Raw genomic sequence first — 56143 nt, 5'->3', positions numbered from 1 at the left:
GAACCGCCCATGGCCCTGCTGCACAGCCTCCATCATGTCGCCCTGATCTGCTCGGACTACCCGCGCTCCAAGCACTTCTACACCCAGGTGCTGGGCCTGAAGGTGGTCGCCGAGACTTACCGCACCGCCCGCGATTCCTGGAAGCTCGACCTGGAGCTGGGCGATGCGCGGCTGGAGCTGTTCTCCTTCCCCGGCGCACCGACGCGGCCGTCCTACCCGGAGGCGCAGGGGTTGCGCCACCTCGCGTTCGCCGTGGACGACCTGGAGAGCGCCGTGGACCACCTGCAGAGCCAAGGCGTGGCCTGCGAGCCGATCCGCGACGACGAGCTGACCGGCAAGCGCTTCACCTTCTTCGCCGACCCGGACGACCTGCCGCTGGAGCTTTACGAGCGCTGATGCCTGGCTTCAGGTGCCTGGGCATGCCCTCACCCTAACCCTCTCCCAGAGGGAGAGGGGACTGTCCCGAGCGCTCTGAAAACTCGGTGCTCGCCGACTGACTCCGCCGTCTCGCTGCACGCCAAACGGCCCCCTCTCCCTGAGGGAGAGGGCTGGGGTGAGGGGGAAAACCAGCGCACCGATGCAGAACGGGACACGCACTCAGGCCGGCACCGCCTCGCTGCCCAACGCTCCGCGCAGGCTCGCCAGATCGCGCAGCGGCGGCGCGCCGAACAGGCGGCTGTACTCGCGGCTGAACTGCGACGGGCTCTCGTAACCGACGCGATGCCCGGCCACCGCCACTTCCAGTCCTTCCGACAGCATCAGCCGCCGCGCTTCCTGCAGGCGGAGCTGCTTCTGGTACTGCAGCGGGCTGAGCGCGGTCACTTCCTTGAAGCGGTGGTGCAGGGTGGACACGCTGAGGTTCACCTCGCGGGCCAGGTCCTCGATGCGCAGCGACTTGTCGTAGTTGCGGTTGAGCCACTCGATGGCGCGGGTGACGCGGTGGGTCTGGCTGTCGGTCATCGCCAGGTCGTGCAGCAGGTGGCCCTGCGGGCCGCGCAGCAGGCGGTAGAGGATTTCGCGGACGAACAGCGGTGCCAGCATCTCGATGTCGCGCGGGGTGTCCAGCAGGCGCATCAGGCGCAGCAGGGCGTCAAGCACGGTGCAATCCAGGCGCTGCAGGTAGATGCCGCGGCTGGCCGGGCGCGGCGCGGTGCCGGCCAGGCCAGCCTCGGCGATCAGCCGGGTCAGCTCGCCGGGGTCGATGTCCAGGCGGATGGACAGGTAGGGCCTGTCCGGCGAGGCCTCGATGACCTGGCCGGAGACCGGCAGCGTCACCGACACCACCAGCAGGTTGAGTTCGTCGTAGCGATAGACCTCGCTGCCCAGGCGCACTTCCTTGCAGCCCTGGGCGATCACGCACAGGGCAGGGCGGTAGAGCGTCGGCATGCGGCCTTCGTTGGGGCAGTCGCCGCGCGCGACCAGCAGCGAATCGATGGCGGTTTCGAAGAGACCCTCACCCTGGCAGTGGCGCTGGATGATGTCGGCCAGCTCCTGGCGGCCGGCGGCGATGGGATCAAAGGCGGGAACGGACTGGGACATGCACAGGACCTCCAGTGGCGGCGCACGAAGCTTACGCCCACGACGCATGCGCGCGTGTGACAGTAAGGCAGCCGCTGGAGGATCAGGCAAGCAATCGGCAGGAATGGACAAGCGATCCCGGCATCGGGTCGCGCACCGTGGCGGTGCAAGGGCCGGAAATGGCGCGGAAACACCCGGTTTCAGACTGCGACGAATGTCCCGCAGGATCAGGCAAGAAGGTGACAGCATCCGGATAACGCCCGGTGCTGGCCGCGCCGTAAGCTTCCTGTCAGTCGTCCGAGGAGCCACCTCGGGCTTCTTCCTGGAACGCGGAGGACAGGACATGCACTGGCAAACTTCCATCGAACACGAATTGCAGATCCATCCCCGGCAGGGCCACGAGGCGGAGCTGGGCGCCCTGATCGACAACCTGGTCGACGGCGCACGCCGCGCGCCGGGATGCCTGCGCTGCCAGCTGGTGGCCCGTGAGAACGGCCAGCCGTGGCTGCTGCAGGGCAGCTGGAAGGACGAGGAGGCGCTGCTGGACTACTTCGCCACGCCTTCGTTGCAGCTGCTCGGCGAAGTGCTTTTATGCCACTGCCGAAGCCTCAGCGGCGGCATTGTGGAAACCCTCGATCAGGCCACCGGAAAGGTGGCCTGAGTCTTTTCAGGTAGAGAGATTTGGGTAGAGAGCTTTCTGGCTCTGAATTTCCAGGCACTCAGTATTCCAGGCTCCAGCCCAGGGTGAAGGTACGACCGCGACCCTGGTAGTCGTAGAGGTAGGCCGGCCCGTAGGTCGGCGAATAGAACAGCGCGGCGCGCTGGCCCCAGACGGTACTGTACTGCTTGTCCAGCAGGTTCTGGATACCGGCGCTGAAGGTGCCGAAACCGGTCTTCTGCTCGCCCATCAGGTCGAAGGTGGTGTAGCCGTCGATCTCGTGGTCCGCATCGTCCTTCAGGTTGAAGGCGTGCTGGCCCTGCAGGCGGGCACTGCGGGTGCCGTCGCTCCAGCCGACGAACGCGGTGGACTTGGACAGCGACGCATAGCGCGCATCGCGCTTGATCCAGTCACCATCGGCATCCTCTTCTTCCGAGCGCACCAGGTGCAGCGTGGTGCCGCCCTGCCAGCCATTCTCGAAGTAGCGGGTGACCGCACCCTCGAAGCCAAAGTCGCGGCTCTTCTGGTCCTGCACGTCGATGGTCAGGGTTGCCATGTCGGTGGTGATGATCTTGTCCGACCAGATGTAATACACCGCCGCCTGGGTCTGCCACTGCATGTCGCTGTAGCGCCAGCCGGTCTCGACCTGGCGGCTCTTGATGCCGGCCAGCGGGTTGTCGTCCACCGACAGGCCGGCCTTGCCGTAGTACTTGGCCGGATCGGGCAGGTCGAAGCCTTCGCTGTAGTTGGTCCAGACCTGATGGCCGTTCTTGAAGTCGTAGATCGCGCCGAGGTTGAACAGGTTGACCTGGTAGTCGTTGCTGCCGCCGGGCACGCCTTTGAAGTCGTCCACCTCCACGTCCATCTTCTGGTGGCGGGCGCCGCCGGAAATGGTCAGGTTCTCGGTGGCCTTCCAGTCCAGCTGGCCGTAGACCGACAGGCCGTCGACGATGTAGCTGGGGTAGCGCGGCGCACTGCTGGCGGTTTCCAGGTCCAGGCCGCCACTCTCGGAAGACAGGCGCTGGTCGAAGACCTTCTGCTCGGCGTTGAAGCGTTCGTGGTCGAAGTCCACGCCGTAGGTGAACTTCAGCGAATCCCACTGCTTGCTGAACAGGCCCTTGAGGCCGCTGACCTCGAAATTCTGCTGCGAGCCGGCGAAGTACACGCCCTTGGAACCGGTGGGCTTGCCGGTGTTGTAGTAGGGGAAGGGATAGAAGTTGTCGTCTTCCTTGCGGTAGTACGCCTGCAGGTAGAAGTCCTGCTCCAGCAGGTTGCTGTGGTGGTAGTTGGCGTTGAGCAGTACACGGCGCGAGCGCGGCTCCAGATCGGTGTCCAGACCACTGCGAATCTCCGCGTCTTCCAGGTTCGACGGGCCCTGGTACTTCAGGTTGGGAAAGTAGATGCCGGTACTGCCGTCGTTGCCCGAGTCGTAATACTGCGCCAGCAGGTCGAGGCTCTGCTCGTCGGTGAACTGCGCGGTGAGGTTGCCCATCACGTCGACGGTGCGGTTGTACTGCAGGTCGGTCTGGGTGTTGTCGATGAAGATCTGGTTGCCGGCGCCGTCGTAGAAGGCTTCGTTCTTTTCCGCCGAGACGCCCAGACGACCGACCACGCTGTCATTGCCGCCGCTGATGGACTGGGCGGCGCGGGTCGACAGGTCGTCGCTGTTGTTGAAGCCGCTGGTGGCGCCCAGTTGTGTTTCGAAGCGGGTATCACCGGCCGCACCCTTCTTGGTGATGATGTTGATGATGCCGCCGGTGGCGCCGCCGCCGTAGATGGCGCTGGCGCCGGAGAGCACTTCGATGCGCTCGACGTTGAACGGCGAGATGCTGTCGAACTGGCGCGACAGGCCGCGCGAGCTGTTCTGGCTGACGCCGTCGATCATCACCAGCACGTTGCGCCCGCGCATGTTCTGGCCGTAGTTGGTGCGGCCTTCCGGCGCCAGATCGAGGCCGGGGACCAGCTTGCCGACGGCTTCCTTGAGGCTCACGCCGGTGTCCAGCTGCTCGCGCAGCTGGGTCTGGTCCACCACCCAGACGGTGCCGGGGATCGAGCTGATCTCGGTGGGCGTGCGCGCCGCCACGCTGATCTGCATCGGCGCCAGGCTCAGGGCCGCGGAGTCGTCCTTCTCGCGCTTGAGCAGCACGGTGCGCTCGTCGGTGAAGCGCCAGCTCACGCCGCTGCCGGACAGCAACTGGTTCAGCGCCTCCTCGGTGCTGTAGGTGCCGTCCAGCCCTTCACTCTGCAGGCCCTGGATGTCCTCGGAGTTGAACAGCAGGTGCAGCCCGGCCTGGTCGGCGAACTGGGTCAGCGCGCTGTCCAGGCTGCGCGGGGCGATGTGCAGTTCGACGGCGGCGGAACCGGCCGCATGGGCCAGGGGAGCGGCGGTGCCGAGCAGGGAAGCCAGCAACAGCGCGCGGTGCAGCGGGGAAGGACGGTAGTGCATGCGGGTGAAATCCGTTCTTGTGTGGGCAGGGTCGCGTAGTGAGAATTTTTCGCGTTCCTGCCTACGACGAAACGGCCGGGCAAACCTTGCAGTGCTAAATGCAAAAAATTTTCATTTTCTTGTGTGAGAGGACGGTCATCGCTCTCGCAGGGCGAATGAAGCGGCACGCTTCATTCGCCGATACCGCGTGCGCGGCGGATAACGCCGGGGCGTTATTCGCCCTACGGCTCCGCCCGGCTCTGTAGTCGTAGGATGGGTGGAGCTTGCGATACCCATGCTGAGCCCGAGCCGGAAATGATGGGTATCGCTGCGCTCCACGCCATCCTCCGAAGAGGCTCCGATCAGGCTTTCGGGGCGGGGCGGATCAGTACCAGCCAGGGCAGGTGGGTAACGCTCACCGGCTGCAACCGCTCCAGGGTCTTGAGCAGGGCGCCGGGGTCCTGCAGGTCGAACACGCCGCTGACCTTGTGCTGGCGCAGGGCGCTGTCGGTCAGCACGATGCGGCCGGGCACGTAGCGTTCCAGTTCATCGAGCACCTCGCCCAGCGGGCGCTGGTTGAAGATCAGCTTGCCGCGCTGCCAGGCACTGGCGCTGGACAGGTCCAGCAGCTGCACCGGTTCGGGCGCGGCGCTGTCGCGGTAGCTCAGGCGCTCGCCGGCGGACAGCCGCACCGGCGCGCTGCCGGCACTGTTCACCTGGACCACACCTTCGGTCACGTCCACGCGAACCTGCGGCCCACGGCTGTCGACATCGAAGCGAGTACCCACGGCACGGACTTCGCCGCCTCTGGCTTCGACGATGAAGGGCCGTGCCGGGTCCTTGGCCACCTCGAACAACGCCTCGCCGCCATGCAGCCGCAGGCGCCGCTGCTGCGGGCTGAAGTCCACGGACAGCGCGCTGTCGCTGTTGAGCCAGACGCGGCTGCCGTCGGCCAGCTCCAGCATCCGCCGCTCGCCGGTGCGGGTGGCATAGTCGGAATACAGCCCGGCCAGCGGCTCGGGCAGGGCGATGGTCACCGCGATAGCGGCGACACACGCAGCGGCGGCCAGCGCCAGCAGGCGACGAGGGCGCCGCGCACGCTGGCGATAGCGCTGGGCGCTGCGGGTTTCCGGCAACGCGCCCCACAAGGCTTCGGCCTCGCGGGCGGCGAGCTCGTGCTCCGCGCTCTGTCCGCGCCAGCGCAGGAAGTCCATGCGCTCGGCGGCCCCGGCACTGCCCGACTGCAGCTGTACCAGGCGCTCGATGGCCTCATCCGAGAGGGATAGCTCCACGCGGCTCATGGCGTGCCCTCCTGGCGCTGCGCCCAGTCGCGGCAGTGGCGCATGGCCTGAACGATGTACTTGCCCACCATGCTCTCGGACACGCCCAGGCGCAGGGCGATCTGCGCGTGGGTGAGGCCGTCGAGGCGGTTCATCAGCAGCGCCTCGCGGGCATTCGTCGGCAACTGGTCGAGGGCAGCGTCCAGATGTTCCAGCGCCTCATGGGCGAGCAGGCGGTGCTCCAGCCCGGACACGGGATCGCTCAGGTCGCTGGCAGCAGATTCGTCGACATGCAGCTCGGCCAGCCGGCCCTCGCGGCGCAGGTTGTCGATGGCAATGTTGCCGGCCACGCGGAACAGGTAGGCGCGCGGGTCCTGCACCTCGGCTTCGGCGGGGTGGTCGGCCAGACGCAGCCAGGTGTCCTGGGCAACGTCGGCGGCGCGTTGGTTGTCCCCCAGCCTGCGGGCAAGGAAGCGCATCAGGTCCGCATAGTGCGCCTGGAAGCTCTGCAGCAGGGAGGAGGAGGCGAAGCGCCGCATGATGGCCGAAATACCCTGGAAAATCGGCCAACGTCTGTCAGGCCGATACGAAGGGTGGGCAGCATACACCGAATCGAGAATTATTATCGAATGCAAAAAAGTGTCAGCTCGTGAACTGCGAGAGGTCCAGCGGCCGCAAGGCGCCCAGCCACATGGCGTAGTCGCGGTGATCACGCAGGTCGTTGCCGGTATTGGGGTGGATCAGGATCACCAGGCCGTCGCGGTTCAGCGCCAGCCACGGCACCAAGGTGGCGAAGATAGCGTTGTCGAAGGCCAACTGGCAGCTCCAGTCCGGATGCGGGCCGACCGGCCGCTCGTGGACGCGGCCCATCTTCGCGCCGAAGCGGCGCGCCGCCTCCTCGCACAGCGCGCGGGCGCGCTCGATGCTGCCGGCGTCGAAATAGACGTGGGCGTGGAAGTCCTGAATCTCGCTCATCGGTCCTGCTCCAGTTCCGCCTGCAGCCAGTCGACGAAACGCTGCACCAGGCGCATCCGCCGTTTGCGCTCGGGCAGCACGGCGTAATAGCCGAAGCGCGACTGCTGCGATCCGGCGATGGGTCGGCACAGTAACCCCTGTTCCAGCAGTTCGTCGACCAGATGCCGCCAGCCGATGGCCACGCCCTGCCCGGCGATGGCCGCCTGCACCAGCAGGGTGTAGTTGTCGAAACGCAGCCCGGCCGGGGCTGGCGCGCCGTCGATGCCCAGCGCGCGATAGACGCCGCCCCAGTCGAACCAGCGGCTGGAAGCCTCGGGCTTGAGGTGCAGCAGCGGCAATTCGGTGAGTGCCTGGGGCGACAGCGGCAGCTCGCGGCCCTCAAGCAGGCGCGGGCTGCACACCGGGAAGACCTCCTCGCTGAACAGACGCAGCGCCTCGCCGTGCTTGAAGCGCCCGTCGCCAAAGGCGATGGCCACGTCGATGTCGCTGCGCAGCGCAATCGGGCTGCGGTCGCTGCTGATCAGGCCGACGTCCAGCTCCGGATGCGCCTGGCGGAAGCGCGGCAGGCGCGGCATCAGCCAGTACGCGGCGAAGGCGAAGTCGGTAGCGACCTGCAGCACTTCGTGGGGATGTCGCGCGGTGACCGCGGCGATACCGGCGTCGATGGCCTCCAACCCGGCCTGAACGTGCTGCTGCAGCACCTGTCCACTTTCGGTGAGGGCAATGCCCCGGTGAATGCGGTCGAACAGGCGCACGGCGAGGAGTTTCTCCAGGCGCTTGATCTGCTGGCTGACCGCCGGCTGGGTGGTGCCCAGCTCGCCGGCGGCGGCGGTGAAGCTGAGCAGCCGCGCAGCGGACTCGAACACACGCAGCAGTTCCAGCGGCACGCTCATGGCTTGCTCTCGCATAAGCAGGTGTTATCCGAAGCATGCTGCGCCATGCGCTTTACCCCTAATCCAGCAGCCAACAGACTCGTACCGCACAGCATCCCATAACAGCGCCAACAGGATAAGCCCAACGCCATGAAGCGCCAGCGCCCAAACATCCTCTTCATCATGGCCGACCAGATGGCCGCGCCGCTCCTGCCCTTCTACGACACCCAGTCGCCCATCAAGCTACCCAACCTCTCGCGCCTCGCCGGTGAAGGCGTGGTCTTCGACTCGGCCTACTGCAACAGCCCGCTCTGCGCGCCCTCGCGCTTCACCCTGGTGAGCGGCCAGCTGCCGACAAAAATCGGCGCCTGGGACAATGCCGCGGATTTTGCCGCCGACACTCCCACCTACGCGCACTACCTGCGCCGCCTGGGCTACCGCACCGCGCTGTCGGGCAAGATGCACTTCTGCGGGCCGGACCAGCTGCACGGCTACGAGGAGCGCCTGACCAGCGACATCTACCCCGCCGACTACGGCTGGGCGGTGAACTGGGATGAGCCGGACGTGCGCCCGAGCTGGTATCACAACATGTCCTCGGTGCTCCAGGCCGGCCCCTGCGTGCGCACCAACCAGCTCGACTTCGACGAGGAAGTGGTGTTCAAGGCACGCCAGTACCTCTACGACCACGTGCGCGAACACGCCGAGCAGCCGTTCTGCCTTACCGTGTCCATGACCCACCCGCACGACCCCTACACCATCCCGCGCGAGTACTGGGACCTGTACCGCGACGAGGACATCCCGTTGCCCTCGGTGCAGATCGCCCAGAACGAGCAGGACCCGCACTCCCAGCGCCTGCTCAAGGTGATCGACCTATGGGGCCAGGAAATGCCCGCGGACAAGGTGCGCGCCGCCCGCCGCGCCTACTTCGGTGCGTGCAGTTATGTCGACGCACAGATCGGCGCGCTGCTGCGCACCCTTGAGGATTGCGGCCTGTCCGATGACACCCTGATCGTGTTCTCCGGCGACCACGGCGACATGCTTGGCGAGCGCGGCCTCTGGTACAAGATGCACTGGTTCGAGATGGCCGCCCGTGTGCCGCTGCTGGTGCACGCGCCCAAGCGTTTCGCCGCGCATCGGGTCAGCCAGTCAGTGTCCACCGTCGACCTGTTGCCGACCCTCGTCGAACTGGCCGGCGGGCAGGTCGAGCCCGGCGTCGGTCTCGACGGCCGCTCACTGCTACCGCACTTGCAAGGCACTGGCGGCCACGACGAAGTGATCGGCGAATACACCGCCGAAGGCACCGTCAGCCCGCTGATGATGATCCGTCGCGGCGACTTCAAGTTCATCTACTCCGAGCAGGACCCTTGCCTGCTGTTCGACGTCGCCAACGATCCGCGAGAGCTGCGGAACCTCATCGATTCGCCGGCCCACGCCAACCTGATACGCGACCTGCTGGGTGAAGCCCGCGCGCGCTGGGATGTGCCCGCCATCACCCGGCAGGTCCTGGCCAGCCAGCGCCGCCGCCGGCTGGTGGCCGACGCGCTGACCCACGGCACGCTGAAAAGCTGGGATCACCAGCCCCTGGTCGACGCCAGCCAGCAGTACATGCGCAACCACATCGACCTCGACGATCTGGAGCGCCGCGCCCGCTATCCGCAACCGAAATAACAACCACAACACGCCGAAGGGGAAGGGAGCATGACCAAGCGCACCGTACGACAAGCAACCGCACTATTGCTGGCCAGCGCACTGGCGCTGGGCGGCCCGCTGGCCCGGGCCGAAGATGAAGCCTGCAGTACGGTGAAGCTGGCCGATCCGGGCTGGACCGACATCGCCGTCACCAATGGCATCGCCGCTTTCCTCCTCGAGGGCCTGGGCTACAAGGTGAAGATCGACACCCTGTCGGTGCCCATCACCTACGGCGGCCTGCGCGACGGCCAGGTCGACGCCTTCCTTGGCAACTGGATGCCGGCGCAGCAGGGCTTCCACGACCAGTTCATCGCCAGCCAGCAGGTCACCCAGCTGGCGAAGAACCTGCAGGGCACCGAATTCACCCTGGCCGTGCCGACCTACGTGTGGAATGCCGGGGTGAAGACCTTCGACGACCTCGACAAGCACGCCGACCAGTTCAACAGAAAGGTCTACGGCATCGGTTCCGGCGCGCCGGCCAACCAGTCGATCCAGAAGATGATCTCAGGCGACGAGTTTGGCCTGGGCGACTGGAAGCTGGTGGAGTCCAGCGAACAGGCGATGCTTGCGGAGGTAGGCCGCGCGGTGAAGCGCGAGCGCTGGGTGGTGTTCCTCGGCTGGACGCCGCACCCGATGAACGTGAAGTACGACATGAAATACCTCACCGGCGGCGAGAAGTATTTCGGCAGCACCGGCAGCGTGTTCACCGTGACCCGCAACGGCTACACCGAGCAGTGCCCGAACAGCGGCAAGCTGCTGGCCAACCTGTCCTTCGACCTGAAGATGGAGAACGCCATCATGGCCGAGGTGCTGGAGAAGAACGTGAAGAACCCCGACGCCGTGAAAGCCTGGATCAAGGCCAACCCGCAGAGCCTCGACACCTGGCTGCAAGGCGTGAAGACCCGCGACGGCGGCGATGCGCTGGCTGCCGTGAAGGCCAAGCTGTAGGCCGTCGATGGAGCGCCTGATCCGCCTGCTGCCGTTCCTCGTCTGGTTGCCCCAGGTCAGCGGTCGCGACCTGCGCCGTGACCTGGGCGTGGGCCTTTCCGGCGCGGTGCTCGCCCTGCCGCAGTCCATGGCCTACGCACTGATCGCCGGACTGCCGGCGGAGTACGGACTCTACGCGGCGATGCTGCCGGTGCTGATCGCCTGCCTGTGGGGTTCGTCGAAACACATGGTCGGCGGGCCGACGGCGGCGATCTCGGTGGTGCTGTTTACCGCCATCGCCCCGCTGGCGCCGCCGGGCAGCGCGCCGTTCATCCAGTACGCGCTGCTGCTGACCTTCCTCGCCGGGTTGTTCCAGTGGTTACTGGGCATGCTGCGTTTCGGCGTGCTGGTGAACTTCGTTTCGCACTCGGTGCTGCTCGGCTTCACCTGCGGCGCCGCGCTGGTGATCGTAATCGGCCAGTTGCCGTACCTGCTCGGCATCAGTGCAGCGGGGCAGGGCACGGCGCTGACCAGCGCCGCCGCGCTCTGCTGGAAGCTGCCGCAGTTCCACGGGCCATCGCTGCTGGTGGGCCTGTTCAGCCTGGTACTGAGCCTGATCGTCAAACGCCTGTGGCGGCGCGGGCCGGCGCTGCTGGTCGGCCTGTTCGGCGCCAGCGCGCTGGTCTGGACGATGCCGGCGACTTTCTCCGACGTTGCCAAGGTGGCCGCCTTCCGCAGCGCGCTGCCGCCGTTCAGCGCGTTGTCGTTCGACCTGTCCGCCCTCGCCCAGTTGCTCCCCGCCGCCGTGGCCTGCGGCATGCTCGGGCTGGTCACCAGCCTGTCGATTGCCCGTGCCCTGGCCGCGCGCTCGCACCAGCCGCTGGACGCCAACCAGGAAGTGCGCGCGCAGGGGCTGTCCAACCTGATCGGGCCCTGGCTGTCGGGCACGCTGTCCGCCGGCTCCTTCACCCGCTCCGGGCTGAACCAGGATGCGGGCGCACGCACGCCGCTGGCCGGGGTTTTCTCGGCAATGTGGGTCGCACTGCTGGCGGTGGCTGGCGCCGGATTGATCACCCACATTCCGCTGCCGGCCATGGCTGCGGGCATCCTGCTGATCTGCTGGAACCTGGTGGACCGCCCGGCCCTGCGCGCACTGTGGAAATGCAGCCGCGCGGAATCCCTGGTGATGCTGCTGACACTCGCCGCGACCCTGCTGCTGCCATTGCAGAACGCCATCTACGCCGGCGTGCTGGCCTCGCTGTTCTTCTACCTCAAGCGCACCTCGCAGCCGCGCGTGCAGCAGTGGGAGAAGGAGGACGAGGAAGTGCTGCGCATCGAAGGCTCGATCTTCTTCGGCGCCTGCGACTACCTGCAGAAGCTGATGCAGCACAGCCGCGGCGAACGCCTGGTGCTGGACGCCCACCACGTGAACTTCATCGACTTCGCCGGCGCGCAGATGCTCCAGCAGGAAGCCCGCCGCCTCGCCGGCGAAGGCCGCAGCCTGGTGCTGCGCAACGCCCGGCCACGGGTGCGCGCGGAGCTGGAAAAGCAGATGGGGAAGGGCGGGGTGTTGCTGGTCGAGGAATAGGAGCGAGCCATCGCCTCGTTCAATCGGGATCTGCGTGCGCCGTTGCAGGAGCAGCTGCCTTTCCCCGATCAATCCGTATTTGCGCGTTCCCCCTCACCCCAGCCCTCTCCCTCAGGGAGAGGGAGCTGATCGTGCCAGCTGACGCCATGACTTGATCCTGCACCGAACGGTCCCCTCTCCCCTTGGGAGAGGGTTAGGGTGAGGGGCGATCCGAGCGCAGGAGTATCCGGTAGGAGCGCTGATCAGCCCTTGAGCTGACGGCGCAATTCATCCAGCACCGGCGCCGAATCCGGGCGTACGCCGCGCCACAGCAGGAAGGCTTCCGCCGCCTGCTCGACCAGCATGCCCAACCCGTCGATGCAGCGCGCCGCGCCGTGTTCGGCGGCCCAGCGGTTGAAGGCCGTCACGTCCTTGCCGTACATCATGTCGTAGCAGACGGTATGCCCCGGCTCGATCAGCGAAGGTTCGATGGGCGGCAGCTCGCCAGCCAGGGAGGCCGAGGTGCCGTTGACGATCAGGTCGAAGGGCTCGGCGCGCAGGTTGAAACCACCACCGCTCACCGGGCCCAGGTCCTTGAAGGCTTCCGCCAGTTGCTCGGCCTTGGCCGCCGTGCGGTTGGCGATGACGATGCAGGCCGGCTGCTGGCCGAGGAAGGGTTCGAGGATGCCGCGCACCGCGCCACCGGCGCCCAGCACCAGGATGCGCGCACCACGCAGGACGACGCCGTGGTTCACCGTGAGGTCGCGGGTCAGCCCGGCGCCATCGGTGTTGTCGCCCAGCAGCCCGCCGCTGTCGAGTTTCTTCAGGGTGTTCACCGCACCAGCCCGGCGCGCTCGCTCGCTCAGCTCGGTGGCCAGGCGGTAGGCGTCTTCCTTGAATGGCACGGTGACGTTGCCACCCAGGCCCTCGGCGAAGAACTCGCGGGCGTTCCCGGCGAAGTCGTCCAGCGGTGTCAGTCGCGTGTCGTAGCTCAGCGCCTGGCCGGTCTGTTCGGCGAACAGACGGTGGATCTGCGGTGACTTGCTGTGGCCGATAGGGTTGCCGAAGACGCAGTAGCGGTCCATTCAGAATCCTGGAACGTAAGTATTGAAGGAAAGGGCTTGAGATTGCCGGGTTACCACCTGCGCTCCTGCAGGTTCGTGAAAGCTCGACTCAGGCCTGCGCCAGCCAGTCCCGATCGGTGAGGAAGTACTCGGTCAGGCGCGCCTCTTCGCTGCCCGGCTCTGGCTTCCAGTCGTAGCCCCAGCGCACCTGCGGCGGCAGCGACATGAGGATCGACTCGGTGCGCCCGCCTGACTGCAGGCCGAACAGGGTGCCACGGTCGTAGACGAGGTTGAACTCGACGTAGCGGCCGCGGCGGAAGGCCTGGAACTCGCGCTGCTGCTCGGTGTACGGGGTGTCCTTGCGCTTGCGCACGATGGGCAGGTAGGCGTCGATATAGGCATCGCCGATGGCCCGCAGGAAGGCGAAGCTGGTGTCGAAATCCCACTGGTTCAGGTCGTCGAAGAACAGGCCGCCAACACCGCGCGGTTCGTTGCGATGCTTGATGTGGAAGTAGCGGTCGCACCATTCCTTGTAGCGCGGGTAGACGTCCTCGCCGAAGGGCGCGCAGGCATCGCGGGCGACCTGGTGCCACAGCACGCAGTCTTCCTCATGGGCGTAGTAGGGCGTCAGGTCGAAGCCACCGCCGAACCACCAGACCGCGTCCTCGCCTTCCTTCTCGGCGATGAAGAAGCGCACGTTGGCGTGGGAGGTCGGCACGTGGGGGTTGGTCGGGTGGATCACCAGCGACACGCCCAGCGCCTGGAAGCCGCGCCCGGCGAGTTCCGGACGGTGCGCGCTGGCGCTCGGCGGCAGGCCGGCGCCGAAGACATGGGAGAAATTCACGCCGCCCTTCTCGATCAGCGCACCGTCGCCGATCACCCGCGTCCGACCACCGCCGCCCGCCGGTCGCTGCCAGGCGTCCTCGACGAAACGAGCGTTGCCGTCCTCGGCTTCGAGTGCGGCGCAAATGCGGTCTTGCAGGTCGAGCAGGTAGGCCTTCACGGCCTCGATGCGGTCGGTCACGGGAATCACCTTGGAGCGGGAAAGCCACGCGTGGCGCGGGCCGGAGCGGGGTTCAGGTACGAAAACGGGGGCAAGCATACCATCGGACCCGGCAAAGCTGGTCTTGACGCCCGTCTTGCGGGCGGCTTGGATGAAAGTCTTTTCCCCGGCGAGGCAGAGCCTCGCGCCCTCAGGAGAGCGACATGGCCAAGCGTGTTCAATTCGCCAAGACCGGCGGCCCGGAGGTCCTCGAGATCGTCGACTACACCCCGGCCGAGCCGGGCCCGAACGAAGTGCGGGTGCGCAACCGCGCCATCGGCCTGAACTTCATCGACACCTACTACCGCAGCGGCCTGTACCCCGCGCCGAGCATGCCCTCCGGCGTCGGTACCGAAGGCGCCGGCGAGGTGGAAGCGGTGGGCAGTGCGGTGACCAGCGTGAAGGTCGGCGACCGCGTCGGCTACGCCACCGGCCCGCTGGGCGCCTACAGCGAGCAGCACACGCTGCCGGCGGCCAGCGTGGTGAAGCTGCCGGATGCGATCACCTTCGAGCAGGCCGCCGCGGTCATGCTCAAGGGCCTGACCGTGCAGTACCTGCTGCGCCAGACCTACAACGTGCAGCCGGGCCAGACCATCCTCTGGCATGCGGCGGCCGGCGGCGTCGGGCTGATCGCCTGCCAGTGGGCGAAGGCCATCGGCGCACACCTGATCGGCACCGTGAGCTCCGCCGCCAAGGCGGAGCTGGCGAAATCCCACGGTGCCTGGGAAACCATCGACTACAGCCACGAGAACGTGGTCGAGCGCGTGCTGGCGCTGACCGATGGCAAGAAGTGCCCGGTGGTCTACGACTCGGTGGGCAAGGACACCTGGCTGACCTCGCTGGACTGCACCGCCCAGCGTGGCCTGGTGGTGAGTTTCGGCAACGCCTCCGGCCCGGTGGACGGGGTGAACCTGGGCATCCTTTCGCAGAAGGGCTCGCTTTACGTCACCCGGCCGACGCTGTTCGGCTATGCCAGTACGCCGGAGCGTCTGCAGGCCATGGCCGACGACCTGTTCGGCATGCTCACCAGCGGCAAGGTAAAAGTGGAAATCAACCAGCGCTTCGCCCTGGCCGAGGCGGCCAAGGCGCAAACCGAACTGGCGGCGCGGCGCACCACCGGGTCGACCATCCTGCTGCCGTAAAGAGTGTATCCGTAGGCAGGACGGGGCCCTTACAGAGTCAGGAGGGCCTGACGGTCTCGCCGGTACGCAGATCGCGGATCAGGCTCGGATTACGGCGCCCGCCCAGGGCGCCACCGAGCACGCCATCCAGCTCGCCACGGAAATACTGCTCGACGCGCAGGCGGCTGCGCGCGGCAGGGCGGCCGGCGGGGTTGGCAGAGGTGGAGATCAGCGGGCCGGTGAAGCGGCACAGTTCGCGTACCAGCGGGTGGTCGGTGACGCGCAGGGCGACGGTCTCGTGCTCGCCGGTTACCCACTCGGGCAGGCGCCCCTGGTGCGGCACCAGCCAGGTATTCGGGCCGGGCCAGCTGTTGGCGAGCTTGTCCTGCCAGGCTTCGGGCAGGTCTTCGAGGAGGAAGTCGAACTGGCGGATGTCGCCAGCCACCACGATCATGCCCTTTTCCACCGGGCGCGCCTTGATCGCCAGCAGGCGGTACACGGCGTCGGCGCTCCACGGGTCGCAGCCCAGGCCCCAGACGGCTTCGGTCGGGTAAGCGATCACACCGCCGTCGCGCACGACCTGGGCCATGCGCTGGGTACGCCAGTTGCTGTACATCGTGAATTCCTCGGATCTGCGATGCGCGGCAGTTTACGTGCTCAGGGGGCTCGATGCACCCAGACGCCGGCCTCGCAGGCCACCCGCCCGTCCAGCTCCAGCTCGGTGAGTTCCGCCAGCAGCTGCGGCAGCTGCAGACCGCTGCGCAACGCCAGCTGCTCGCTGCTTTGCGGTGCCGCGCGCAGCAGGTCGACCAGTGGGTGAGGCGACAAGGCTGGCGCGACCTCTACTGTCCGCGCAGCGTGCGTCCACCCCTGCAAGCCTTCGAGGATGTGCTCGACCGTTTCCACCAGCATCGCTCCCTGGCGGATCAGCTCGTGGCAGCCACGCGCGCCGGGATGATGGATGGAGCCGGGAATCGCATAGACCTCGCGGCCCTGCTCGGCAGCCAGCCGCGCCGTGATCAGCGACCCGCTCGAGGGGCTGGCTTCCACCACCAGGGTGCCCAGTGACAGGCCACTGATGATCCGGTTGCGCCGCGGGAAGTTCGACGCCTGGGGCGCGCAGCTCAGCGGTAGCTCCGAGATCACCGCACCGCCCTGCTCGACGATGCGTTTCGCCAGCCCCAGATGACGACGCGGGTAGAGGTGCTCCAGCCCCGTGCCCAGTACCGCCACCGTCTTTCCTGCGACCTCCAGCGCCCCCTCATGGGCCGCGCCGTCGATGCCCAGCGCCAGCCCGCTGGTGATCACGAAGCCACCGCCGGCCAAGCTGCGGGCGAAGGCCCGTGCGGTATCCAGCCCCGGCTTGCTGGCCCGGCGGCTACCGACCATCGCCAGTTGCGGGCGCTCCAGCAGACCCGGATCGCCCGCCAGGAACAGCAGTGGCGGCGCATCATCCAGCTCGGCGAGCAGAGCGGGGTAACCGGGGGTGTCCCACATGACCAGATGATGCTCCGGCGCCTCCAGCCAGCGCAGCGCCTGAGCCGCCGGCTCACGGATGGACGCATCGCGGCGCGGCTCTGCGCAGACGGCGGGCAACCCCAGGGAGCGCCAGGCAGCCGCGGGCGCGCTCATGGCGGCGGAAGCCGAGCCGAAGGCCTCCAGCAGGCGGCGAAAGCGTCGGGGGCCCAGCTCCGGCAGGCCGTGCAGGCGCAGCCGTGCTTCGAGTTCGGACGGGGAGAGAGTCGGGTCTTGGGGCATGGCGCAGTCCTGGGAGAGGGGCAGACGCCCGGACTATGCCGCGCCAGCCGTAGCCCCCGCTGTCGGACCCTTCCGGATCGCGCCCACAAAAAACCCCGCCGGAGCGGGGTTTTCTTCAACTCACACGTCGATCAGGGATTGAGGACGCGGTCGTTGACTTCGAGCGAACGGGTGGCGGTCAGCACCAGGCCGTAGCTCAGGCGGTTGTAGGTGCGGAAGATCATCACCAGGCCCGAGCGCTCGTCCGGGATCTTCACCATGTCTTCGGTGACGCGATCGCGCACGGTTTCGCCCAGCTTGTAGATCGCCAGTACGTTGCCTTCGACGAGACCATCACGGGTACCCTTGTCGATGGTCACCACGTCGTACTTGCCGATCTGGGTCACGCCGCGCGGCACGTCGATGATGATGCCCTTGATCGGGGTGCTCGGCTCGCTGGGCATGAAGGTCGAGGTGATCGCGCGTTCCTCGGTGGGGAACAGGCGGTCGCCCGAGCGGACTTCCTGGGTCGAGCGGGTCAGGTTCAGGGTGGCGATATCGCGTTCCTTCGCCGTGACATTGGCACTGCCGACATCCATGGCGTCGACGCCCAGGACTTCGTTGGTTTCCGGATCGGTGTAGACCTTGGCCTGACGGAAGATGCCATAGCTGCCCTCTTCGGACAGCGAGTTGCCGCGAGCGTAGGCGCGGTCGCCGGCACCGCTGATCACGCTTTCGGCGTCACCCGCAACCACATAGGGGGCATTGGCGAACTCATCGGTGCTATCGACGATGCGGTTGGACAGCAGGAAGGCGTTGATCTTGTCCAGCGGGATGGTCGGGATCGCCTCGGCGATCGGAGTGCTGCGTACCCGCGGCGACAGCTTGATGGTCCCGCGCGATTCGCCGCGGTTGAGCATCAGGCGTGGCTGGCCGTCGACATACGTAAGGCTCAGCACGTCACCCGGATAGATCAGGTGCGGGTTCTGAATCTGCGGATTCACCTGCCAGATTTCCGGCCACTTCCACGGCTTGCTGAGGAACTTGCCGGAGATGTCCCAGAGGGTGTCGCCCTTCACTACGGTATAGCGATCCGGATGGCCTTCCTTGAGCTGCACGGCAGCCTGCGCCACCCCGCCTGCGGCGAGCAGCAGCAGGGCGAGTAGTGTTTTCCTCATGCGGTGAATCCCTTTATTATGTGTACACATGAAACGCCTGGAAGCCGCCCCTACCGCGCTTTCCAGCGTTTTTCGATGCTGCTCAGCATATTAGCAGCCGATTTTGACTTTATTCCACAAGTGCATCACAAACGTATATGGCCATTCTGAACATTCTCGAATTCCCCGATCCGCGCCTGCGGACCATCGCCAAGCCCGTCACGGTCTTCGATGACGCCCTGCGCACGCTGATCGACGACATGTTCGAGACCATGTACGAGGCGCCGGGCATTGGCCTGGCCGCCACGCAGATCAACGTGCACAAGCGCGTCGTGGTGATGGACCTGTCCGAGGACAAGTCCGAACCCCGGGTCTACATCAACCCCGAGTTCGAATTCCTCACCGAGGAAATGGACCAGTACCAGGAAGGCTGCCTGTCGGTGCCGGGCTTCTACGAAAATGTAGACCGTCCGCAGAAAGTGCGGATCAAGGCCCAGGACCGCGACGGCACTCCGTTCGAGGAAGAGGCCGAGGGCCTGCTCGCGGTGTGCATCCAGCACGAGTGTGATCACCTCAACGGCAAGCTGTTCGTCGACTACCTGTCCAACCTCAAGCGCGACCGCATCCGCAAGAAGCTGGAAAAGCAACACCGGCAACAGGCGTGACCCCATCCCCCAAAGGCTTGCCCCGGCAAGCCCCGCCAGCTCTTTCATAGAGAGCTTTTTTGTGAGCCCGATATGAGTCAGAGACTGCGCATCGTCTTCGCCGGCACCCCGGAATTCGCCGCCGAACACCTCAAGGCACTGCTCGATACTCCCCATGAGATCGTCGCCGTCTACACCCAGCCGGACCGCCCGGCCGGCCGCGGCCAGAAGCTGATGCCCAGCCCGGTCAAGCAGCTCGCACTGGAGAACGGCCTGCCGGTTCTGCAGCCGCCGACCCTGCGCGACCCAGCCGCCCAGGCCGAATTGGCCGCGCTCAAGCCGGACCTGATGGTGGTGGTGGCCTACGGGCTGATCCTGCCTCAGCTGGTGCTGGATATCCCGCGCCTGGGCTGCATCAACAGTCACGCCTCCCTGCTGCCGCGATGGCGCGGCGCCGCGCCGATCCAGCGCGCGGTGGAAGCCGGCGACGCCGAGAGCGGCGTAACCGTGATGCAGATGGAAGCGGGCCTGGACACTGGGCCGATGCTGCTCAAGGTCAGCACGCCGATATCCGCCGCCGACACTGGCGGCAGCCTGCATGACCGGCTCGCCGAACTCGGCCCGAAAGCTGTGGTCGAGGCCATCGCGGGCCTCGCCGCCGGCGCGCTCAAGGGCGAGGTGCAGGACGACGCCCTGGCCACTTACGCGCACAAGCTGAACAAGGAAGAGGCGCGCATCGACTGGTCGCGCCCAGCCGACGAACTGGAGCGCCGCATCCGCGCCTTCACGCCCTGGCCGGTCTGCCACACCGCCCTCGGCGAAGCCACGCTGAAAGTGCTCGGCGCCAAGCCGGCAGAAGGCAAGGGCGAGCCCGGCAGGATTCTCGATGCCAGCCGCGACGGTCTGCTGGTCGCCTGCGGTGAAGGCGCGCTGCTGCTGACCCGCCTGCAACTGCCCGGCGGCAAGCCGCTGGCCTTCGCCGACCTGTTCAACAGCCGTCGCGAGCAGTTCGCGCCAGGGCAGGTGCTGGGCGCATGAGTACCAATCCCCGTCTGGCGGCCGCCCGCGCGCTGGCCGCCGTGCTCGCCGGCCGCGCCTCGCTGGGCAGCTCGCTGCCGACCCAGTTGGAGAATGTCGAGCCGCGCGACCGTGGTCTGGTGCAGGAGCTGGCCTTCGGCAGCGCCCGCTGGCAGCCACGCCTGTCCACCCTCGCTGCACGCCTGCTGCAGAAGCCGTTCAAGGCCGGCGACCGTGACGTCGAGGCCCTGCTGCTGGTCGGTCTGTACCAGCTGCTCTACACCCGTATTCCCCCGCACGCGGCGATCGGCGAGACCGTCGGCTGCGCGGACAAGCTGAAGAAGCCCTGGGCCAAGGGCCTGCTCAACGCCGTACTGCGCCGCGCCCAGCGCGAGAGCGAAACCCTGCTGGCCGAGGTCGACAAGGACCCGGCCGCGCGCCTGGCGCATCCGCGCTGGCTGCAGAAGGCACTGAAGAAATCCTGGCCTGAGCAGTTCGAAGCAATCTGCGCCGCCAACAACGCGCACCCACCGATGACCCTGCGGGTGAACCGCCGTCACGGCAGCCGCGATACCTATCTGGAAGAGCTGAACCGCGTCGGCTTCGAAGCGACCGCCTGCGAGTTCAGCCGCGACGGCATCCATCTCGTGCAGCCGTGCGACGTGCGCGAGCTGCCGGGCTTCGCCGAAGGTCGCGTCAGTGTGCAGGACGAAGCCGCGCAACTGGCCGCCGACCTGCTGGAACTGGCGCCGAACCAGCGCGTGCTGGATGCCTGTTGCGCCCCCGGCGGCAAGACCTGCCACCTGATGGAAGCCGAGCCGGCGCTGGCTGGCGTGGTTGCCGTGGACCTGGAAGAGAGCCGCCTGGTGCGCGTACGCGAGAACCTCGCCCGCCTGCAGCTTTCGGCCGAACTGTTCGCCGCCGACGCCCGTGATACCGCCAAGTGGTGGGACGGCAAGGCGTTCCAGCGCATCCTGCTGGACGCACCGTGCTCCGCCACCGGTGTGATCCGCCGGCATCCGGACATCAAGCTGACCCGCACCGCCGAGGACATTGAGGCGCTGGCGCAGTTGCAGGGCGAGCTGCTCGATGCGCTGTGGGCGACCCTCGAAGTCGGCGGCGTGCTGGTCTATGCGACCTGCTCGGTAATGCCGCAGGAGAACAGCGAACAGATCGCCGCGTTCCTCGCGCGCACCCCCGGCGCCCGCGAGCTGGACCTGCCCGGTCCGTGGGGCATCAAGCAGCCCCATGGCCGCCAGCTGCTGCCGCAGGACGGCGGGCATGACGGCTTCTATTATGCCAAGCTCATCAAGATCTCGGCGCGCTAAGCAACACGGGCTGCTGCGCGTCGACGATACGTCGTCAGAGCACGGTTTCGAATGCTCATTTACATTCGTAAACTCCGCTTCCAAACCGCACTCTTCCTAGTCTCGTTCTAGCTCGCAATCCCTCCGTTAAGGAGTCAACAAAGAGCTCTCATGAAAATCATCATCCTCGGTGCCGGCCAGGTCGGCGGCACTCTGGCCGAGCACCTTGCCAGCGAAGCCAACGACATCACGGTCGTCGATACCGACGGCGAACGCCTGCGCGACCTCAATGACCGCCTGGACATCCGCACCGTCCACGGCAAGGCCTCATTCCCCACCGTACTGCGCCAGGCCGGCGCCGACGATGCCGACATGCTGGTGGCGGTGACCAACAGCGACGAGGTGAACATGGTGGCCTGCCAGGTCGCCTACACCCTGTTCAACACCCCCACCCGCATCGCCCGCGTGCGCGAGGCGGCGTACCTGACCCGCGCCGGGCTGTTCGACAACGAGGCGATCCCGGTCGATGTGCTGATCAGCCCCGAGCAGGTGGTGACCAACTACATCAAGCGCCTGGTGGAGTACCCCGGCGCCCTGCAGGTGATCGACTTCGCCGAGGGCAAGGCCCAGCTGGTGGGCATCCGCGCCTACTACGGCGGCCCGCTGGTGGGCCAGGAGCTGCGCCAGCTGCGCGAGCACATGCCCAACGCCGATACCCGCGTGGCGGCGATCTACCGGCGCAACCGGCCGATCATTCCCCAGGGCGACACGGTGATCGAAGCCGACGACGAGGTCTTCTTCATCGCCGCCAAGGCCCACATCCGCGCCGTGATGGGCGAGATGCGCCGGCTCGAGGACAGCTACAAGCGGATCATCATCGCCGGCGGCGGCAACATCGGCGAGCGTCTGGCCGAGGCCATCGAAAGCCGCTACCAGGTGAAGATCATCGAGATGAACCCGGCCCGCTGCCGGCACCTCTCCGACAGCCTGGACAGCTCCATCGTGCTGCAGGGCAGCGCCTCGGACCGTGACCTGCTGCTGGAGGAGAACATCGGCGACACCGACCTGTTCCTCGCCCTGACCAACGACGACGAGGCCAACATCATGTCCTCGCTGCTGGCCAAGCGCCTGGGCGCGCGCAAGGTGATGACGCTGATCAACAACCCCGCCTACGTCGACCTGGTGCAGGGCGGCGAGATCGACATCGCCATCAGCCCGCAGCTGGCCACCATCGGCACCCTGCTGACCCACGTGCGCCGTGGCGACATCGAGAGCGTGCACTCCCTGCGCCGCGGTGCTGCCGAGGCCATCGAAGTGGTCGCCCACGGCGACGCCAAGTCGAGCAAGGTGATCGGCCGCAAGATCAACGAGGTCCAGTTGCCGCCGGGGACCACCATCGGCGCGGTGATCCGCGACGACGACGTGCTGATCGCCCACGGCGAGACGAAGATCGAATCCGGCGACCACGTGATCCTCTTCGTGGTGGACAAGAAGCGCATCCGCGATGTCGAGCGGCTGTTCCAGGCCGGCCTGACCTTCTTCTGATCCTGAGGCGGGCCACCGTTTGGTGGCCCGCCAGATCAATCCGAGGCGGTTTCAGACAGGTCCTACTGCGCCAACCCGCTTCCCTTGTCACCCTGCGCGGCCTGTTCCAGCTTGCCTGTCTCCGGTCATGCGCTACTCCTCCATCGGTCGAATCCTCGGCGTGCTGCTGATGCTGTTCAGTGCCACGCACCTGCCGCCACTGCTCGTGGACCTTCATTACGCCGAGCGTTCGTGGCAACCCTTCGCGCTGTCGTTCCTGGTCACGCTGCTGACCGGCTTCGCCATCTGGTGGCCGTGCCGCCGGCACAAGCAGGACTTGCGCATCCGCGACGGCTACCTGGTGACGGCGCTGTTCTGGACCGTGCTGGGTTCCTTCGGCGCCTTGCCTTTCGCCCTGTCGGACGCGCCGCATATGGGTGTCATCGATTCGCTGTTCGAGTCCTTCTCCGGCCTGAGCACCACCGGTGCGACCGTCCTCACCGGGCTCGATACGCTGCCGCACGCGATCCTCTACTATCGCCAGCAACTGCAATGGCTGGGCGGCATGGGCATCGTGGTTCTGGCCGTGGCAGTGATGCCGATGCTGGGCATCGGTGGCATGCAGCTGTACCGCGCGGAGATGCCCGGCCCGCTGAAGGACCACAAGCTCTCCCCGCGCATCGCCGATACCGCCAAGACCCTGTGGTTCCTCTACTGCGGTCTGACCCTGGCTTGCGCGCTGGCCTACTGGGCGGCCGGCATGAACCTGTTCGACGCGGTCGGCCACAGCTTCTCGACCATTGCGATTGGCGGCTTTTCTACCCATGACGCGAGCATCGGCTACTTCGACAGCCCGTTGATCGAGCTGATCTGCATGACCTTCCTGGTGATTTCCGGGATCAACTTCAGCCTGCACTTCCTCGCCTGGCGCCAGCGCAGCCTGCGGCACTACCTGAAGGACACCGAGTGCCGGGCCTACCTCGGCATCCTGCTGGTGCTGTTCCTGATCACCGCGGCGACGCTGATCCTCAAGCACCACTACGACTCGCCGCTGCAGTCGATCCGCTACGCCGCGTTCATGGTGGTCTCGGTGGCGACCACCACCGGCTTCGGCCTGGCCGACTTCAGCAGCTGGCCGACCCTGCTGCCCTACCTGCTGCTCTACAGCACCTTCATCGGCGCCTGCGCCGGCTCCACCGGCGGCGGCATGAAGGTGATGCGCATGCTGCTGGTGTACCGCCAGGGCATGCGCGAATTCCTGCGTCTGCTGCATCCCAACGGGGTATTCCTGGTGAAGCTGGGGCGGCGCACCGTACCCGATCGTGTGGTGGAGTCGGTGTGGGCGTTCTTCTCGATCTACCTGCTCACCTTCGTCAGCCTGATGCTGGTGCTGCTGGCGCTGGGTGTGGATCAGCTCACCGCGTTCTCCACGCTCGCGTCCTGCCTGAACAACCTGGGCCCGGCGCTGGGCGAAGCCGCGGTGCACTATGGCAGCCTGCCGGCCAGTGCCAAGCTGGTGCTGAGCCTGGCGATGGTGCTGGGGCGACTGGAGGTGTTCTCCCTGCTGATCCTGCTGACGCCCGCCTTCTGGCGCACTTGAATGAGGCACAATGGCGGCCTGCTGACGGAGGTTCGCCATGATCGACTCGCTGGAAAAGATGCTCGCCAAGGGCGTGGACAACTCGCTGCTGCGCTTCGGCCTGGGCAAGGGCTACCTGGACGCCGGCGACGCCGCCAGGGCCGCCGAGCACCTTCGCCGCTGCGTGGAACAGGACCCGAAGTACTCCGCCGCCTGGAAGCTGCTGGGCAAGGCGCTGCAGGCCCAGGGAGACCTGGATGGCGCGCGCACGGCCTGGACCGATGGACTGGCCGCTGCACAAGCCCATGGCGACAAGCAGGCGGAGAAAGAAATGACGGTGTTCCTGCGCAAGCTGGATAAAGCCAGGGGCGCGTAAGAAAGAAAGGCGCCCATTGGGCGCCTTTTCGCGGGCGTGGCCCACTCCTGCAGGGCAACTACAGAACCTCGGCCGCCACCGCATCCACCGCCGCCTTGGCGATGCCGACGACCTCGTCCGCTTCGGCGCGGGTCAGCACCAGCGGAGGGGCGAAGCCAAGGATGTCGCCGTGGGGCATAGCGCGGGCGATCATGCCGCGTTCCAGACAGGCCGCCGAGACCTTCGGGCCGACCTTCAGCGCGGGGTCGAAAGGCTTGCGCGCCTCGCGGTCAGCCATGAACTCCAGCGCCGCCAGCATGCCGTCGCCGCGCACCTCGCCCACCAGCGGATGGCCCTCGAAGGTCTGGCGCAGCTGCTGGTTGAGGTAGCCACCGACTTCCGCCGCATTGGCGGTGATGTTCTCGCGCTCGAGGATGTCCAGGTTGGCCAGCGCGGCCGCCGCACAGATGGGGTGGCCGGAGTAGGTCCAGCCGTGGCCCATGGCGCCTTCGCGGCTCGATGCTCGGTCGATCACGTCCCACACCTTCTCGCCGACTATCACCGCCGACAGCGGCGCGTAGGCACTGGTCAGGCCCTTGGCGGTGGTGATCAGGTCCGGGCGCATGCCGAAGCGCTGGCTGCCCATCTTGTCGCCGACGCGGCCAAAGGCGCAGACCACCTCGTCGGCGATCAGCAGCACGTCGTACTTTGCCAGCACCGTCTGGATCGCCTCCCAGTAGCCCTTGGGCGGGACGATGATGCCGCCGGTGCCCATCACCGGTTCGCCGATGAAGGCCGCCACCGTGTCCGGCCCTTCGGCGAGGATCAGGTTCTCCAGCTCCTGGGCGCAGTGACGCACGAAACTGGCTTCATCCATGCCGGCCGGGGCCTTGTAGAAGTGCGGGCAGAGGGTGTGCTTGACGCCTTCCACCGGCAGGTCGAAGTGCTGGTGGAAGCTCGCCAGCCCGGTAAGGCTGCCGGTGACGATGCCCGAGCCGTGGTAGCCGCGCTGGCGCGAGATGATCTTCTTCTTCTGCGGCCGGCCCAGCACGTTGTTGTAGTAGCGCACCAGCTTGACCTGGGTCTCGTTCGCGTCGGAGCCGGAGAGGCCGTAGTAGACCTTCTTCATGCCCGCCGGCGCCCAGTCGCGGATGATCCGCGCGGACAGCTCGATGATCGCCTCGGAGGAGTGGCCCACGTAGGTGTGGTAGTAGGCCAGCTGGGTGGCCTGTGCATGGATCGCGTCGGCGACTTCGGTGCGGCCGTAGCCGATGTTCACGCAGTACAGACCGGCGAAGGCGTCGAGCAGCTCGCGGCCCTGGTGGTCGCGGATGCGCACGCCGGAAGCGCCGGTAATGATGCGCCCCGGCAGCGCGCCGCTGGCGTGGTCGTGGGCGTGGGTCGAGGGGTGCATGAAGTGCGCGCGGTCGTCTTCGAACAGTTGGGCGTAGTCGGTCATGGCGATGGTCTCCCGGTCAGATGGCGCCGTGGTGCAGGGCGAAGTACTTGGTTTCGACGAAGGGCTCGAAGCCCTCGCTGCCGCCTTCGCGGCCCAGGCCAGAAGCCTTCATGCCGCCGAAGGGAATGGGGTGGCCGGTGAACCTGGCGCCGTTGACCGCCACCATGGCGAACTCCAGGCGCCGCATCAGCGGCCAGATATGATCCAGGCGTTGTCCACAAAGGTAGGCGGCCAGGCCGTATTCGGTGTCATTGGCCTGCCGGACGGCTTCGTCCAGGTCGTCGTACGCGCTGATGCCGGCGATGGGGGCGAAGTTTTCCTCGCGCCAGATGCGCATCTGCGGCGTGACATCGGCCAGCACGGTCGGCTGATGGAACCAGCCGCCCAGCGCATGGGGCTCACCGCCGGCAAGCAGGCGCGCGCCCTGGGCGATGGCGTCCTGCACGCGCTCGCAGGTGACGTCGAAGGCGCCCTGGTGCATCAGCGGGCCGATCTGGCTGCGCGAGTCGCTGGCCGGGCCGACGCGCAGGTCACGCACCGCGCGGGCGAAGCGCTGCAGGAAGGGTTCGTAGAGTTCGCGGGCGACCAGGATGCGGTTGGCCGCGCAGCAGTCCTGCCCGGAGGTCTGGAACTTGGCGTCGAGGGCGAACTGCACCGCCTGCTCCAGATCGGCGTCGGGCAGCACGATGAAGGGCGCGTTGCCGCCCAGTTCCAGGGCGACTTTCTTCACGTCCCGGGCGGCGGCCTGCAGCACGAGTTTCCCCACCCGGGTCGAGCCGGTGAAGCTCACGGCGCGCACGCGGCTGTCGCCGACCAGGGTTTCCATGGCCATCTGCGGCTCGCCGAGCACGACGTTGAACACGCCCGCCGGGAAGCCGGCTTCTTCGGCCAACTGCGCCAGAGCGAAGGCGGAGTAGGGCGTCTCGTGAGCCGGCTTGACCACCACGGTGCAGCCCGCGGCCAGGGCAGCAGCGGCCTTGCGGGTGATCATCGCGCAGGGGAAGTTCCACGGCGTGAGCAGGGCGGCGACGCCGACCGGCTCGACCACCGTGCCCAGGTGCGCGTTGGGGATGTGGCTGGGAATGTTGCGGCCGTTCAGCCGTCGCGCTTCCTCGGCGAACCAGGGAATGAAGCTGGCGGCATAGTCGATCTCGCCGAGGGCTTCGGCCAGCGGCTTGCCCTGTTCCAGGCTGAGGATCTGCGCGAGGTCCTCGCGATGCTGGCGAATCAGCGCGGCCCAGCGGCGCAACAGTGCGCCGCGTTCGTCCAGCGTGCGGGCTCGCCAGGCGGGGAAGGCGGCAGCGGCGGCGGCGACTGCGGCGACTATCTGCTCGTGGTCGAGCAGCGGCACATGGCCAATGACTTCGCGGGTGGCGGGGTTGTCGACGGCGATGCTGGTGCCGCTGGCGCTGTGCAGCCAGTGGCCATTCACATAGCAGAGCGACTTGAACAGCAGGGGATGGGCGAAGGACATGGCGGCGGCTCCCGGACGGTTGGCATGGAGACCATGCTAGGGGCCGGAGGCGCGCGGTTTTTTCCTAAGCGGGGGATGGCGGCGGCAAATCTTTTCGCAGTTCTGCCGCCGCTGTTGGGCTTTTTCGGGTGGCGTCAGGCCGTGGCGGCGCGACGCAGGTTACGGGTAATGGCGCTGAGCAACATGCCGTAGAGCGGCACGAAGAGCATCAGCATGACCGCCAGCTTCACGCCGTAGTCGACCCAGGCGATCTCCACCCAGTGCTCGGCCATGAAGGCGTTGTCGCTGTACCAGAAGGCGATGGAGAAGAAGGTGAAGGTGTCCAGCAGGTTGCCGAACAGGGTCGAGACCACCGGGGCGATCCACCACTGGCGCATGCGGCGCAGGCGGTCGAAGACCTGGATGTCGAGGATCTGGCCGAACACGTAGGCCAGGAAGCTGGCCAGGGAAATCCGCGCGACGAAGGTGTTGAATTCGCCCAGGGAGGCGAGCCCTCTGAAGGCGCCTTCCTGGAAGATCACCGAGATCACGTAGGACGCCAGCAGCGCCGGGATCATCACCCGCGCGATGACCAGCCGCGCCGGGCGCTTGCCGAGCAGGCGGACGGTGAGGTCGGTGGCCAGGAAGATGAACGGGAAGCTGAACGCGCCCCAGGTGGTGTGCCAGCCAAAGAGGGTCATTGGCAGCTGCACCAGGTAGTTGCTGGCGATGATGATCAGGATGTGGAACGCGACCAGGCCGGCGAGTGCGCCGCGCCTTGCCGCCGGAAGGGATGCCGACATGCTTTGGGCCTTTTTCGTCGATGGGGTGAGGGAACCCATGCCCGGCACCATGCCGAGCGGCGCGCATTGTATACGATCCGGACCTGGAAGTCAGGATTTGTTGGGCAAAATTTGTTCAACCGCCGACGCGCGTTTATCTAGGAGCGCGCTGCCCGTAGGGCGGATAACGCGTCAGCGTTATCCGCCGAATCTGCCATCCGCACACAGAGGAACGGCGGATAACCTGTTCCAGGTCATTCGCCCTACGAAAGGCTCTGCTCCTGCGCCTCGACGGGAATCGCCGCATCCAGCGTCTTGATCACCTTGGTGACGATGTAGGTGAAGTAGCGCTCGATGCCCACGTCCTCCAGCAGCAGCTGGTCGATGAAGCGCTGGTAATGGTCGATGTCACGGGCCTGGATCATCGCGATGTAGTCCACCCCGCCGCCGGTGGCGTAGCAGAAGCCCACCTCCGGCGCCTGATGCAGGCGCTGCTCGAAGCGCTTCATGTCCTGCGCGGTGTGCCGTGCGAGGGTGATTTCCACCAGCACCTGCTGCTGTTTGAACAATGCCGGCCAGTCGATCTGCGCGCGGTAGCCCTTGATCAGCCCGGCCTCTTCCAGCTTGCGCACGCGCTCCCACGCCGGGCTGACCGAGAGGTTGATCGCCTCGGCCAGGCTCGACTTGGTGATGCGCCCATCGCCGGCGAGGATGCGCAGGATCTTCAGGTCATAACGGTCGAGCTTGATCATGCTTGCCTCCCGGACGGCTCAGTCGAGCACCTCGGCAACCACCGCGAGGGTGTCGCCGCTCTGCACCAGGCCGGGGAAGTGCCGCGCGACGAGGATGCCGCTGCGCCTGGCGCGGTACTCCACGGGTGCCGCGCCGGTGCGCAGCACGTCGTGCACCCGCGCCAGCACTTCGCCGTGTTCGACCCGCTCACCCAGGTCACGGCACATCTCCAGCAGCCCGCCGTGTTCACTGGCGACGAAGCAGTCGCCGTCGGGCATATCGAGCATCACCGACTGCGCCGGCTCCACGTCGCCGCGCAGGATGCCGGCCTGCACCAGCACGTTGCGCACGCCGCGCCGGGCGATGGCTACGGTGTGCGCGCTGCTGCTACCGCCGCCCCCGAGTTCGGTGGTCACGAACAGCTTGCCCTGCTCCTCGGCCGCCGTGTCGTACATGCCCACCGCGTCCAGCTCCAGCATGCGCATGGAGAAGGGCGCGGCGAAGGCACGCATCAGCGCCTCGCTGGCTTCCTGCTGGGCCTTGTCCGGCAGCACGTGGCAGGCGGCGAAGGGCAGGAAGTCGAGGGTGCGGCCGCCGGAATGGATATCCAGCACCACGTCCGCCAGCGGCAGCAGGGTGCGCTGGAAATAGTCGGCGATCTTCTGCGTTACCGTGCCGTCCGGGCGACCGGGGAAGCTGCGGTTGAGGTTGCCGGCGTCGATCGGCGAGGTGCGCTTGGCGGCGAGGAACGCCGGGGTGTTCATGAACGGCACGATGATCACCCGGCCGCTCACGTCCTCGGCGCGCAGCTCCTGGGCCAGGCGGCTGAGCGCCACCGGGCCCTCGTACTCGTCGCCATGGTTGCCGCCCGTGAGCAGCGCGGTGGGGCCTTCGCCGTTCTTCACCACGCAGATGGGGATCATCACCGCGCCCCAGGCCGAATCATCCCGCGAGTACGGCAGCTTGAGGTGGCCGTGCTGCACGCCCTCGCACTGGAAATCGACGCTGGCGGAGATGGGGTTCTCGCGCAGCGGCTTGTCGAGTACATGGGTCATTGCCTCACTCCTTCACGAACAGCTGGCGCGGGTAGTCGCAGAAGGTCTCCACGCCGCGCTCGGTGATGAGGATGCTTTCGGTGATCTCCAGGCCCCAGTCGTCCATCCACAGGCCAGGCATGAAGTGGAAGGTCATGCCCGGTTCGAGCACGCTGTTGTCGTTCGGACGCAGACTCATGGTGCGTTCGCCCCAGTCCGGCGGGTAGCTGATACCGATGGGGTAGCCGCAGCGGCTGTCCTTGTGGATGCCGAACTTCTCCAGCACGCCGAAGAAGGCGCGGGCGATGTCGCCGGTGGTGTTGCCGGGTTTGGCGGCGTCCAGGCCGGCGGCAATGCCTTCGACCACGGCCGTTTCCGCGTCGAGGAAGTGCTTGGGCGGCTTGCCGAGGAACACCGTGCGCGATAGCGGGCAGTGGTAGCGCTTGTAGCAGCCGGCGATCTCGAAGAAGGTCCCGGCGCCGCGTTCGAAGGGCGTGTCGTCCCAGGTCAGGTGTGGTGCGCTGGCGTCGGCGCCGGTGGGCAGCAGCGGGACGATGGCCGGGTAGTCGCCACCATGGCCGTCGGCGCCGAGGATGCCGGTGCTGTAGATCTCGGCCACCAGCTCGTTCTTGCGCATGCCCGGTTCGATGCTCTCGAAGATGTGCGCGTGCATCTTCTCGACGATGCGCGCGGAGACGCGCATGTACTCGATTTCGCGCGGCGATTTCACCGCGCGCTGCCAGTTCACCAGCGCGGTGGCGTCGACGAACTTCGCGCTCGGCAGGTTGGCCTGCAGCGAGCGGAAGGCGGCGGCGCTGAAGTAATAGTTGTCCATCTCGACGCCGACGGCCTTGCCTGTCCAGCCGCGCGCGGCGATGACCTCGCGGGACAGGTAGTCCATCGGGTGGCGCTCAGTGGACTGCACATAGTGATCGGGGTAGCCGACGATATTGTCCGCCTGCATGAACACCGTGCGCCGCGCACCGTTGGCGTCCTGGCCGCGACCGAACCAGACCGGCTCACCCTCCAGCGCCAGCAGCACGCACTGGTGCACATAGAAGGACCAGCCGTCGTAGCCGGTGAGCCAGGCCATGTTCGACGGATCGGTGACCAGCAGCAGTTCGATGCCGCGTTGTTGCATGCTGGCGCGGACCTTGGCGATCCGCTGGGCGTATTCCTCCCGGCTGAAGGGGAGGTTGACGACGATTTCGGACATGCGGAAATCCTCTTGGGAGAACCTGTTGCGGGCTTCTTCCGGACAGCCCGTGCCTGTGCAATTCCCTCATCCCAGCCCTGGCTGCGCGCCCCGCTCAAAGGGAGAGGGCTGGGGTGAGGGCGCTCATCCCGCGAAGCGGGACGAAATTTTTTCAGCTGCTGAAGCGGAATCCCTTGCCCATCCGCTGCGCCCGCTGGAAGGCCAGGCCGGCGATGGCGGTGTCCTGCGCGCCGGTGCCGGTGAGGTCGCAGAGAGTGATGTCTTCGGCGCGGCGGCGGCCTTCGCGCTGCCCGGCGATGACCTGGCCCAGCTCGGCGAAATCCGCATCCAGGCTGACGTTGCCGGCCTGCACCGCGTGGTGCAGCTCGCCCAGCACCCGGGTCTGGCTGAGGCGGTCGGCGACGTAGCAGTCCACCGCCGCCAGGGCGTCGGCGGCGATCTCGTTTTTGTGCTCGGCGTCCGACCCCATGGCGGTGATGTGCAGGCCGGGGCGCAGGTGCTTTTTCTGGATCAGCGGCTCGCGGCTGGGCGTGCTGGTGATGGCGATGTCGGCGCCTTCCAGCGCTTCGTCGATGCTGGCGCAGGCGCTGACCGCCATGCCCAGGCTGGTGCTCAGCTCCTGCGCGCAGTGCCGCGCCTTGTCGAGGTCACGCGCCCAGACGCTGGCGGCTTCGATGGGCCGCACCAGGCACAGCGCCTTGAGCTGCAACCGCGCCTGTTCACCGGCGCCGATCAGCGCGACCTGCCGCGAGTCCTCGCGGGCCAGCCAATTGGCCGCCACTGCGCCGGCGCAAGCGGTACGCACGGCGGTGAGATAGCCGTTGTCCAGCAGCAGCGCCTCGAGCAGGCCGGTGCGCGAGGAGAGCAGCATCATCATGCCGTTGAGGCTGGGCAGGCCGAGCTTCGGGTTGTCGAAAAAGCCGGGGCTGACCTTGATGGCGAAGCGCGGCAGGCCGGGCAGGTAGGCGGTCTTCACGTCGACTTCACCGTTGTGTTCGGGCACGTCCAGGCGAAGGATCGGCGGCATCGCCACCGGCGCCGTGGCGAGCAGGCGGAAGGCCTGCTCGACGGCGTCGAGGCTCTCCCGGTCTATGGCCACGCAGGCGCGCAGGTCGGCTTCGCTGAGCAGGGTGACGTCAGCCATGGGCGGATTCCTCGAGGATTTGCTGGTGTTGTTCGATGGCGATGTTGCGGCCGCTGACGATCACCACCACCGGGCCGACCGGGGCGATCAGGCCATCCAGCAGCGCGGCGATGCCGACGGCGGCGGCACCTTCCACCACCTGCCGTTCCTCGCGGTAGGCGTGGCGGATGCCGGCGGCGATGGAGGGCTCGTCGAGCAGGTGCAGCTGGTCGCAGTAGTCGCGGGCCAGGGCGAAGGTGTAGCGGTTGTCCAGGCCGATGCCGCCGCCGAGGGAGTCGGCCAGGGTCGGCAGCTCTTCCACTTCGACGGGATGGCCGGCAGCGAGGCTGGCAGCCATGGCGGCGCCACGGCGCATGCTGATGCCGTGCACGCGGATGCTCGGGTCGACGTGCTTGAGCGCCAGCGCCACGCCGCCGAACAGGCCGCCGCCGGAGAGCGGCACCAGCACCTGGCGTACATCTGGCAGCTGTTCGAGGATTTCCAGGCCGAGGGTGCCCTGGCCGGCGATGATCTGCGGATGGTCGAAGGGCGGCAGCAGCGCCGCGCCCTGCTCGCGGGCAATCCGCTCGGCTTCGGCCTGGGCATCGTCCTGGCTGTGGCCGACTATGCGCACCTCGGCGCCCAGCTCGCGGATCGCCTGGACCTTGTTCGCCGGCACCAATTGAGACAGGCAGACGGTGGCGCGCACCCCGAGCATCCGCGCGGCATGGGCCAACGCCCGGCCGTGGTTGCCGGTGGAGGCGGCGACCACGCCCCTGGCCTTCTGCTCGTCGTCGAGCTGGGCAATCGCATTGCTTGCGCCGCGCAGCTTGAAGCTGCCGGTGATCTGCTGCGATTCGAGCTTGAGGTACACCGGCGCTCCGAGCAGGCGCGACAGGCTGGGCGAATGCTCCAGCGGCGTCTGCCGCACCAGGCCCTGGATGCGCTGGCGTGCTCGGTACAGCTCGACGAGGGAAATCGGCTCCATCTCGGCCTCCGGGGAATGCAGTGGGGCCGAGTGTAGGGGCGGGAAATTGTCGCGATGAATGTACTAGGACGATGTAGTTCGCGGAGGTGTTTTACGTAGCAGCGGATTCCGTCCGCGATAGCCTCCCGCGCGATGCAGCCCCATCGCGGACAGAGTCCGCTCCTGAGGGAAAGCTGGGTGCAGGCCGTAGGGCGCATAACCTGGAACAGGTTATCCGCCGTCCACCCTGCGGCGGATAACGCTGGCGCGTTATGCGCCCTACGAATAGGCCTAGCGCAAGCATCGACGTCCCCTGTAGGAGCCGGGCCATGCCCGCGATCGCGCCCGTGGGGCGCTCCTACAGGGAGGGGCCGGTGTCAGAAGTCGTGGATCTTCGGGTACTGCCCGAACAGTTCGCGCATGTCTTCCAGGGCGCTCGCCATGCGCTCGTCGCTGCATTCAGCACCCATGCACAGGCGCACCGCTCGCGGCCTGGGGGTCCCGCGCACCATGAACGGATCGGGCGGCGTCACGGCAATGTGTCGATGACGCAGCTCGCGCACCAGGCTGTCCAGTTCCCAGTGTTCGGGGATGCCGATCCATGCGCTCAGCGAATGCGGATCACACCCGCGCAGATGCTCGCCGAGGTACTCGCGCACCAGCCCCTGGCGCTTCTCCAGCACTCGGCGCTGCAGGCCGATCAGCGCGGCGGCGTTGCCGTTGTGGATCCAGCGCGCCGCCACTTCCGCCAGCAGCGGCGTGCCCATCCAGCTGTTCACCCGCAGGATGCTCTCGGTGCGCAGCGCCAGCCGTCGTGGCATGGCCAGGTAGCCGATGCGCAGACCGGTGAGCACGCTCTTGGTGAAGCTGGTGCAGTAGAACGACAGGTCCGGCAGGTAATGGCTGAGTGGCGGCGGGCGGCGCTCGCCGAGCAGCGGACCGTAGACGTCGTCTTCGATCACATACACGCCATAGCGCTGGGCGATAGCGGCGATCTCGCGGCGGCGCGTATCGGGCATCAGGCAGGAGGTCGGGTTGTTCAGGTTGGGCGTGCACACCAGCGCGGTGATGCGTTCGTTGGCGCAGAGGTCTTCGAAGTGCTCCGGGTCGATGCCTTGCTTGTCGATCTCGACGCCCTTGAGGGTGAAGCCGAGCACCTGGGAATTACCGATCACACCGTGGTCGGTGAGCTGCTCGCAGAGCACCACGTCGTCCGGCCCGGCGAGGGAGGCGAGGGCAAGGAAGATGCCGTGGGCCGCACCATTGGTGATCAGCACGTCGTCGCGCTCGCGCTTGAGGCCCAATTGCGCCAGCCATTTCACCCCGGCGTCGCGGTGCATATCGAAGCCAGCCACCGGGCGACAGGCGCGCATCCAGGGCTGATCGGTTTCCTGTGCCAGCTCACGGCAGCTGTCCTGCCACAGGCGGTCGTGCTCGCGGGTGTGGACGATGCTGGCGATGGAGAAGTCCACCAGCGCGCGCTCGGGATGGTCGACCATGTAGTGGGCCATGCCCTCGGTCATCCGCCGTGTGACGAAGCTGCCGCGGCCAACCTCGCAGCGCACCAGGCCCTGGCGCTCCAGTTCCTTGTAGGCGTTGGTCACGGTCTGCACGCTGATGCCCAAGCCATCGGCGACGTGGCGCTGCGGCGGCAGGCGCTGGCCGTCGCTCAGACGGCCCTGCTCGATGTCGCCGGCAATGGCCTGCACCAGGGTCTTGTACTTGGATTCGCCGACCCGCAGGTCGGCCAGGGCGCGACGCCAGGCTTCCATCTTCAGCGCTCCGTCTGGTCAGGGGTCCAGAGTGACGGACCGGCACACCGGCGGCAATTGTCCTAGTGCAATGTCGACCGTTCCGACCCTTTTGTATGCTCGGGCACAGGACATATAGCCGCGCACCTGTCAGTACATCGGGCAGCACATCGGGCCGCATTGTCAGGCCCGCGCAGAAAAAACCTGCGGATGCGTTCGTCGCGACGGTGGCTTTTTCCCGCCGCGGGGTTGTCGATCAGGAACAGCCGCAAGGCGCCGCGGCTTAGTCTGGCGTCGAGCTTGTCGCCGTCGCCATCGACAGCGGCGCAAGAACTTCGGAAGGCCCCACCCGGGGCCCGACCTACAAGAACAACAGTCGTACGACATTGCTACCTGCCATCCATCGCCGCGCGCCCACCGCGTTCGGCAAGCGAAGATCAGGAGATCCGAAGATGAGTACCGCCCCTGTTTTCCTGCGCCGCCTGAGTCTTGCCTGCACCCTGCTGGCCTGCGCCGTCGCCAGCGCCGGCAGTTACGCCGATACCACCCTGGAACGCATCAAGAGCACTGGCACCGTGCGCATCGGCTACGCCAACGAAGCGCCGTTCGCCTACACCGAGACCTCCGGCAAGGTCACCGGCGAGTCCCCGGAAATTGCCACGCAGATCTTCACGAAAATGGGTGTGAAGAAGATCGAGCCGGTGCTGACCGAATGGGGCGCGCTGATCCCCGGCCTGCGTGCCGGGCGTTTCGACGTCATCGCCGCTGGCATGTACATCACCCCGCCACGCTGCCAGCAGGTGATCTTCACCGACCCGCATTACCAGATTCCCGACTCGCTGCTGGTGAAGAAGGGCAACCCGAAGAACCTGCACAGCTACGCCGACGTGAAGAACAACCCGGACGTGAAGCTGGCGATCATGTCCGGCACCGCCGAGTTGGGTTACGCCCGCGCGGAAGGTGTGGCGGAAGAGCAGATCGTCCAGGTGCCCGACACCACCGCGCAGCTGCAGGCCGTGCGTGCCGGCCGAGCGGATGCCAGCGTCGGCACCGCGCTGACCATGAAAGGCCTCGCGGCGAAAGGCGGCGACTCGGTGGAAGCCATCACCGACTTCAAGGACGACCCGTCGCACATCGGTTACGGCGCCCTGGCCTTCCGCCCGGACGACAAGGACCTGCGCGATGCCGTCAACGCCCAGCTCAAGCAGTGGCTGGGCGGCGCCGAGCACCTGGCGACGGTCAAGCCGTTCGGCTTCGACAAGTCAAACGTCACCGACAAGACCGCCGCCGAGCTCTGCAAACAGTGACCGCGCAAGGTGCGTCGCTGGCATAGGGCGCGCCTGCCCGGTCGTTTGGTCGAACCTGTCGCAACGGGATACGTACCATGGGTGAATTGCTTCCTCTGCTGCTGGAGGGCGCCTGGATCACCGTCCAGGTGACCGTCTTCGGCTCCCTGCTGGCGGTCGCCGCCGCCATCATCGCCGCACTCGGCCGGCTCTCGCCGTGGCCGGCGGTACGCTGGGTGTCCATCGCCTACATCGAGCTGTTCCGCGGCACCTCCTTGCTGGTCCAGCTGTTCTGGCTGTACTTCGTGCTGCCGTTGCCGCCGTTCAACCTGGAGATGAGCGCCTACAGCGTGGCGATCATCGGCCTGGGCCTGCACATCGGCGCCTACGGCGCGGAAGTGATGCGCGGCGCCATCGGCTCGGTGCCCAAGGGGCAATACGAAGCCTCGCTGGCGCTAAACATGTCGCCCTTCACGCGCTTCCGCCGGATCATCCTGCCGCAGGCGCTGCTCTGCGCGATCCCGCCGGGTACCAACCTGCTGATCGAGCTGCTGAAGAACACCTCGCTGGTGTCGCTGATCACCCTATCGGACCTGACCTTCCGCGCCCGCCAGCTGGACCAGGCGACCTTCGAGACCATGAAGATCTTCCTGCTTACGCTGGTGCTGTACTTCGTCATGGCCCAGGTCATCGTCTTCCTCATGCGCCGCCTCGAACGCTGGCTGGGGCACGGCCGAATCCGCGGAGGCCTGTGATGAAATTCTTCGACTGGGACTTCGCCTGGCAGATTCTCCCGCAGTTGCTGCACGCCTCGCTGCGGACCATCGCCATCACCCTGGTGGGCTTCGCCCTGGCGGTGGTGTTCGGTCTGCTCTTCGCCATCGCCCGGCGCAGCCGGCACATCTGGCTGTCGTGGCCGGCGGCCTGGCTGATCGAGTTCATCCGCAGCACACCCTTGCTGATCCAGGTGTACTTCCTGTTCTACGTCCTGCCGACCTACGGGCTGAGCATGACCGCCCTGGTGGCCGGCACCCTCGGCATCGCCCTGCACTACGCCTGCTATACCGCCGAGGTGTACCGCGCCGGCCTGGAAGCGGTGCCGCGCGGGCAGTGGGAAGCAGTCACCGCGTTGAACTTCTCGCCGTTCAAGGCCTACCGCGAGGTGATCCTGCCCCAGGCGATCCGCCCGGTGCTGCCGGCGCTGGGCAACTACCTGATCGCCATGTTCAAGGACACCCCGGTGCTTTCCGCGATCACCGTGGTGGAAATCATGCAGCAGGCGAAGAACATCGGCTCCGACAGCTTCCGCTACCTGGAGCCGATCACCCTGGTCGGGGTGTTCTTCCTGCTCATCTCCATCGGCCTGGCGGGTGTCGTGCGCCAGCTGGAAAAACGTACGGCGCTGCCATGACTGACTCTTCTGGAGGTACTCCGATGTCCGTTCACTCCCTACAGACTGCGCCACGCGTGGCCAGCCAGGATGCCCCGGCCGCGCGCGCCGAGACGGCCCAGCCGATGGTCAGCTTCCGCAACGTGTGCAAGAGCTACGGCAGCTTCAGCGTGCTCAAGGACCTCAACCTGGAGGTCAAGGCCAACGAGAAGGTCGCCATCATCGGCCCCAGCGGTTCGGGCAAATCGACCCTGCTGCGCGCACTGATGACGCTGGAGACCATCGACAGCGGGCTGATCGAAGTCGACGGCGAGCCGCTGACCCACCTCAAGCGCAACGAGACCCTGGTGCGCGCGCCGGAGAGCCACGTGCGCAAGGTGCGCAGCAAGATCGGCATGGTGTTCCAGTGCTTCAACCTGTTCCCGCACATGAGCGCGCGGCGCAACGTGATGGAGGCGCCGGTGCAGGTACTCGGCATGCGCCGCGAAGAAGCCCGCGAGCGCGCGGTGGAGCTGCTGGAAATGGTCGGCCTGGGCAACAAGCTCGACCACTATCCGTCACAGCTTTCCGGCGGCCAGCAGCAACGCGTGGCGATTGCCCGCGCGCTGGCGATGCGGCCCAAGGTGATGCTGTTCGACGAGGTGACTTCGGCGCTGGACCCGGAGCTGTGCGGCGAGGTCCTCAACGTGGTGCGCAAGCTGGGCGCCGAGCACAACCTGACCATGCTCATGGTCACCCACCAGATGGGCTTCGCCCGCGAGTTCGCCGACCGCGTGTGCTTCTTCCACCAGGGCAGCATCCTGGAACAGGGCAGCCCGCAGCAGTTCTTCGGCCATCCACAGCATGAGCGGACACGGGCATTCCTGAGTGCGGTGAACGAGGCGAATTGATAACGCGGGAGCCGTGCCCTGATGGTAGGAGCGAGCTTGCTCCTACAGAAAGGCAGTTCGCAGTGCAGCGGGGATCAGGCGTTGCCGACGAAGCGGAAGCCCGCGCCCTCGGCGTCGGTGCGCATCACTTCCATCTCCAGGATCGGCGCATCGAAGGGCATGTCCTGCACCTGGCCAGTCACGCGGGTGCCGGCGGGCAGCGCGGCGAGCACTTCATGACGGACGTAGACGCCGCCATCGGACAGATCACGGGTATGGCCGAACACATCACCGAAGCTGGCATGGCTGATCTTGATCCGGCACTTCATCGGGGTACGCGGGTACTGCCTTTGGTTCGACATGAATGGCATCCGTCCTGAATGTCAGCGCACTAATGGGCCTGAAACCCGGGGGTCAGGTCAAGCCAGCAATTGCGCGAGCAGCCAGAGATTGGCGGCGCTGATGACGCAGAACAAGCCCCAGGCCAGCACACGGGTCAGCAGGGAGTTGGCGAACTCGCCCATCAGTGCGCGATCGCTGGTGAAGCGGATCAGCGGCCAGAGCGCGAACGGCAGTTGCAGGCTGAGCACCACCTGGCTGAACACCAGCAGCTTGCCCACCGCCTTGTCGCCCAACATCACCACGCCGATCAGCGCCGGGATCAGTGCCAGGGCGCGGGTGATCAGGCGGCGTTGCCAGCAGGGAATCTTCATCTGCAGGAAGCCATCCATGATCACCTGCCCGGCGATGGTGCCGGTGAAGGTGGAGCTCTGCCCGGAGGCGAGCAGGGCGACGCCGAAGAGGATCGCCGCAAGGCCGGTGCCCACCAGCGGTTCGAGCAGGCGGTAGGCGTCCTGGATTTCGGTGACGCCGGTGTGGCCGGTCTCGTGGAAGGCCGCGGCGGCGAGGATCAGGATTGCCGCGTTGACCAGCAGTGCGAGGCTCAGCGAGACCACGGTGTCGATGCGCGTCAGGCGGATCGCCGCGGCCTTGCCGTTGCTGCCGCTGACCTGCCGCGTCTGCACGATGGAGGAGTGCAGGTAGAGGTTGTGCGGCATCACCGTGGCACCGAGGATGCCGATCGCCAGGTACAACGGCTCGCGCTGGGTCACCGCGTCCCAGCTGGGCAGGAAGCCGGCGGCGACGTCGGGCCAGTAGGGCTTGATGAGGATCAGCTCGACCAGGTAGCAGCCGCTGATGGTGACGATCAGGCCGAGCATGATCGCTTCCAGGTGGCGGAAGCGCTGGCCCTTGAGGCCGAGCACGATGAGCGTGTCGAAGGCGGTGAGGATCACCCCGGTGACCAGGTCGACGCCTAGCAGCAGGTGGAAGGCCAGGGCGCAGCCGAGCACTTCGGCAAGGTCCGTGGCGACGATCGACAACTCCGCCAGCAGCCATTGCAGACGCGCCGTGCCGAGGCTGTAGCGGCTGCGCGAGAGTTGCGCCAGGTCCTGGCCGGTGACGATCCCCAGGCGCATCGCCAGGCACTGCAGGACCATCCCGGCGAGGCTGGAAAGCAGCACCACGAACAGCAGTTGGTAACCAAAGCCCGAGCCGGCTTCGATGGCGGTGGCCCAGTTACCCGGGTCCATGTAGCCGATGGAGACCAGCAGGCCGGGGCCGGCGAACTGCAGGATGCGCTTCCACAACGGCGCGCCGGCCGCGACCTGGATGCTGCCTTTGACTTCCGAGGGACAGAACGGCGCAGTGGCGGTGGTCGGCAGGCCGAGCATGGGGAGAGATTCCGGGAGCGTGGGACGTTCAGCCTGACGCCCCGGGCATCAACAATCCAGGGGCGACGTGCCTATCGGGTCGATTGAGCGGGGCGTGCTCAGTACCAGCGGGCCTCGCCCTCGGGGCGCTTCTTGAAGCGCTTCATGGTCCACATGTACTGGCTGGGATAGGCACGGACGTACTTGGCCAGCTCGCGGCTGAGCGCAGCGACCGACACTTCCATGTCCTTGTCGTACATATCCGCCGGGGCCGCCTCGAGGATGACCTTGTAGCCGCTGCCATCGGGCAGGCGCACGGCGTGGAAGAACACCCCGCGGGCCTTGCCGCGCGAGAGCAGGGAGGGCACGAACTTGCTGGTCAGCGCAGTGGTGCCCAGGTAGGGCACGAACAGGCCCGAGCCGAGGTCCGGCTCCGGGTCACAGGGGATGCCGACGCAGCCGCCGTTCTTCACTTCCCTGATCACGCTCTTGATGCCTTCAGGCGTCGAGGGCGCGACGCGGTTGCCCAGCTGTACGCGCTGCTTCTTCAGCAGATCGTCCACCGCCTTGAGCTTGGGCGGGCGGTAGAAAATGATCGGCTTGGCGTAGGAGCAGTAGAAGTGGTTGAGCACTTCCCAGTTGCCCAGGTGGCTGGTGATACCGACCAGGCCATCACCGGAGGCCAGCGCTTCTTCCAGCACTTCCATGCCTTCGACTTCACGGATGTACTGCAGCGACTTCTGCGGCGACCACATCCAGGCGCAGGCGCTCTCGGTCAGCGTGCGGCCGATGTCCATCAGGCTCTGGCCGACGAGCTTCTCCAGCTCGGCCTCGGACAGTTCGGGGAAGCAGTGCGACAGGTTGATCCGCACGATCTCGCGGGACCGGTTGGGCAGCTTCCACATCAGCCAGCCGATGCCGGCGCCCAATGCGCCCACCGCGCGCCACGGCAGCATGGCGAACAACCGCAGGAAGCCCACCACCAGTGCGCCCTTGAATTTCTCCACGGAAAACTCCTTCAAGCAGATGGCGGCCATTGTAGCCGCTCGCGCCGGTAAATCGGGCGCCATCGCGGCTCCACACAATCTCCACCCGGCGAGCACATTGCGCCCACAGCGCGCGCGCAACCTGCGGCCATTCGATCCACTGGCCCGGAGGACCGCGATGCTTACCCCCACCATCCTTGCACGGCTGTGCTGCCTGCTGCTGGCGATGAGCGCCAGCCTGGCGGCACTGGCTGCAGAGGACAGCAGCTCCAGTCCATACTTCTTCGTCGAGAATGCCGACCCGGCGATCGACGCGCTGCCCCTCAAGGCCACCCGCGTGGAGGCCCGCGTGCTGGGCAACATCGCCGAAGTGACGGTGACCCAGGAGTACCGCAACCAGGGCAAGACACCGCTGGAGGCGCGCTACGTGTTCCCCGCCTCGACCCGCGCTGCCGTCCACGGCATGACCGTGCACCTGGGCGACCGGGTGATCCAGGCGCAGATCCGCGAGAAGCAGAAGGCCAAGGCCGAGTACCGGCAGGCCAAACAGGACGGCAAGACCGCCGCGCTGCTGGAGCAGGAGCGCGAGAACGTGTTCCAGATGAACGTCGCCAACATACTTCCCGGCGACGCGGTGCAGGTGGAACTGCGCTACAGCGAGCTGCTGGTGCCCACCGACGGGCGCTTCCAGTTCGTCTTCCCCACGGTGGTCGGGCCGCGCTACAACGGTCGCGGTGAATCCGGCAGCGGCAAGCAGCAGTGGATCGAGTCACCGTACCTGCCGGCCGGACAGCCTTCGGCCACGACCTTCGCCCTGCAGGTCGAACTGCTGGCGCCGGTGCAGATCGGCGAGATCGCCTCGCCTTCCCATCGCCTGACCATTCAGCGTGACGGCCGGCGCGCCACCGCGCAGATAGCGGCTGACGATGCCACCGCCAGCAACCGCGACTTCATCCTCGATTACCAGCTCGGCGGTGAATCCGTGCAGAGCGGCCTGTTGTTGTCGCGCGGCGAGCAGGAGAACTTCTTCCTCGCCATGGTAGCCCCGCCGCGAGCGCCGGACGCCCGGCTTATCGTGCCGCGCGACTATGTCTTCGTGGTGGATGTCTCCGGCTCCATGAACGGCTTCCCACTGGACACCACCAAAATCCTGCTGCGCGACCTGATCGGCCGCCTGCGCCCCAGCGACACCTTCAACCTGCTGTTGTTCGCCGGCGACAACCGCAAGCTGGCGGAGCGTTCGCTCCCCGCCACGCCGGAAAACATCCGTCTGGCCATCGAGCTGCTGGACAGCCAGGTCGGCGCCGGCGGTACCGAGCTGATGCCGGCCCTGCGCGAGGCGCTGTCGATGCCCACGGATCCGGAGCGCTCGCGAAGTTTCGTGGTGGTCACCGACGGCTACGTCACCATCGAGAGCAGCGCCTACAAGCTGGTGCGCGAGAACCTGAGCAAGGCCAATCTGTTCGCCTTCGGCATCGGTAGCGCGGTGAACCGCAGCCTGATCGAAGGCCTGGCGCGGGCGGGGCAGGGCGAGCCTTTCGTGGTGACCGATGATGAGCAGGCGAACAAGGCGGCGCAGCGCTTACGCAAGATGATCGACAGCCCGCTGCTCAAGGGTATCCATGCCCGCTTCGAGGGCCTCGATGTCTACGACGTGGAGCCGCTGCAATTGCCCGACCTGTTCGCCAATCGCCCGCTGGTGCTGTTCGGCAAGTGGAAGGGCGAGCCGCGTGGTGAGCTGCGTCTCGACGCCCACGCCGCCGACGGCCCGTTCCAGGTACGGTTGCCGATCAGCACCGGCAACCTCACTGACAGCGGCAGTGCGCTCGCCCACCTGTGGGCACGCCAACGCCTCGCCAGCCTGATGGACCAGGAGGCGCTCGATGGCGGCTTCGAGTTCAGCTCGCAGATTCTCGACCTCGGTCTGAAGTACCAGTTGCTCACGCCCTATACCTCGTTCATCGCCGTCGACCAGCAGGTGCGAAATCCCGCCCCGCAGGCGAGCAGGACGGTCGACCAACCGCTGCCGATGCCCCAGGGCGTGAGCAACAACGCCATCGGCAGCACCGTGCCCGGCACGCCGGAACCGGGCGTATGGGCCATGTCGCTGCTGGCCGCGCTGGGCGCCTGGTTCTGGCGGAGGAAGGCCGCATGATCCGCCGCCTGCCCGGCTGGAGCTGGCTGCTGTTCGCCGCACTGGCGGCCTGGCCGAGCTGGCTGTGGGCGGCGCGACGGTTCAGTGATGGTTCGGATGATCCGTTGGGGATCATCGCGCTGGCGGCACTCGCACTACTGCTCCGGCGCGGCTGCACCAGCCTGCGCAGGCAACCGCGCCTGCGCTGGCTGGGCAGCGCAGCGCTGTTGCTGGTTGTCGGGGCGCTTTCCCAATCGATCCTGCCGCCGCTGCTGCGCGGGCTGGTCTCGGTGCTGGCGCTGTTACTGGTGATCCTCAGCCTGCGTGCCTCCGGACAGCCCTGGCTGGCCTGGCTGGGGCTGGGCGTACTGTCGTTGCCGCTGCTGTCTTCGCTGCAGTTCTTCGTCGGTTATCCATTGCGCGTCGTCACCGCCGAGGTCAGCGCGTGGCTGCTGCGCCTGGGCAGTTGGACGGTGGAGCGGCAGGGCAGTGCGCTGCTGGTGGACGGCCAGTGGGTGATGGTCGATGCGCCCTGCTCGGGTATCCAGATGGCCTGGGTCGGCTACTTCACCGCCTGCGCGCTGGCGGCCTGGCTGCGGCTGCCGGACCGCCTGCTGTTGCGCCGCCTGCCGCTGGTGGGACTGCTGGTGCTGGGCGGAAACATCCTGCGCAACACACTGCTGGTGTGGGGCGAGAGCGAGGCGAGCGGGTTTCCCGGCTGGGCCCACGAGGCGGTCGGGCTACTGGTGTTCGTCGGAGTCTGCGGGATGATTTTCCGGGTGATCGGGCGGCGTGCATTTGTACCGTCGGCGTCGGTGGAAGCTACCCGGCCTGCCCCTTCTGCGCGTTTCGCCAGCAGCCTGCTCGGTGCCCTGCTGCTGGCGATGCTCTGGCCTTTCCTGTCACCGGCTACCACCGCGTCAGAGGCAGCTCGAGTCGCCCATGAATGGCCGGTGCAATTCGAAGGTCGTGTCTTGCGCCCGCTGGCGCTTTCGCCGGTGGAGCAGCGCTTCGCCGCGGACTTCCCCGGCCAGCTCGGCCGCTTCAGCGATGGCCAGCGCAGCATTGTGCTGCGCCAGGTGCTGCGGCCAACCCGCAAGTTGCATCCGGCGGAGGATTGCTTCCGTGCGCTGGGCTATCGCATCGAGCAGACGCAGCTTCGGCAACGGGTTGACGCGCAAGGTCTGCAACGCTGCTTCGTGGTCGAACGCGAGGGAGTGCGACTGCAGGTCTGCGACTACATCGAGGACGCCACCGGCCAATCCTTCTCCGATACCTCGTCCTGGTACTGGTCAGCGCTGACTGGCCGCTCCGCCGGGCCCTGGCAGGCGGTCACGGTGGCCAGCCCGCTGCCTTAGGCGCGGGTCAGCTCGGCGTAGCGGTCGCAGTCGACAGTGTGGTCCATCACCATGCCGGTGGCCTGCATGAAGGCGTAGCAGATGGTCGGGCCGACGAAATTGAAACCGGCCTTGCGCAGCGCCTTGCTCATGGCCTCGGCCTCGGGCGTCACCGCCGGCACGTCGCCGCGGCCGCTGAAGTGGTTGACCTTGGGCTGGCCGCCGACGAAGGACCAGAGGAAGGTCACCGGGTCCTCCAGCTTCAGCCAGGCCTGGGCGTTCTGCCGCGCCGCCTTGAGCTTGGCGAAGTTGCGGATGATGCCTGGGTCCTGCATGCGCTCCTCGATTTCCTCGTCGGTCATGCGCGCCAGGCGCGCGGGATCGAAGCCGAACAGCACCTCGCGGTAGCGCTCGCGCTTCTTCAGCACGGTGATCCACGACAGACCGGCCTGGGCGCCTTCGAGGATGATCATCTCGAACAGCGCGCGGGCATCGCGCTGGGGCACGCCCCACTCGGCATCGTGGTAGGCGATGTACAAGGGATCGTCGTTACACCAGAAGCAGCGGGGCATGGCAGTCGGCCTTGGAAACGGGAAGGTTCTGACTATAGACAAATGGCTGTACAAAAACACAGTCATCTGGCCAGTTTTTCGCTCATCGCGGGCGTACGAACGGTCGCGCAAAAAGCGCTGTGAAGCCCAAGCTGCAAGCGCCTTGCGGTATACTGCCGGGTTTTAGTCGCATATCCAGCACAGGTGAAATTCGTGAGCCAGACTACGCCCGCCGTGCCCACCTTCCAGGACCTGATCCTCGCCCTGCAAAAATACTGGGCCGATCAGGGCTGTGTGGTGCTGCAGCCCTACGACATGGAAGTAGGCGCAGGCACCTTCCACACCGCCACCTTCCTCCGCGCCGTGGGCCCGGAAACCTGGAACGCGGCGTACGTGCAACCGAGCCGCCGTCCCACCGACGGCCGCTACGGCGAGAACCCCAACCGCCTGCAGCACTATTACCAGTTCCAGGTGGTCCTGAAGCCCAACCCGGAAAACTTCCAGGAGCTGTACCTGGGCTCGCTGCAGGCTATCGGCATCGACCCGCTGGTGCACGATATCCGTTTCGTCGAGGACAACTGGGAATCGCCGACACTCGGCGCCTGGGGCCTGGGCTGGGAAATCTGGCTGAACGGCATGGAAGTCACCCAGTTCACCTACTTCCAGCAGGTCGGCGGCATCGAGTGCTACCCGGTCACCGGTGAGATCACCTACGGCCTGGAACGCCTGGCCATGTACATCCAGGGCGTCGACTCGGTGTACGACCTGGTCTGGGCCGACGGCCCGTTCGGCAAGGTCACCTACGGCGACGTGTTCCACCAGAATGAAGTGGAGCAGTCGACCTACAACTTCGAACACGCCAACGTCGAGAAGCTGTTCGAGCTGTTCGACTTCTATGAAAGCGAAGCCAACCGCCTGATCGAGCTGCAGCTGCCGCTGCCGACCTACGAGATGGTCCTCAAGGCCTCGCACACCTTCAACCTGCTGGACGCCCGCCGCGCCATCTCGGTGACCGAGCGTCAGCGCTACATCCTGCGCGTGCGCACCCTGGCCCGCGCCGTGGCGCAGAGCTACCTGCAGGCCCGCGCCCGCCTCGGCTTCCCGATGGCCACACCCGAATTGCGTGACGAAGTACTGGCCAAGCTGAAGGAGGCCGAATAATGAGCGCGAAGGATTTCCTCGTCGAACTGGGCACCGAAGAGCTGCCACCCAAGGCGCTGAAAAGCCTCGGTGAAGCCTTCCTGGCCGGCATCGAGAAGGGCCTCAAGGCCGCCGGCCTGACCTACGCCGCCGCGCGCTGCTATGCCGCGCCGCGCCGCCTGGCCGTGCAGATCGACCAGCTCGCCGTGCAGCAGCCGGACCGCACCGTGAACCTCGACGGCCCGCCGCTGCAGGCTGCCTTCGACGCCAGCGGCAACCCGACCCAGGCCGCCCTCGGCTTCGCCAAGAAGTGCGGTGTGGACCTGGAGCTGATCGACAAGAGCGGCCCGAAACTCAAGTTCAGCCAGACCATCGCCGGCCAACCAGCCGTGGGTCTGCTGCCCGGCATCGTCGAAGCCTCGCTGAACGAGCTGCCGATTCCCAAGCGCATGCGCTGGGCGGCACGCCGTGAAGAGTTCGTGCGCCCGACTCAATGGCTGGTGATGCTGTTCGGCGACGACGTCGTCGACTGCGAGATCCTGACCAAGAAGGCCGGTCGCGAATCCCGCGGCCACCGCTTCCACAACCCTGCCAACGTGCGCATCTCGGCACCGGCCAACTACCTGGAGGACCTGCGCAGCGCCCACGTGCTGGCCGACTTCGCCGAGCGCCGCGAGATCATCTCCAGCCGCGTTGCCGAACTGGCCGCCGAGCAGAAGGGCAGCGCCATCGTCCCGGCCGACCTGCTGGACGAAGTGACCGCGCTGGTCGAGTGGCCGGTGCCGCTGGTGTGCTCCTTCGAGGAGCGCTTCCTCGCGGTGCCGCAGGAAGCCCTGATCACCACCATGCAGGACAACCAGAAGTACTTCTGCCTGCTGGACGCCAACGGCAAGCTGCTGCCGCGCTTCATCACCGTGGCCAACGTCGAGAGCAAGGCGCCGGAGCACATCGTCTCCGGCAACGAGAAGGTTGTTCGCCCGCGCCTGACCGACGCCGAGTTCTTCTTCAAGCAGGACCAGAAGCAACCGCTGGAAGCCTTTAATGCCCGTCTGAAGAACGTGGTGTTCCAGGCCCAGCTGGGCACTGTCTACGAGAAAGCCGAGCGGGTTTCCAAGCTGGCCGCCTACATCGCCGAGCGCATCGGTGGGGATGCAGCCAACGCTGCCCGCGCCGGCATCCTCTCCAAGTGCGACCTGGCCACCGAGATGGTTGGCGAGTTCCCGGAGATGCAGGGCATCGCCGGTTACTACTACGCCACTGCCGGTGGAGAAGCCAAGGACGTCGCCCTGGCGCTGAACGAGCAGTACATGCCGCGCGGCGCCGGTGCCGAACTGCCGGGCACCCTGACCGGTGCAGCGGTGGCCGTGGCCGACAAGCTCGACACCCTGGTCGGCATCTTCGGCATCGGCATGCTGCCTACCGGCAGCAAGGACCCGTACGCGCTGCGTCGCGCAGCCCTGGGCGTGCTGCGCATCCTCATCGAGAAGCAGCTTGACCTGGACCTGGTCGACGCCATCGGCGTGGCTGTGTCTCAGTACGGCGATAAGGTGAAGGCCGAAGGCCTGTCCGAACAGGTGCAGGACTTCGTCTTCGACCGCCTGCGTGCCCGTTACGAGGATGAAGGCGTCAACGTAGCCGTGTACCAGGCCGTACGTGCACTCAAGCCGACCGCTCCGCTGGACTTCGACCAGCGCGTGCAAGCCGTGCAGGCCTTCCGTCAGCTCGCCGAAGCCGAGGCCCTGGCCGCCGCCAACAAGCGCGTGTCGAACATCCTGGCCAAGGCTGAAGGCGACGTACCCGCTTCCGTCAACGCCAGCCTGTTCACCGAGAACGCCGAGAAGGCCCTTGGCAGCGCCGTGGCAGCTGCCGAGAGCGAAGTAGCTCCGCTGGCTGCGGCCCGCGACTATCGCGCCGCCCTGGCCCGTCTGGCGGCCTTGCGCGCGCCGGTGGATGCCTTCTTCGAGGAAGTACTGGTCAACGCGGACGACAACGCCGTGAAGGCCAACCGCTACGCGCTGCTGGCGAAGCTGCGCGGGTTGTTCCTCGGCGTCGCCGACATCTCGCTGCTGGGTTGATGCCCGCCTGAAAGCCGGGAGTTCGCAACGGTTCGCCGTGACGGACTCCCGGCTTTTTCATTTCCAACTTATCGAAAGCGTCTGACTTGTCGAATCACTCATGAAGCTACTGATCCTCGACCGCGACGGTGTCATCAACCAGGACTCCGACGCCTACATCAAATCCCTCGACGAGTGGATTCCAATCCCCAGCGCCATCACCGCCATCGCCCGCCTGAGCAAGGCCGGCTGGACTGTGGCCGTGGCCACCAACCAGTCGGGCATTGCCCGCGGCTATTACGACCTGGCCACCCTGGAGAGCATGCACCAGCGCCTGCGCGAACTGGTGGCGGAGCAGGGCGGTGAACTCGGCGTGGTCGTCTACTGCCCCCATGGCCCCGACGAGGGCTGCGACTGCCGCAAGCCGAAACCCGGTATGCTGCTGCAGATTGCCCAGCATTACGGCGCGGAATTGCGCGGCACCTGGTTCGTGGGTGACAGCCGGGGTGACCTGGACGCCGCGCTGGCCGTCGATTGTCAGCCAGTGTTGGTAAAGACCGGCAAAGGCGAGCGAACCCTGACCAAGCCGTTGCCCGAAGGCACGCTGGTATTCGACGATCTGGCGGCAGTAGCCGACCAACTTCTTTCCTGAGGACCCATCTCCCATGTCGATAGTGCAGGCCATCAGAACCGTTCTCTTCTACCTGCTGCTGTCGTTCAGCGCTTTCGTCTGGGGCACCCTGAGCCTGCTCATTGCGCCCTTCCTGCCGTACCGCGCGCGCTACCGCTTCATTGCCCAGGCCTGGTGCAAATTCGCCGTCTGGCTCGCCAGCTGGGTGGTCGGCGTGCGCTACGAACTCAAGGGCGCGGAGAACATCCCCGACCAGCCCTGCGTGATCCTGGCCAAACACCAGAGCACCTGGGAGACCTTCTTCCTCACCGGCTACTTCGAGCCGCTGGCGCTGGTGCTCAAACGCGAGCTGCTGTTCGTGCCCTTCTTCGGCTGGGCCATGGCGCTGCTCAAGCCCATCGCCATCAACCGCGAGCAACCCAAAGTGGCCCTCAAGCAGATCGCCAAGCAGGGCGATGAGTGCCTCAAGAAGGGCGCCTGGGTATTGATCTTCCCTGAAGGCACCCGTGTTCCCACCGGCCAGATCGGCAAGTTCTCCCGCGGCGGGGCCTCTCTGGCGGTCAACGCCAACCTGCCGGTACTGCCGATCGCCCACAACGCCGGGCACTGCTGGCCGAAGAACGGCTGGGCGAAATACCCCGGCACCATCCAGGTGGTGATCGGCCCGGCCATGTATGCCGAAGGGGAGGGCGCACGTGCCATCACCGAGCTGAACCAGCGCGCCGAGAACTGGGTCATCCAGACCCTGCGCGATATGGGTGAGCTGCCGGACGACGCCACTCCACAATCGGTGGCCGAGGCGTCCTGATTCACGGTTTCCGGCAGACAAAAGAAAAGGGCCCCAAAGGGCCCTTTCTTTTTGCCTGCAGCTTTCCTGGATCAGACGTCCAGGTTCGAAACCGCCAGAGCGTTGCTTTCGATGAAGTCGCGGCGCGGCTCCACGGCATCGCCCATCAGGGTGTTGAACAGCTGGTCGGCCGCGATAGCGTCCTCGATGGTTACTTTCAGCATGCGGCGCACGTTCGGATCCATGGTGGTTTCCCACAGCTGATCCGGGTTCATCTCGCCCAGACCTTTGTATCGCTGGATGCTGTGGCGCTTGGTGCCTTCGGTCATCAGCCAGTCGAGGGCTTCCTTGAAGGTGCTGACCGACTTCTTGCGCTCGCCCTTCTGCACGTAGGCGCCGTCTTCCAGCAGACTGTTCAGCTTGCTGCCCAGCTCGGTTACCGCGCGGTAATCGTTACTGGCGAAGAAGTCGCGGTTGAAGGTGACGTAGTTCGACAGACCGTGGGCAACCATCTCGACTTCCGGCAGCCACAGGTGACGCTCGCGGTCTTCGCGCAGGCTGACCTTGTAGGTCAGGCCGGATTTCTCGACGGCCTTCAGGCGCGCCTGGAACTGCTCGATCCAGGACTGCATGGTGGCCTCGTCGCCCAGCTTTTCAGCTTCGATGCGCGGCAGATAGATGAAGTGCTCGGTCAGGTCCTGCGGGTACAGACGGGACAGGCGGGACAGGGTGCGCATGACACCGCGGTACTCGTTGACCAGCTTCTCCAGCGCTTCGCCGGACAGGCCCGGAGCGCTTTCGTTGACGTGCACGCTGGCTTCCTCGAGGGCCGACTGGGTCATGTATTCCTCCATGGCCACGTCGTCCTTGATGTACTGCTCCTGCTTGCCGCGCTTCACCTTGTACAGCGGCGGCTGGGCAATGTAGATGTAGCCGCGCTCGACCAGCTCCGGCAACTGACGGAAGAAGAAGGTCAGCAGCAGGGTACGGATGTGCGAACCGTCGACGTCAGCATCGGTCATGATGATGATGTTGTGGTAACGCAGCTTGTCGATGTTGTACTCCTCGCGACCGATACCGCAGCCCAGCGCGGTGATCAGCGTGCCGACCTCCTGGGAAGACAGCATCTTGTCGAAGCGAGCCTTCTCGACGTTGAGGATCTTGCCCTTGAGCGGCAGGATCGCCTGGGTCTTGCGGTTACGGCCCTGCTTCGCAGAACCGCCCGCGGAGTCACCTTCCACGATGTACAGTTCGGAGAGGGCGGGGTCCTTCTCCTGGCAGTCGGCGAGCTTGCCCGGCAGGCCGGCGATGTCCAGCGCGCCCTTGCGGCGGGTCATCTCACGAGCTTTGCGCGCGGCCTCACGGGCACGGGCGGCGTCGATCATCTTGCCGACCACGGCCTTGGCTTCGTTCGGGTTCTCCAGCAGGAAGTCGGCGAAGTACTTGCCCATTTCCTGTTCCACGGCGGTCTTCACCTCCGAGGAAACCAGCTTGTCCTTGGTCTGCGAGCTGAACTTCGGATCCGGCACCTTCACCGAAATGATCGCGGTCAGACCTTCACGGGCGTCGTCGCCAGTGGTGGCGATCTTGAACTTCTTCGCCAGGCCTTCCTGCTCGATGTAGTTGTTCAGGTGACGGGTGAGGGCCGAGCGGAAGCCCGCCAGGTGGGTACCACCGTCACGCTGGGGAATGTTGTTGGTGAAGCAGAGGATGTTCTCGTTGAAGCTGTCGTTCCACTGCAGGGCGACTTCCACGCCGACGCCGTCTTCTTCGCGCTGGCAGTTGAAGTGGAAGACCTGGTTCACCGCAGTCTTGTTGGTGTTCAGGTACTCGACGAAAGCGCGCAGGCCACCCTCGTACTTGAACAGCTCTTCCTTGCCGGCACGCTCGTCGCGCAGGACGATGCCGACGCCGGAGTTCAGGAAGGACAGCTCACGGATCCGCTTGGCCAGGATGTCCCAGCTGAAGTGGATGTTGTGGAAGGTTTCCGGGGACGGCTTGAAGTGCACCTCGGTGCCCGAGCCATCGGTGTCACCTACCGGGCGCAGCGGGAACTGCGGAACGCCGTGATGGTAGACCTGCTCCCAGACCTTGCCTTCACGGCGGATGGTCAGGCGCAGCTCGTGGGAGAGGGCGTTCACCACCGATACACCCACACCGTGCAGACCGCCGGAGACCTTATAGCTGTTGTCGTCGAACTTTCCGCCGGCGTGAAGGACGGTCATGATGACCTCTGCCGCGGAGACCCCTTCTTCCTTGTGGATATCCACCGGAATGCCGCGACCGTTGTCGCGCACGGTGATGGATTCATCGGTGTGAATGGTGATGCTGATCTCGCTGCAGTAGCCCGCCAGCGCTTCGTCGATCGAGTTGTCCACGACCTCGAAGACCATGTGGTGCAGGCCAGTGCCGTCGTCGGTATCACCGATGTACATGCCCGGACGCTTACGTACGGCATCCAGTCCCTTCAGTACCTTGATACTGGAAGAGTCGTAGGTGTTCTCGCTCATTCTTCACTCCCGATGGTAGTGTCCTGAGAGACGCGCCCATGTTCCACGTGGAACATCGACACCGGCGTTTCCATTTGCCAGCCGTCTTTCAATAAGTGCGGATCGACGCAGGTGATGAATACCTGGCAACCCAGATCTTCGAGAAGCCGGCACAAAGACAACCGATGCTTCTCATCCAATTCGGAGGGGAGGTCATCCACCAGGTAGACGCATTGCCCGCGCTTGGCCTGGTTGATCAAGTGCCCCTGGGCGATCCGCAAAGCGCAGACCACCAGTTTCTGTTGGCCACGTGAAAGTATCTCCGCGGCATTGTGTCCCCCTAGGCGAATTCGTAGGTCCGCCCGTTGCGGTCCTGCCTGGGTGTGCCCCATCTGCTGGTCGCGCAGCAAGCTGGAGGACAGCACTTCGCTCAGGTCGCGTTCCTTATCCCATCCCCGGTAGTAGCTGAGCGTCAGGTCATCGATCTGGATCAGCTCGGCCAGGGTCCGCTCGAACTGGGGCTTGAGAGCCTGGATATAGGACCGGCGATACGCGTCTATTTCGTCGCTTGCCGAGCACAATTCCCGATCCCACGCAGCCTGCGAAGCACCGTCCAGTTTACCATGCCGGAGCCACGAGTTCCGCTGCCGCAGCGCCTTCTGCAGTCTCTGCCAGGCGGCCATGAAGCGTTGTTCCACGTGGAACACTCCCCAATCGAGGAACTGCCGGCGAATTTTTGGTGCCCCTTCCAGCAGGCGGAAACTGTCCGGGTTGATCAACTGCAGCGGTAAAGTCTCGGCAAGCTGAGCAGCGCTGCGTGCATTCTGGCCGTCGATGCGAATCTGGAACTCGCCCTGACGATCTCGCGAAACCCCCAGGCTGCTATCGAAGCCATTGCCCAGACGTACCTGTCCGAACACCGTGCAAGCCGGTTCTTCGTACTGGATGACAGGTTGCAGGCGCATGCTGCGAAAGGAGCGGGCGAGACCGAGCAGGTAGATGGCTTCCAGCAAACTGGTCTTGCCGCTGCCGTTTTCGCCGTAGAGGATGTTGATGCGGGGGGAGGGGGAGAAGGTCACCGGGTGCAGGTTGCGCACCGCGGTGACCGAAAGGCGGGTAAGGGACATCGATACGCGTCAGAGGCGCATCGGCATGACGACGTAGGCAGAATCGTCGTTGTCCGCTTCCTGCAGCAGCGCACTGCTGTTGGAGTCGGAGAGGATCATGCGCACCTGCTCGGTACCCATGACACCCAGGACGTCCAGCAGATAGCTGACGTTGAAGCCGATTTCCAGGCTGCCGCCGTTGTAGTCGACTTGCACTTCTTCTTCCGCCTCTTCCTGCTCCGGGTTGTTCGCCTGGATTTTCAGGAGTCCGTTAGAGAGCTGCAGGCGAATGCCGCGGTACTTCTCGTTGGACAGGATCGCGGTACGGCTGAAGGCTTCGCGCAGCACCTGGCGGTCACCGATGACCAGCTTGTCACCGCCCTTGGGCAGTACGCGCTCGTAATCCGGGAACTTGCCGTCTACCAGCTTGGAGGTGAAGGTGAACTCGCCAGTGGTCGCCCGGATGTGGTGCTGTCCAAGGACGATCGACACTTCGCCATCCTGCTCGGTGAGCAGTCGAGCCAGTTCGAGGATGCCTTTACGCGGTACGATCACCTGGTGGCGATCCTGCGCTTCTGGCACGCCGTTGCTCAGCGAGCACATGGCCAGGCGGTGACCGTCGGTCGCCACTGCACGCAGGGTGCCGCCACCCACTTCCAGCAACATACCGTTGAGGTAGTAGCGAACGTCCTGCTGCGCCATGGCGAAGCTGGTGCGATCGATCAGGCGACGCAGCTTGCTCTGCACCAGGCTGAAGGTCAGCGATCCCGGGCCTTCTTCCACGGTGGGGAAGTCATTGGCCGGCAGGGTGGAGAGGGTGAAGCGGCTACGGCCGGCCTTCACCAGGAGCTTCTGCTCGTCAACGCGGATGTCGATCACGGCGTCGCTGGGCAGGCTCTTGCAGATGTCCATCAGCTTGCGCGCCGGCACGGTGATCTCGCCCGGCTCGGCAGCATCTTCCAGGGTGACGCGACCTACCAGCTCGACTTCCAGGTCAGTGCCGGTCAGCGACAGTTGCTGGCCTTCGACGACCAGCAGGACGTTGGAAAGAACCGGCAGCGTCTGGCGGCGCTCGACAACGCCAGCGACCAGTTGCAGGGGTTTCAACAGAGCTTCGCGTTGAATAGTGAAATGCATGGTCTAGTCCCTTGCCTCGTGAGGCTGCGTCAGGTGGTCAGAGTACGCAGCAGGTTCTTGTAGTCCTCGCGGATATCCGCGTCGGATTCCTTGAGTTGAGCGATCTTACGACAGGCGTGCAGCACCGTGGTGTGATCCCGACCGCCGAAGGCCACGCCGATCTCCGGCAGGCTGTGGTTGGTCAGTTCCTTGGAGAGTGCCATGGCAACCTGACGCGGACGTGCCACCGAGCGCGAACGGCGCTTGGACAGCAGGTCGGCGATCTTGATCTTGTAGTACTCGGCGACGGTGCGCTGGATGTTGTCGATGCTGACCAGCTTGTCCTGCAGGGCCAACAGGTCCTTCAGCGACTCGCGGATCAGCTCGATGGTGATCGGCCTGCCCATGAAGTGGGAGTGGGCGATCACGCGCTTCAGCGCGCCTTCCAGCTCACGCACGTTGGAGCGGATGCGCTGGGCGATGAAGAATGCAGCGTCGTGCGGTAGCTCGACCTTCGCCTGCTCAGCCTTCTTCATCAGAATCGCCACGCGGGTTTCCAGCTCCGGCGGCTCCACGGCCACCGTCAGGCCCCAGCCAAAACGGGACTTCAGGCGTTCTTCCAGGCCTTCGATTTCCTTCGGGTAGCGGTCGCTGGTCAGGATGACCTGCTGGCCGCCTTCCAGAAGGGCGTTGAAGGTGTGGAAGAACTCTTCCTGGGAACGCTCCTTGCGGGCGAAGAACTGGATGTCGTCGATCAGCAGTGCGTCCACCGAACGGTAGAAGCGCTTGAACTCGTTGATGGCATTCAGCTGCAGCGCTTTCACCATGTCCGCGACGAATCGCTCCGAATGCAGGTACACGACCTTCGCATTAGGGTTCTTCTTCAGCAGGTGGTTACCCACAGCGTGCATCAGGTGGGTCTTGCCCAGGCCGACGCCACCATAAAGGAAGAGCGGGTTGTAGCCGTGCTTGAGGTTGTCCGCAACCTGCCAGGCGGCCGCACGGGCCAGCTGGTTGGATTTACCTTCCACGAAGTTCTCGAAGGTGAAGGTGCGGTTTAGGTAGCTGGTGTGCTTGAGCGCACCTTCTACCTGGACGTTGCGCTCAGTACGCACAGTCGCGGCCGGCATGGCGGCAGCCATCGGATCGATACCCGGGCTGGATTCGTCGAGATCGACGATGGTCTGCACCGGCGCGGCCTGGATCGGCTGCGGCTCGGGCATGGACAGAGCCACCGGCGCAGGTGCGCTCACTGGTGCAGGCGCTGCGGCAACGGAAGCCGGCTGGACATTGACCTGCGGCGTCGGAACCAGGGCAGGGCGCGGAGTGCGGCTGCGTCGGCTGCCAATCAGCAGTGAAATCGCCGGAATCTGGCCGTTGCCACGCTCACTCAGCAATTCGAGCAGGCGCCCCATGTACTTCTCATTGACCCAGTCAAGTACGAAGCGGTTGGGTGCGTAGACGCGCAGCTCCTCACCCTCGGCCTCGACCTGCAAAGGTCGGATCCAGGTGTTGAATTGCTGGGACGGCAGCTCGTCACGCAGAAGCTCCACGCACTGCTGCCAAAGTTCCACGGACAC

At 66.1% G+C, this 56143-nt stretch carries 49 protein-coding genes and 1 pseudogene; 22 read left to right on the top strand and 28 right to left on the bottom strand.

Annotation, left to right across the window (positions count from 1 at the left end; genetic code table 11):
• Positions 1-9: 9 nt before the first annotated feature.
• Entirely contained in the window at positions 10-396 is a 387-nt protein-coding gene (gene gloA2 / locus IB275_RS00250) for an SMU1112c/YaeR family gloxylase I-like metalloprotein (RefSeq protein ID WP_192294312.1), read from the top strand.
• A 201-nt stretch (positions 397-597) separates the two neighbouring features.
• On the opposite strand, the gene IB275_RS00245 is transcribed toward gloA2, so the two are convergent.
• Complete coding sequence (locus tag IB275_RS00245) at positions 598-1539, bottom strand: AraC family transcriptional regulator (protein WP_081518942.1); 942 nt, start codon at positions 1537-1539, stop codon at positions 598-600.
• A gap of 322 nt (positions 1540-1861) precedes the next feature.
• On the opposite strand from IB275_RS00245, the gene IB275_RS00240 reads away from it, so the two are divergent.
• Entirely contained in the window at positions 1862-2179 is a 318-nt protein-coding gene (locus IB275_RS00240) for a putative quinol monooxygenase (protein WP_192294314.1), read from the top strand.
• A 58-nt stretch (positions 2180-2237) separates the two neighbouring features.
• Here the strand turns inward: IB275_RS00240 and IB275_RS00235 are convergent, their stop codons facing one another.
• The 5 genes from IB275_RS00235 to IB275_RS00215 form a co-directional block, all read right to left on the bottom strand.
• Positions 2238-4622: a TonB-dependent receptor gene (locus tag IB275_RS00235; RefSeq protein WP_192294316.1), complete on the bottom strand. Its 2385-nt coding sequence runs from the start codon at positions 4620-4622 to the stop codon at positions 2238-2240.
• A gap of 341 nt (positions 4623-4963) precedes the next feature.
• Complete coding sequence (locus IB275_RS00230; RefSeq protein WP_192294318.1) at positions 4964-5902, bottom strand: FecR family protein; 939 nt, start codon at positions 5900-5902, stop codon at positions 4964-4966.
• Positions 5899-6420: a sigma-70 family RNA polymerase sigma factor gene (locus IB275_RS00225; RefSeq protein ID WP_192294320.1), complete on the bottom strand. Its 522-nt coding sequence runs from the start codon at positions 6418-6420 to the stop codon at positions 5899-5901. Before IB275_RS00225 ends, IB275_RS00230 begins: the two co-directional genes overlap by 4 nt.
• Positions 6421-6523: 103 nt before the next feature.
• A complete protein-coding gene (locus tag IB275_RS00220; RefSeq protein ID WP_192294322.1) occupies positions 6524-6856 on the bottom strand; it encodes a DOPA 4,5-dioxygenase family protein in 333 nt (110 codons plus the stop codon).
• The gene (locus IB275_RS00215; protein ID WP_192294324.1) at positions 6853-7749 is read right to left on the bottom strand and encodes a choline sulfate utilization transcriptional regulator; all 897 of its coding nucleotides are present in this window, start codon (positions 7747-7749) and stop codon (positions 6853-6855) included. The genes IB275_RS00220 and IB275_RS00215 overlap by 4 nt, the downstream gene beginning before the upstream one ends.
• A gap of 129 nt (positions 7750-7878) precedes the next feature.
• Here IB275_RS00215 and betC point away from each other — a divergent pair, with 129 nt between their 5' ends.
• From betC to IB275_RS00200, 3 genes are read left to right on the top strand one after another with little or no spacing between them, the layout of a single operon-like run.
• On the top strand, positions 7879-9396 hold the full coding sequence (betC, locus tag IB275_RS00210) for a choline-sulfatase (protein WP_192294326.1): 1518 nt from the start codon (positions 7879-7881) through the stop codon (positions 9394-9396).
• Positions 9397-9426: 30 nt separating this feature from the next.
• Positions 9427-10365, top strand: a complete 939-nt coding sequence (locus IB275_RS00205) for a choline ABC transporter substrate-binding protein (RefSeq protein ID WP_192294328.1) — start codon at positions 9427-9429, stop codon at positions 10363-10365.
• Positions 10366-10372: 7 nt separating this feature from the next.
• A complete protein-coding gene (locus IB275_RS00200; RefSeq protein WP_192294330.1) occupies positions 10373-11932 on the top strand; it encodes a SulP family inorganic anion transporter in 1560 nt (519 codons plus the stop codon).
• 242 nt (positions 11933-12174) lie between these two features.
• On the opposite strand, the gene aroE is transcribed toward IB275_RS00200, so the two are convergent.
• The gene (aroE, locus tag IB275_RS00195; protein ID WP_192294331.1) at positions 12175-12996 is read right to left on the bottom strand and encodes a shikimate dehydrogenase; all 822 of its coding nucleotides are present in this window, start codon (positions 12994-12996) and stop codon (positions 12175-12177) included.
• Between the two features lie 88 nt (positions 12997-13084).
• The gene (hemF, locus tag IB275_RS00190) at positions 13085-13999 is read right to left on the bottom strand and encodes an oxygen-dependent coproporphyrinogen oxidase (protein ID WP_192294334.1); all 915 of its coding nucleotides are present in this window, start codon (positions 13997-13999) and stop codon (positions 13085-13087) included.
• Positions 14000-14181: 182 nt separating this feature from the next.
• Here hemF and IB275_RS00185 point away from each other — a divergent pair, with 182 nt between their 5' ends.
• Positions 14182-15159, top strand: a complete 978-nt coding sequence (locus IB275_RS00185) for an NADPH:quinone reductase (protein ID WP_192294336.1) — start codon at positions 14182-14184, stop codon at positions 15157-15159.
• 37 nt (positions 15160-15196) lie between these two features.
• On the opposite strand, the gene tsaC is transcribed toward IB275_RS00185, so the two are convergent.
• The 3 genes from tsaC to IB275_RS00170 all read right to left on the bottom strand — a co-directional run bounded on the left by tsaC (position 15197) and on the right by IB275_RS00170 (position 18053).
• Positions 15197-15754, bottom strand: a complete 558-nt coding sequence (gene tsaC, locus IB275_RS00180; RefSeq protein ID WP_081518955.1) for an L-threonylcarbamoyladenylate synthase type 1 TsaC — start codon at positions 15752-15754, stop codon at positions 15197-15199.
• A gap of 41 nt (positions 15755-15795) precedes the next feature.
• Positions 15796-16896, bottom strand: coding sequence for a DNA-processing protein DprA (gene dprA / locus IB275_RS00175; RefSeq protein WP_192294338.1), 1101 nt, complete (start codon positions 16894-16896; stop codon positions 15796-15798).
• A gap of 131 nt (positions 16897-17027) precedes the next feature.
• Positions 17028-18053 carry a LysM peptidoglycan-binding domain-containing protein gene (locus IB275_RS00170; RefSeq protein ID WP_192294340.1) on the bottom strand — a complete coding sequence of 342 codons (1026 nt, stop codon included), beginning with the start codon at positions 18051-18053 and terminating at the stop codon, positions 17028-17030.
• Between the two features lie 137 nt (positions 18054-18190).
• On the opposite strand from IB275_RS00170, the gene def reads away from it, so the two are divergent.
• From def to IB275_RS00140, 6 genes are all read left to right on the top strand, one after another.
• Positions 18191-18697, top strand: coding sequence for a peptide deformylase (gene def, locus IB275_RS00165; protein ID WP_192294342.1), 507 nt, complete (start codon positions 18191-18193; stop codon positions 18695-18697).
• A 72-nt stretch (positions 18698-18769) separates the two neighbouring features.
• Positions 18770-19714 carry a methionyl-tRNA formyltransferase gene (gene fmt, locus IB275_RS00160; RefSeq protein WP_192294344.1) on the top strand — a complete coding sequence of 315 codons (945 nt, stop codon included), beginning with the start codon at positions 18770-18772 and terminating at the stop codon, positions 19712-19714.
• Positions 19711-21021, top strand: coding sequence for a 16S rRNA (cytosine(967)-C(5))-methyltransferase RsmB (gene rsmB, locus IB275_RS00155; protein WP_192294346.1), 1311 nt, complete (start codon positions 19711-19713; stop codon positions 21019-21021). Before fmt ends, rsmB begins: the two co-directional genes overlap by 4 nt.
• A 150-nt stretch (positions 21022-21171) precedes the next feature.
• Positions 21172-22545, top strand: coding sequence for a Trk system potassium transporter TrkA (gene trkA, locus IB275_RS00150; protein ID WP_017518880.1), 1374 nt, complete (start codon positions 21172-21174; stop codon positions 22543-22545).
• A gap of 127 nt (positions 22546-22672) precedes the next feature.
• Positions 22673-24124: a TrkH family potassium uptake protein gene (locus IB275_RS00145; RefSeq protein WP_192294348.1), complete on the top strand. Its 1452-nt coding sequence runs from the start codon at positions 22673-22675 to the stop codon at positions 24122-24124.
• A 37-nt stretch (positions 24125-24161) separates the two neighbouring features.
• Complete coding sequence (locus IB275_RS00140; RefSeq protein ID WP_192294350.1) at positions 24162-24479, top strand: tetratricopeptide repeat protein; 318 nt, start codon at positions 24162-24164, stop codon at positions 24477-24479.
• Between the two features lie 58 nt (positions 24480-24537).
• Here IB275_RS00140 and IB275_RS00135 read toward each other — a convergent pair whose 3' ends face one another.
• From IB275_RS00135 to ehuR, 9 genes are all read right to left on the bottom strand, one after another.
• A complete protein-coding gene (locus tag IB275_RS00135; protein WP_192294352.1) occupies positions 24538-25917 on the bottom strand; it encodes an aspartate aminotransferase family protein in 1380 nt (459 codons plus the stop codon).
• A gap of 16 nt (positions 25918-25933) precedes the next feature.
• A complete protein-coding gene (locus IB275_RS00130; protein WP_192294354.1) occupies positions 25934-27391 on the bottom strand; it encodes an NAD-dependent succinate-semialdehyde dehydrogenase in 1458 nt (485 codons plus the stop codon).
• A 134-nt stretch (positions 27392-27525) separates the two neighbouring features.
• Positions 27526-28173 carry a 7-cyano-7-deazaguanine/7-aminomethyl-7-deazaguanine transporter gene (locus IB275_RS00125; RefSeq protein WP_192294356.1) on the bottom strand — a complete coding sequence of 216 codons (648 nt, stop codon included), beginning with the start codon at positions 28171-28173 and terminating at the stop codon, positions 27526-27528.
• A 242-nt stretch (positions 28174-28415) separates the two neighbouring features.
• Entirely contained in the window at positions 28416-28904 is a 489-nt protein-coding gene (locus IB275_RS00120) for an Lrp/AsnC family transcriptional regulator (RefSeq protein WP_192294358.1), read from the bottom strand.
• Between the two features lie 18 nt (positions 28905-28922).
• On the bottom strand, positions 28923-29939 hold the full coding sequence (doeB, locus tag IB275_RS00115) for a N(2)-acetyl-L-2,4-diaminobutanoate deacetylase DoeB (protein WP_192294360.1): 1017 nt from the start codon (positions 29937-29939) through the stop codon (positions 28923-28925).
• 4 nt (positions 29940-29943) lie between these two features.
• Complete coding sequence (doeA, locus tag IB275_RS00110; RefSeq protein WP_192294362.1) at positions 29944-31134, bottom strand: ectoine hydrolase DoeA; 1191 nt, start codon at positions 31132-31134, stop codon at positions 29944-29946.
• A 151-nt stretch (positions 31135-31285) separates the two neighbouring features.
• Positions 31286-32278 (bottom strand): cyclodeaminase, encoded by a 993-nt coding sequence (locus tag IB275_RS00105; protein WP_192294364.1) that lies wholly within the window; start codon positions 32276-32278, stop codon positions 31286-31288.
• Positions 32271-33245 (bottom strand): hydroxyectoine utilization dehydratase EutB, encoded by a 975-nt coding sequence (gene eutB / locus IB275_RS00100; protein ID WP_192294366.1) that lies wholly within the window; start codon positions 33243-33245, stop codon positions 32271-32273. The genes IB275_RS00105 and eutB overlap by 8 nt, the downstream gene beginning before the upstream one ends.
• A gap of 356 nt (positions 33246-33601) precedes the next feature.
• Positions 33602-34996, bottom strand: a complete 1395-nt coding sequence (gene ehuR / locus IB275_RS00095) for a MocR-like ectoine utilization transcription factor EhuR (RefSeq protein ID WP_192294368.1) — start codon at positions 34994-34996, stop codon at positions 33602-33604.
• A 431-nt stretch (positions 34997-35427) separates the two neighbouring features.
• Between ehuR and ehuB the strand changes: the two genes are divergently transcribed.
• From ehuB to ehuA, 4 genes are all read left to right on the top strand, one after another.
• Positions 35428-36282 carry an ectoine/hydroxyectoine ABC transporter substrate-binding protein EhuB gene (gene ehuB, locus IB275_RS00090; protein ID WP_192294370.1) on the top strand — a complete coding sequence of 285 codons (855 nt, stop codon included), beginning with the start codon at positions 35428-35430 and terminating at the stop codon, positions 36280-36282.
• 77 nt (positions 36283-36359) lie between these two features.
• Positions 36360-37016: an ectoine/hydroxyectoine ABC transporter permease subunit EhuC gene (gene ehuC, locus IB275_RS00085; protein WP_138213443.1), complete on the top strand. Its 657-nt coding sequence runs from the start codon at positions 36360-36362 to the stop codon at positions 37014-37016.
• Entirely contained in the window at positions 37016-37672 is a 657-nt protein-coding gene (gene ehuD / locus IB275_RS00080; RefSeq protein ID WP_192294372.1) for an ectoine/hydroxyectoine ABC transporter permease subunit EhuD, read from the top strand. Before ehuC ends, ehuD begins: the two co-directional genes overlap by 1 nt.
• 23 nt (positions 37673-37695) lie before the next feature.
• Entirely contained in the window at positions 37696-38541 is an 846-nt protein-coding gene (gene ehuA, locus IB275_RS00075) for an ectoine/hydroxyectoine ABC transporter ATP-binding protein EhuA (RefSeq protein WP_318652560.1), read from the top strand.
• 74 nt (positions 38542-38615) lie between these two features.
• On the opposite strand, the gene IB275_RS00070 is transcribed toward ehuA, so the two are convergent.
• From IB275_RS00070 to IB275_RS00060, 3 genes are all read right to left on the bottom strand, one after another.
• Complete coding sequence (locus tag IB275_RS00070) at positions 38616-38882, bottom strand: PilZ domain-containing protein (RefSeq protein ID WP_081518975.1); 267 nt, start codon at positions 38880-38882, stop codon at positions 38616-38618.
• A 57-nt stretch (positions 38883-38939) separates the two neighbouring features.
• Positions 38940-40253, bottom strand: a complete 1314-nt coding sequence (locus tag IB275_RS00065) for an Nramp family divalent metal transporter (protein WP_192294374.1) — start codon at positions 40251-40253, stop codon at positions 38940-38942.
• 98 nt (positions 40254-40351) lie between these two features.
• Positions 40352-41239: a lysophospholipid acyltransferase gene (locus IB275_RS00060; RefSeq protein ID WP_192294376.1), complete on the bottom strand. Its 888-nt coding sequence runs from the start codon at positions 41237-41239 to the stop codon at positions 40352-40354.
• A 157-nt stretch (positions 41240-41396) separates the two neighbouring features.
• Between IB275_RS00060 and IB275_RS00055 the strand changes: the two genes are divergently transcribed.
• Both IB275_RS00055 and xrtQ read left to right on the top strand, forming a co-directional pair.
• The gene (locus IB275_RS00055; protein WP_192294378.1) at positions 41397-43373 is read left to right on the top strand and encodes a VIT and vWA domain-containing protein; all 1977 of its coding nucleotides are present in this window, start codon (positions 41397-41399) and stop codon (positions 43371-43373) included.
• Positions 43370-44710, top strand: a complete 1341-nt coding sequence (xrtQ, locus tag IB275_RS00050) for an exosortase Q, long form (protein WP_192294380.1) — start codon at positions 43370-43372, stop codon at positions 44708-44710. The genes IB275_RS00055 and xrtQ overlap by 4 nt, the downstream gene beginning before the upstream one ends.
• Here the strand turns inward: xrtQ and IB275_RS00045 are convergent.
• The gene (locus tag IB275_RS00045) at positions 44707-45261 is read right to left on the bottom strand and encodes a DNA-3-methyladenine glycosylase I (RefSeq protein ID WP_192294382.1); all 555 of its coding nucleotides are present in this window, start codon (positions 45259-45261) and stop codon (positions 44707-44709) included. The two genes, xrtQ and IB275_RS00045, sit on opposite strands and share 4 nt — an antisense overlap.
• Positions 45262-45453: 192 nt before the next feature.
• Here IB275_RS00045 and glyQ point away from each other — a divergent pair, with 192 nt between their 5' ends.
• The 4 genes from glyQ (at position 45454) to IB275_RS00025 (ending at position 49873) form a co-directional block, all read left to right on the top strand.
• Entirely contained in the window at positions 45454-46401 is a 948-nt protein-coding gene (glyQ, locus tag IB275_RS00040) for a glycine--tRNA ligase subunit alpha (RefSeq protein ID WP_015474809.1), read from the top strand.
• Positions 46401-48455 carry a glycine--tRNA ligase subunit beta gene (gene glyS / locus IB275_RS00035; RefSeq protein WP_192294384.1) on the top strand — a complete coding sequence of 685 codons (2055 nt, stop codon included), beginning with the start codon at positions 46401-46403 and terminating at the stop codon, positions 48453-48455. Before glyQ ends, glyS begins: the two co-directional genes overlap by 1 nt.
• A 100-nt stretch (positions 48456-48555) precedes the next feature.
• Entirely contained in the window at positions 48556-49086 is a 531-nt protein-coding gene (gene gmhB / locus IB275_RS00030) for a D-glycero-beta-D-manno-heptose 1,7-bisphosphate 7-phosphatase (protein WP_192294386.1), read from the top strand.
• A gap of 13 nt (positions 49087-49099) precedes the next feature.
• The gene (locus IB275_RS00025) at positions 49100-49873 is read left to right on the top strand and encodes a lysophospholipid acyltransferase family protein (protein ID WP_192294388.1); all 774 of its coding nucleotides are present in this window, start codon (positions 49100-49102) and stop codon (positions 49871-49873) included.
• 71 nt (positions 49874-49944) lie between these two features.
• On the opposite strand, the gene gyrB is transcribed toward IB275_RS00025, so the two are convergent.
• From gyrB to dnaA, 4 genes and pseudogenes are all read right to left on the bottom strand, one after another.
• A complete protein-coding gene (gene gyrB, locus IB275_RS00020; RefSeq protein ID WP_138213454.1) occupies positions 49945-52362 on the bottom strand; it encodes a DNA topoisomerase (ATP-hydrolyzing) subunit B in 2418 nt (805 codons plus the stop codon).
• A 3-nt stretch (positions 52363-52365) separates the two neighbouring features.
• A pseudogene (gene recF / locus IB275_RS00015) lies at positions 52366-53468 on the bottom strand (DNA replication/repair protein RecF).
• 9 nt (positions 53469-53477) lie between these two features.
• Positions 53478-54584 (bottom strand): DNA polymerase III subunit beta, encoded by a 1107-nt coding sequence (dnaN, locus tag IB275_RS00010; RefSeq protein ID WP_024765010.1) that lies wholly within the window; start codon positions 54582-54584, stop codon positions 53478-53480.
• 29 nt (positions 54585-54613) lie between these two features.
• On the bottom strand, positions 54614-56143 hold the full coding sequence (gene dnaA / locus IB275_RS00005) for a chromosomal replication initiator protein DnaA (protein ID WP_192294392.1): 1530 nt from the start codon (positions 56141-56143) through the stop codon (positions 54614-54616).

Source organism: Pseudomonas sp. PDM21 (assembly GCF_014852505.2).
GTDB lineage: Bacteria > Pseudomonadota > Gammaproteobacteria > Pseudomonadales > Pseudomonadaceae > Pseudomonas.
The sequence above is the reverse complement of the archived record's forward strand: the minus strand, read 5'-3'. Positions and strand labels throughout refer to the sequence as shown.

What these genes read in the sequence shown, in the direction of transcription:
- gloA2 (WP_192294312.1), top strand. Translation starts at nt 10, where the DNA reads ATGGCCCTGCTGCACAGCCTCCATCATGTCGCCCTGATCTGCTCGGAC.
- IB275_RS00245 (WP_081518942.1), bottom strand. Translation starts at nt 1,539, where the DNA reads ATGTCCCAGTCCGTTCCCGCCTTTGATCCCATCGCCGCCGGCCGCCAG.
- IB275_RS00240 (WP_192294314.1), top strand. Translation starts at nt 1,862, where the DNA reads ATGCACTGGCAAACTTCCATCGAACACGAATTGCAGATCCATCCCCGG.
- IB275_RS00235 (WP_192294316.1), bottom strand. Translation starts at nt 4,622, where the DNA reads ATGCACTACCGTCCTTCCCCGCTGCACCGCGCGCTGTTGCTGGCTTCC.
- IB275_RS00230 (WP_192294318.1), bottom strand. Translation starts at nt 5,902, where the DNA reads ATGAGCCGCGTGGAGCTATCCCTCTCGGATGAGGCCATCGAGCGCCTG.
- IB275_RS00225 (WP_192294320.1), bottom strand. Translation starts at nt 6,420, where the DNA reads ATGCGGCGCTTCGCCTCCTCCTCCCTGCTGCAGAGCTTCCAGGCGCAC.
- IB275_RS00220 (WP_192294322.1), bottom strand. Translation starts at nt 6,856, where the DNA reads ATGAGCGAGATTCAGGACTTCCACGCCCACGTCTATTTCGACGCCGGC.
- IB275_RS00215 (WP_192294324.1), bottom strand. Translation starts at nt 7,749, where the DNA reads ATGAGCGTGCCGCTGGAACTGCTGCGTGTGTTCGAGTCCGCTGCGCGG.
- betC (WP_192294326.1), top strand. Translation starts at nt 7,879, where the DNA reads ATGAAGCGCCAGCGCCCAAACATCCTCTTCATCATGGCCGACCAGATG.
- IB275_RS00205 (WP_192294328.1), top strand. Translation starts at nt 9,427, where the DNA reads ATGACCAAGCGCACCGTACGACAAGCAACCGCACTATTGCTGGCCAGC.
- IB275_RS00200 (WP_192294330.1), top strand. Translation starts at nt 10,373, where the DNA reads ATGGAGCGCCTGATCCGCCTGCTGCCGTTCCTCGTCTGGTTGCCCCAG.
- aroE (WP_192294331.1), bottom strand. Translation starts at nt 12,996, where the DNA reads ATGGACCGCTACTGCGTCTTCGGCAACCCTATCGGCCACAGCAAGTCA.
- IB275_RS00185 (WP_192294336.1), top strand. Translation starts at nt 14,182, where the DNA reads ATGGCCAAGCGTGTTCAATTCGCCAAGACCGGCGGCCCGGAGGTCCTC.
- tsaC (WP_081518955.1), bottom strand. Translation starts at nt 15,754, where the DNA reads ATGTACAGCAACTGGCGTACCCAGCGCATGGCCCAGGTCGTGCGCGAC.
- dprA (WP_192294338.1), bottom strand. Translation starts at nt 16,896, where the DNA reads ATGCCCCAAGACCCGACTCTCTCCCCGTCCGAACTCGAAGCACGGCTG.
- IB275_RS00170 (WP_192294340.1), bottom strand. Translation starts at nt 18,053, where the DNA reads ATGAGGAAAACACTACTCGCCCTGCTGCTGCTCGCCGCAGGCGGGGTG.
- def (WP_192294342.1), top strand. Translation starts at nt 18,191, where the DNA reads ATGGCCATTCTGAACATTCTCGAATTCCCCGATCCGCGCCTGCGGACC.
- fmt (WP_192294344.1), top strand. Translation starts at nt 18,770, where the DNA reads ATGAGTCAGAGACTGCGCATCGTCTTCGCCGGCACCCCGGAATTCGCC.
- rsmB (WP_192294346.1), top strand. Translation starts at nt 19,711, where the DNA reads ATGAGTACCAATCCCCGTCTGGCGGCCGCCCGCGCGCTGGCCGCCGTG.
- trkA (WP_017518880.1), top strand. Translation starts at nt 21,172, where the DNA reads ATGAAAATCATCATCCTCGGTGCCGGCCAGGTCGGCGGCACTCTGGCC.
- IB275_RS00145 (WP_192294348.1), top strand. Translation starts at nt 22,673, where the DNA reads ATGCGCTACTCCTCCATCGGTCGAATCCTCGGCGTGCTGCTGATGCTG.
- IB275_RS00140 (WP_192294350.1), top strand. Translation starts at nt 24,162, where the DNA reads ATGATCGACTCGCTGGAAAAGATGCTCGCCAAGGGCGTGGACAACTCG.
- IB275_RS00135 (WP_192294352.1), bottom strand. Translation starts at nt 25,917, where the DNA reads ATGACCGACTACGCCCAACTGTTCGAAGACGACCGCGCGCACTTCATG.
- IB275_RS00130 (WP_192294354.1), bottom strand. Translation starts at nt 27,391, where the DNA reads ATGTCCTTCGCCCATCCCCTGCTGTTCAAGTCGCTCTGCTATGTGAAT.
- IB275_RS00125 (WP_192294356.1), bottom strand. Translation starts at nt 28,173, where the DNA reads ATGTCGGCATCCCTTCCGGCGGCAAGGCGCGGCGCACTCGCCGGCCTG.
- IB275_RS00120 (WP_192294358.1), bottom strand. Translation starts at nt 28,904, where the DNA reads ATGATCAAGCTCGACCGTTATGACCTGAAGATCCTGCGCATCCTCGCC.
- doeB (WP_192294360.1), bottom strand. Translation starts at nt 29,939, where the DNA reads ATGACCCATGTACTCGACAAGCCGCTGCGCGAGAACCCCATCTCCGCC.
- doeA (WP_192294362.1), bottom strand. Translation starts at nt 31,134, where the DNA reads ATGTCCGAAATCGTCGTCAACCTCCCCTTCAGCCGGGAGGAATACGCC.
- IB275_RS00105 (WP_192294364.1), bottom strand. Translation starts at nt 32,278, where the DNA reads ATGGCTGACGTCACCCTGCTCAGCGAAGCCGACCTGCGCGCCTGCGTG.
- eutB (WP_192294366.1), bottom strand. Translation starts at nt 33,245, where the DNA reads ATGGAGCCGATTTCCCTCGTCGAGCTGTACCGAGCACGCCAGCGCATC.
- ehuR (WP_192294368.1), bottom strand. Translation starts at nt 34,996, where the DNA reads ATGGAAGCCTGGCGTCGCGCCCTGGCCGACCTGCGGGTCGGCGAATCC.
- ehuB (WP_192294370.1), top strand. Translation starts at nt 35,428, where the DNA reads ATGAGTACCGCCCCTGTTTTCCTGCGCCGCCTGAGTCTTGCCTGCACC.
- ehuC (WP_138213443.1), top strand. Translation starts at nt 36,360, where the DNA reads ATGGGTGAATTGCTTCCTCTGCTGCTGGAGGGCGCCTGGATCACCGTC.
- ehuD (WP_192294372.1), top strand. Translation starts at nt 37,016, where the DNA reads ATGAAATTCTTCGACTGGGACTTCGCCTGGCAGATTCTCCCGCAGTTG.
- ehuA (WP_318652560.1), top strand. Translation starts at nt 37,696, where the DNA reads ATGTCCGTTCACTCCCTACAGACTGCGCCACGCGTGGCCAGCCAGGAT.
- IB275_RS00070 (WP_081518975.1), bottom strand. Translation starts at nt 38,882, where the DNA reads ATGTCGAACCAAAGGCAGTACCCGCGTACCCCGATGAAGTGCCGGATC.
- IB275_RS00065 (WP_192294374.1), bottom strand. Translation starts at nt 40,253, where the DNA reads ATGCTCGGCCTGCCGACCACCGCCACTGCGCCGTTCTGTCCCTCGGAA.
- IB275_RS00055 (WP_192294378.1), top strand. Translation starts at nt 41,397, where the DNA reads ATGCTTACCCCCACCATCCTTGCACGGCTGTGCTGCCTGCTGCTGGCG.
- xrtQ (WP_192294380.1), top strand. Translation starts at nt 43,370, where the DNA reads ATGATCCGCCGCCTGCCCGGCTGGAGCTGGCTGCTGTTCGCCGCACTG.
- IB275_RS00045 (WP_192294382.1), bottom strand. Translation starts at nt 45,261, where the DNA reads ATGCCCCGCTGCTTCTGGTGTAACGACGATCCCTTGTACATCGCCTAC.
- glyS (WP_192294384.1), top strand. Translation starts at nt 46,401, where the DNA reads ATGAGCGCGAAGGATTTCCTCGTCGAACTGGGCACCGAAGAGCTGCCA.
- gmhB (WP_192294386.1), top strand. Translation starts at nt 48,556, where the DNA reads ATGAAGCTACTGATCCTCGACCGCGACGGTGTCATCAACCAGGACTCC.
- IB275_RS00025 (WP_192294388.1), top strand. Translation starts at nt 49,100, where the DNA reads ATGTCGATAGTGCAGGCCATCAGAACCGTTCTCTTCTACCTGCTGCTG.
- gyrB (WP_138213454.1), bottom strand. Translation starts at nt 52,362, where the DNA reads ATGAGCGAGAACACCTACGACTCTTCCAGTATCAAGGTACTGAAGGGA.
- dnaN (WP_024765010.1), bottom strand. Translation starts at nt 54,584, where the DNA reads ATGCATTTCACTATTCAACGCGAAGCTCTGTTGAAACCCCTGCAACTG.